We start from the raw sequence: 57508 nt of genomic DNA, 5'->3' as shown, positions 1-57508 counted from the left end.
CGCCAACGTTCAGCGAGGTCTCCACCACGCCTTTGGCTACGTCTGAATCGCGGATCACGCCGTTTGGCGTGCTGTTCAGCAAGTTCAGGAAGCGGTCACGGCTATCCGTTGTCAGTGCTGGGCCTTGCTGGGCCAGCTCTTCACTCACCAGAGCAATGTTCTTCTCTTTAATGCCCAGCTCATTTTGCAGCGTGGCCAGGAAGTGTGCCGCAGCGGCTTTCAGCGCATCCAGCTTGTGGCGTGAAACGGCCAGGGTAGCGAAAGCTTCACGAGGAATGGCGTTACGCAGCGTACCGCCGCTGAAGGCGATCAGGCGCACATCCAGTTCCGCAGCGTGACGGCTGAGGAAGCGTGCCAACAGCTTGTTGGCATTGCCCAGACCGAGATGGATTTCCGCTCCAGAGTGGCCGCCTTTCAGGCCTTTCAGCGTCAGTTTTAGCGTATCAAAATCAGCCGGAACGGCTTCACGCGCCAGTGGCAAGGTAGAGATAAAATCGATCCCCCCCGCACAGCCCATGTAGATCTCACCCTCTTCTTCAGAGTCGGTGTTGATCAGCACGTCCGCCTGGAGCCAGTCAGGCTGCAAGCCAAATGCGCCATCCATGCCAGACTCTTCCGTCATGGTGAGCAGTACTTCTAACGGGCCGTGTACCACACCTTCGGCCACCAGCACGGCCAGGGCAGAAGCAAGGCCAATCCCGTTATCGGCGCCCAGCGTTGTTCCGCGTGCCTTCACCCATTCGCCATCAACGTAAGGCTGAATGGGATCTTTGGTGAAATCATGGACGGTATCGTTATTTTTCTGCGGCACCATATCGAGGTGCGCTTGCAACGCGACCGGAGTGCGCTTTTCCATACCTGGCGTGGCAGGCTTGCGGATCAGGATGTTGCCCACCTGATCGCGTTCGACCCAAAAACCCTGCTCTTTTGCCCAGCCGACAATATGTTCGGCCAGCGCTTCTTCGTGATAAGAGGGATGCGGGATGGAACACACCTTGGCAAAAATATCCCACAGCGGTTGGGGTGAGAGTTGCGATAATTCAGACACGACAAGTCTCCTGTGTCAGGGGCCGGGAAGTCGGCACTACGCTAGTTTCCAGTGAAAGATCGCCGTCAGCGAATCTGACGTGATGGGGCTGAGAATATCACTGTTTTTCAGCACTTGCTTAGCTGCTCGCGCTAAAAACCCGCAACCAGCATGCGGTATGCTGGTTTTTAGTGCGACAGATCTCTATAATCTCGCGCAACCTTTTCCCCATTGCACATTTTTTAAGCCAATCTGTTTGGCCGGGATTCCTTTATGAGCGAAAAATACGTCGTCACCTGGGACATGCTGCAAATTCATGCCCGTAAACTGGCTCAGCGCCTGCTACCTGTGGAACAGTGGAAAGGGATTATCGCGGTAAGCCGTGGCGGACTGGTACCTGCTGCGCTGCTGGCGCGCGAACTGGGTATCCGCCATGTTGATACCGTGTGCATCTCAAGCTACGACCACGATCACCAGCGTGAAATGAAAGTCCTGAAACGCGCCGAAGGCGATGGCGAAGGCTTTATTGTTATTGATGACCTGGTAGATACTGGCGGCACCGCTCAGGCGATCCGCGAAATGTATCCAAAAGGCCATTTTGTCACCATTTTCGCCAAGCCTGCTGGCCGCCCGTTAGTGGATGACTACATTGTGGATATTCCACAAAACACCTGGATTGAACAGCCGTGGGATATGGGCGTTGCCTACATTCCGCCGATTGTGAAAGGCTAATTGATCTGTAACAACGCCCGCTTAGTCGGGCGTTGTGCTTTTTAGTGCCCGCGCCGTACAATGACCCCCTGCTAAGCCGCCCGTTGGAGAGTCCCAATGTCAGGCAAAAACCTCAGTGAAGAGCTGTTCAAACCGCGTTTCAAACATCCCGAAACGTCCACGCTGGTCCGTCGTCCGCGCCACGCTAATCCTGCGGTGTTTTCCACCCTTGAAGGCCAGAGCCAGCGCGGCTGGTATCGTATGCTGAACAAGCTGTTGTGGAGCTGGCGTGGCGTATCGCCGCTGGAAATCAGCGAAGTGCTGGCGCGAATAGCCACCAGCCGCGAAGAGCACACCCGTGCTGATTGGCTGGACACCGTGATTGGCTACCGTAATGGCAACTGGAATTATGAGTGGTCGAAACAGGCTGCTGGCTGGCAGCAACAGGCGCTAACGACAGAGGATGACGCACTGGCCGGCGAGCAGTGGTTACAGGCCTCGCACGGCTATAGCCTCGCGGCTTATCCTTACATTAAAGGGGATGAGCTGGCCGATCAGGCTCAGGTGATGGCAAACCGTGCCTATGAGGAGGCGACACGTCGTTTGCCGGGCGAGCTGAAAGCGCTGACTTTCCCCATTGAAGGCGGCAGCGCCATTACCGGTTTTCTCCATATGCCCGCCGGGGCGACGGCACCTTATCCTACCGTGTTGTTATGCGCCGGGTTGGACTCGTTGCAAAGCGATCACTATCGCCTGTTCCACGACTTTCTTGCCCCACGCGGCATCGCGATGTTAACACTGGATATGCCGTCGGTTGGGTTTTCTTTGAAATGGAAACTGACGCAGGACACCAGCTTCCTGCATCAGCAGGTGATACGTCAGTTGGCCGATGTGGCCTGGATCGATCACACGCGAGTGGCCGCTTTCGGCTATCGCTTTGGTGCCAATGTTGCTGTGCGGCTCGGTTATCTGGAAGTCCCGCGCTTGCGCGCAGTGGCCTGTATTGGCGCACTGGTGCATGAGCTGCTGAGTAATCCCGTGTTGCAACAGCAGTTGCCGGACATGTATCTGGACGTGCTCGCCAGCCGAATGGGGATGCCGTCGATCACCGATGAAGCTTTACATACGGAATTAAACCGCTACTCGTTAAAAACACAGGGGTTGTTAGGACGCCGTACGCCAACGCCGATGCTGGCGGCACACTGGCAAAACGATCTGTTTAGCCCGCCAGAGGAGGCGCAGCTGATTGCGCGTTCCAGCAGCGATGGCAAAGTGCTGGAAATCCCGGCCTCGCCACTGATGGCCAGTTTCGATCGCGGATTGAACCAGATTTGCGACTGGTTAGCGCAGCGACTAAAACGTTAGTGGCAGAAATGCCAGAGTTTGCTACAACTTATACGGTCAAACTAATGGAGATATCGCATGACATTACCCAGTGGTCACCCCCGTAGTCGCTTGTTAAAGCGTTTTAATGAGCTGGGGCCGTATATTCGTGAAGGGCAATGTGAGGGGACGCGTTTCTTCTTTGACTGCCTGGCAGTCTGCATTAACGTTAAGCCTGCACCGGAAATCCGCGAGTTTTGGGGCTGGTGGATGGAGCTGGAAGCGCAGGAAGACCACTTTACTTATGTCTACACCTTCGGCACCTATGATAAAGAAGGTCACTGGAGCGCCACGGCGATTAAAGGTAAAGAGCAACAGGATAAAGTGGCGGATACGCTGCGCAACTTCCATACCCGCCTGAAAGACGTGCTGGAAAAGCTGGATTTAAAGCTGATTCCCGCTGAAGGATTTGATGAGCAGCCCGTTAAGCTAAGCGCGTAACAGACAAAATAAAAAAGGCCGGTGAAGCACCGGCCGCAGCAGATTTGCCTTCCAGGTTGAGGTTTAACCCTCGCGCATATTCCCCTAAAAGAACTGCTGCTTTAAAAAAGGCCGGACTTAACCGGCCTCTAAGACACATTGAGGGTAATACGGTAAATCAGAACTGGTAAGTCATACCCAGTGCAACAACGTCATCAGTGTTCAGAGAGAGCTTGTTGTCATCTTTCAGCTGGTTAATTTTGTAATCAACAAAAGCAGACATGTTTTTGTTGAAGTAGTAGGTCGCGCCTACGTCGATATATTTAACCAGGTCTTCGTTACCGATACCGTTCTCGATATCTTTACCTTTGGTCTGTACATAGCCCAGTGACGGACGCAGACCCCAGTCGAACTGGTACTGTGCAACCAGTTCCACGTTCTGTGCTTTGTTAGCTGCACCGCTGACTGACGTATTGGTCAGGCGGTTAGTTCCGCTGATTGGCGTCATGTTACGGGTTTCAGTATAGATAGCGGCCAGGTAGATGCTGTTCGCATCATACTTGATACCACCACCCCATGAAGAGGCGTTGTCACCGTGACCATACGTAGCGGCCTGCTGCGTGTTGGTACGGTCAGAAGAGGTGATGGCACTCATCACGCTGATGCCGGTGTCGGCAAAGGTATAGCCCAGAGATGCGCCGTAGCCATCACCGTTCTGACGGGTGATATCGGTACGGGAGTTCGCTGAGTCAGCGCCGTTTTTGCCCTGGTATTGCAGCGCGAAGCGCAGGCCATCTACCAGACCAAAGAAGTTGTTGTTACGATAGGTCGCAACACCTGAAGTACGCTGTGACATGAAGTTATCAGCACGTGCTGTACCGTCACCACCGAACTCAGGGAAGACGTCCGTCCATGCTTCTACGTCATACAGTACGCCGTAGTTACGGCCGTAGTCGATAGAACCGTACTCATTGAATTTCAGACCGGCAAAGCCCAGACGGGTTTTGTTGCCGCTGTTGGCATCGCTGCCTTCAGAGTTGTTTACGTTGTACTGATATTCCCACTGACCGTAACCGGTCATCAGGTCATTAATTTTGGTCTGTCCCTTGAAACCGATACGAACGTAAGATTTGTCACCGTTGTTGCTGGTGCTATCACTGATGTAGTGCTCAGCCTTCACTTTGCCGTAGAAATCGAGTTTGTTGCCGTCTTTGTTATAGACTTCAGCAGCGTGAGCGCCTGATGCCAGAGCCAGTGTAGAGACGAGCAGTGCCAGTGTGCGTTTCTTCATTTTGCTATCAATCCCAAATGAGTAAATTATGTTTCTGAGTGAGAATTGTTGTAAATCACCGGGCACTTTTTTACCGGTCCCAGATGAAGTTTTCATGACAGTTTTCTGCGTTTCTTGTTAATCCGGAACTTTTGGTCTAGCGATTTGTCCGGGGAAATTTGTGCTATTACCCTGATGGGAGTTGGCTTCCTGCCTCACTCCTGATAAAAAGTTCCTTCGCAGAACTTTTTTTCACAACGGCAGGAAATATGAGTGGCAGTCAGACCCTTGTGGTCAAATTGGGTACCAGCGTACTAACCGGCGGTTCACGTCGGCTTAATCGCGCGCACATGGTGGAGTTGGTGCGCCAGTGTGCGCAGCAACATGCAGCGGGACACCGCATTGTTATCGTCACTTCTGGCGCGATTGCCGCCGGGCGCGAACACCTCGGCTACCCCGAACTGCCACCTACCATCGCCTCAAAGCAGCTGCTGGCTGCGGTGGGGCAGAGCCGTTTGATCCAGCTGTGGGAACAGCTGTTCTCGATTTATGGCATTCACGTCGGGCAGATGTTGTTAACCCGCGCGGACCTGGAAGATCGTGAACGCTTTCTTAATGCACGCGATATGATGCGCGCGCTGCTGGATAACCATATTGTTCCCGTTATCAACGAAAACGATGCCGTTGCAACGGCAGAGATTAAAGTGGGTGATAACGACAACCTTTCTGCGCTGGCGGCGATGTTGGCTGGTGCGGATAAGCTGTTGTTGCTGACCGATCAGCAAGGGCTGTATACGGCCGATCCGCGTAGCAACCCGGATGCTCAGCTGATTAGCGATGTGCACGTCATTGATGATGACCTGCGTGCATTGGCGGGTGGGGCGGTTTCAGGTCTGGGCACCGGCGGGATGTTTACCAAGTTGCAGGCCGCCGATGTGGCTTGCCGCGCAGGCATTGATACCATTATTGCGGCAGGGAGCCGTGCCGGTGTGGTGGTGGATGTGATAGCGGGGAACCCGGTGGGAACCCTGTTCCACGCACAGCAGACCCCACTGGAGAACCGCAAACGCTGGATCTTTGGTGCGCCACCTGCGGGTGAAATCACCGTGGATGATGGCGCACTGGCGGCCATTCTTGAACGCGGAAGCTCGCTGTTACCGAAAGGCATTCGTGACGTCAGCGGTAACTTCTCACGCGGGGAAGTGATTCGGATTCGCAGCCTGAGCGGACGCGATATCGCCCACGGGGTTTCGCGTTATAACAGCGATGCCCTGCGCATGATTGCCAGCCATCACAGCCAGCAGATCAGTGAAATTCTCGGTTATGAGTACGGTCCGGTTGCGGTCCATCGCGACGACATGATCGTCAGTTAAGGAACAGTCAATGCTTGAAGAAATGGGTAAAGCGGCACGTGCCGCAGCGTATACGCTAGCGGAGCTCAGCACCGCAGAAAAAAACCAGGTGTTACTCACTATCGCCGATCGACTGGAAGCGGAGAGTGATGCCATTCTCGCGGCTAATGAACTGGATCTGGCCGATGCACGTCAGAACGGGATGAGCGCTGCGCTGCTTGACCGTCTGACGCTGAACCCGCAGCGCCTGAGCGCTATCGCCAGCGATGTGCGTAAAGTGTGTCAGTTGGCCGATCCGGTAGGGCAACTGATGGATGGCGGCGTGCTGGATAGCGGACTGCGTATTGAACGTCGCCGCGTACCGTTAGGTGTGATTGGCGTGATTTATGAAGCGCGTCCTAATGTCACCGTAGACGTGGCCTCTCTGTGCCTGAAAACCGGCAATGCGGCGATTCTGCGCGGTGGCAAAGAGACCTGGCGCACCAATGCCGCAACGGTACGCGTGATCCAGAATGCCCTGAAGTTACATAACCTGCCAGCCGCCGCGGTTCAGGCGATTGAAAACCCCGATCGTGAACTGGTTAATCAGTTGCTGAAGCTCGATCGCTACGTTGACATGCTGATCCCTCGTGGTGGCGCAGGCCTGCACAAGCTGTGTCGTGAAAACTCCACGATCCCGGTGATCACTGGCGGCATCGGTGTTTGTCATATTTACCTTGATGAAACCATGGAAGTGGAAGCGGCGCTTGAAGTGATTGTGAACAGTAAGAAACAGCGCCCAAGTGCCTGTAACTCACTGGAAACACTGTTAATCAACCAACAAATCGCCGATCGTTTCCTGCCAGCCTTTACTGCGCGCATGGCGCAAGAAGGCATTCCGCTGCATGCAGATGCCAATATCATTGACCGTTTGCAAGACAGCCCGGCGACCGTTACGCCGTTGCAGGAAGGGGACTACGACGATGAGTGGCTAGCGCTGGATCTCAACGTGCGTCTGGTGGCGTCGTTGGATGAGGCGGTAGACCACATCCGCACGCATGGCACCCAGCACTCCGATGCGATCCTGACGCGCAGTACGAAGAATGCGACCCGCTTCGTCAACAAAGTCGACTCTTCAGCGGTGTATGTTAACGCCAGCACCCGCTTCACCGATGGTGGTCAGTTTGGACTGGGAGCAGAAGTGGCGGTGAGCACGCAAAAACTGCACGCGCGTGGCCCCATGGGACTCGAAGCCCTGACCACCTACAAATGGATTGCCTGGGGTGACGACACCTTGCGCGCCTGATTTCCCGCGTTAAAACACGAAAAGTGCCCTGAGTGGCACTTTTTTTTTGCCCGACGATTTAGTGCCAGGGCCAGGTGGAGTTTGTTTTTTAAGCGCTAAGCGGTGATGAGCCTGGCTTACGTGTTGTAGCGAAAATCTGACATTTGTGTCCCCTATTTCCCCGCGAAACTCCCTGAAAATAGACCCTTTTCCAGCAGACCTGCCCGCATCTCTGGTCTCCACGCTAAGAACGAGGATAATGACAATTAGCGCTGCTTCACAAAAGCGGTTGGGTGGAAAACAAGCGGTAATATAAAATGAACTGGTAGCAATAATCAAAATAACATTCAGTCTTTTCCTAATGGCAGATTATTAACTAATGGTTAAAAACGAGCGTACCAGACAAGATTTTACTGCCAGACTGATTGCCGCCTGCGAAAGTGCGGGGATTGTCGGTCACGGAAGAAACAAACAGGTTGCACGGGCGATACAGGCCCAGGGGGGAAAAATCTCTACGCCAGCGGTGTGGAAGTGGTTTAACGGCCAGTCGATTCCTGACGGACGTAACCTGCTGGCGTTAAGCGAACTGTTAGGCGTGAGGGTGGAGTGGCTTCAGTACGGCATGGCGCAGTCGCCGGACACAAAACGGCACAGTAGCTCGGCACATCCTGAGGTTTTTCGCATTGAGAGTCTGGATATCGGGCAAAAAACCGCCGCCGGTCTCCCGTTATATGATGACTTTATTGAAACGATTCAGGCCATTGAGTTTGGAATGGATGAGGCTCGGGTATTGTTTAATGGCCGTTCGGCGGAGCACATCCGCCTGATAGCGATTAACAGTGATTCGATGGTCGGCACCTTCTCGCCGCGCGATCAGCTCTTTGTGGATGTGAGCGTTCACCGATTTGATGGTGATGGCATCTATCTTTTCACCCTGGATGAACAGATCTATCTCAAACGCCTTCAGCGTCAACATAAGAAAATCGCCGTGATTTCTGATAACAAACGCTATGAGACCTGGTATCTCAGCCCGGATGAGATTGACGTCATGAATGTGATGGCGAAGGTGATTATGAGCCAGGCGCGGCAGTATCAGCTGCTGGGTTGAGCGTCATTGGCTGGCGCGAGCAGAAAAAATAACTTGGTCAAAAACATAAATTTAACTGTTGGTAAATAAAAAATTAACTGATGGTGTTTGATAAAGCATAAGAACCTGTTAATAATTTTATCCTGAAGGTCAGTAACAAATTGCTCACCGGATGAGCCGCTCTTAAACAATTCAGGCGCTGCACAAGCGCAACGCACACCACACAGAGATCAGTGACCTCTGGGATGGGGTGGATTGCGCATTTTGCAGCGTCGCCAGTGACCGTGGCTTTACCAGGTGGCGTTTGCTCGGGTGACGTTTGTCATCCTGCAAACGCCGATCGGAAAAGCAACGCCTCCCGGACGCTTCGGTTAGCCGAATAGCGCGCCCGCCACCCCATCGCCAGAGACTCATTCACAGGAGGAGTTATGGCGATCATCCACTATGGCAAAACCACTTTCGCAGGTAACGCACGCACGCGTCGGCACCACCGACGTAAACCTGTCAGCCGACTTAAATTGAGCATTGATCAGGCACTGGGTATTGAGAGCCCCGGCATACTTCCACGCCAGGCCGAACGCATCTGTCTGCGCCCCGTACGCAGTCGCGTGGATCGGGCGGTGATGATGCCCGCCGCGCTTAGCACTGAGCAGGCAAGCCTGGATAACTGCTGTTTACCCCATATCTATCTCTACGCCGCCCGTTAAGCGTCGGGGTACGTTTCTCTGCGGGAGTATTGCTGCACTGTTGTTGCTCCCATCCTCCAGATTGCCTTTAGCATCATCGACCAGCGCATTTTGCTTTGCTGGCTAACCCTGCAGAAAAAATTATCAATCAGCGGCAACGCTGCCAGAGCCGCCTCTGTCATCAAGAAAACCTAAATCTCTCAGCCCCAACAGTGGGGCTTTTTGCATCCAGCCCTCAAGAGGAGTGTCTATGAGCCAAATTATCGCGGTACTGAATTTTGAAGAAGGCTATGTCGAAGCACCTTATCTGGATACACAAGGGTATCCCACCGTGGCGGGCGGTATTCGCATTGGGCCGAAAGGCGCTTCACTGAGTAACTATGTCTTTCGCGTGCCTCGTGCGGCGGGGGACGTCTGGAAGCAGTGCATTGTGGAAAATAAGTTGCAGGAGATGCAGGCACGTCCGGCAATTGCTCTCGCCTTGCAACAGTGCAACAGCGCACGAAGCGATGTGCTGTGCAGTATGGCTTACCAACTTGGCGTCGATGGCCTTTCGCTGTTCAAAGACATGTTGGGTGCCGTTGCGCGTGCGGATTTTAGTGACGCGGCTAATGCAATGCTCAACAGCCTGTGGGCGCACCAGACGCCGGGCCGCGCTCGCCGCCACGCAGAGGTGATCCGCAGCGGAACCTGGGATGTGTATCGGGGGCTGCTATGAGATGGCTGTTTTTTCTGATTGCCGTGTTGTTACTCATCATTGTGGTACTGCTGCTGCAGCGCTTTACCACGCTGCAATTCGTTGCACATGCCCGCCTGCTGTTTCGCACCTGGTCTGTCTGGCTCGCCTCATTCGGTTCGGTGCTGAGTGCCTGGGTGCAATCCTTTCCTTCTTCTGCTCTGGATGCATGGAATCAGCTGCCGGAGGAGGTTAAAGCCATTTTGCCCCACAACTATCTCGGGTTTATCGGCGCGTTTATGGTCGCGATGGGGGTTATTGCCCAGTTCGTGCGACAAAAAAATCTTCAGCTCGGCAAGCCTGTTCCCCCGGAAGAGAAACTATGACGCTGCTGACCTCACTGGCTGGCAGTCGTTGGGGCTGGCTGCTTTCCAGTGGCGCACTGCAAAGCGTGCTGCCGGTAGTTGAAAACATGATTCGGCTTATCAGCCATGCCCTGAATGCTTTTGCTGTTTTATAACGATCCTGAGGAGGATACGATGATTGAAGTAAATTCATTTGCGGAATTACGTACCACGGCACCTTCAGCATCTGGTGTTGTTGCAAAACTTAATCGTTATTACGACAAGGATTCCACTTTTCGCGGCGGCGGTAATTTTGTTGGTTTCATCGGCACGACCACGTCAACGGATGATGGCGGCACATTAGCGGTGGGCAGCGGCTTTTACTGGAAGCGCACCATTAACGATCCGACTGAAGTGAATATTTTGCACTTTGGCGCGAAAGGAGATGGCACCACGGATGACACCGATGCCTTTAAGCGCATGCTGACCTGGACGCAAGGCTGGAACGCGAGCTGTAAAGACCTGCCGGTCCGTTTCCCTGGCGGTAAATTTCTGATTAAACCCATCGATATCAGCGGCACCGAAGTGGCATTTTTTGGTTTGATTGGCGATGACCTGGAACTGGGTTCTTTACCGCGCACCACCATCATTTCTGATAAAACCAGCAGTACCGTCTTTAAGGTCAAAGCGCGCCGAACCCATATCAAAGGGATCGCGTGGAATGGGCAATGTACGGCGGATACCACCACCAATACCGGCACCATCACCGCAGAGATGTGCAGCAATGTGCAGCCCTTTTTCGAGAACACCACGGTTGGGGGGGAAACCGTGAATATCGACTGTTTCCGCGCCTCCTACACCGGCGGGACGGTGATTAAGCTGCTGGACACCCTCGACAGTAAATTCAACCAGATTTATACCCTCTATACCTATTCGCGCATCTTTGATATTGGCTGGTCCAATACGGTGGCCGGTAACTGGGATCACTCAACGGCAGTCGAGTTGTGTAATGCCAATTTCCAGACCGGATATGGCGATTACACCCTGTACATGCCGCGTGTGACGCAGGGGATCATTCGTAACGTCTGGATTGAGCACACCATCAATCCGGGGACGCTGGCGGACGGTGGCTGGACCATTGATACCCTGAATATTGAAGATTGTGACAACGCCTTTGACCTCACTAATGCGCGCGTCATTATGCGCCAGATTGGCTTACAGGCGGGTGCCACCATCAATACCAGCCTGGCTTCCGGTAAATGGCTCTCCACCTTTGAATATGGTTATCGTCGCGAAGAGAACCACGGCACCATCATCACCGGTTCTCTGTTTGCAGGCTACTACAGCGGCTATAAAATCACCAATAACACCACCACTGACAACTGGTATCGCGTTGGGCAGTTCTTTTTCCCGAATGCAAACCAGCAGTGGGTGATGGAGATGATCAGTAAGGCGGATGCCACCACCACGCCATCCACCACCGCAGGCAGTCCGGTGAATATGACCGGTACCGGAAAAACCTGGATCAACCTGCAACGGCTGGATACCGTCTGGGCGGATGCCTGCCATATGGGTTCACCTGCGGTGCAAGATATCCGCTATAGCCGGGTCGGCACCACCTATGCGGTGGTGTGGGTAAAACTGGCGGCCAACAGTGGCGACACCATGTTCACGCTGCGTAATACCGGTCCAACGCGTTTTGATGCGGGTTCGTGCTCGCTGTTCCAGCCCGACTTCTCGGTAGTCAGTGACACCACTAAACTCGGCAGCCTGAAACCGGCCGCCCGGTTTGGTATGCACAATGGTCTGGCGGGGATCGGGGCAAATGAGAAGGGCGTTCTGACCCTGGCTAGCGCCGTGGGTACGCCCACCGACAAAACCACACCCACCGGTTTTGTGCTGGTCAATATCAACGGTGTTGATCACAAGGTGCCCTATTACGATTGATGTTGAGCGTGCGCTAACGTTGTTGTTTATGTAGGCATTGCCAGGTAGCCAGTGGCTGTGGACAGGGAGGTTAGGCCACCCAAGGGGGGAAAACGCTTGGGAGTCTGGCACATAAAAAACCGGGTTAAGCGCAAGCTTAACCCGGTTTTCGTCGTGTGGAGTGCCGCGAAAATTACTTCGCCAGCAGTTCCTTACGAATGATTTCTGCACCTGCGCTTAACGCGTGCAGTTTGCCGCGAGCCACGTGACGCGGCAGCGGGGCCATACCACAGTTGGTTGAAGGATAGAGTTTATCTGCATCAACGAACTGCAGGGCTTTACGCAAGGTATCGGCCACTTCTTCTGGCGTTTCGATCGCGTGATTTGCCACGTCGATAGCGCCCACCATCACTTTCTTGCCGCGAATCAGTTCCAGCAGATCCATTGGCACGCGGGAGTTATGGCACTCCAGTGAGATGATATCAATGTTAGAGGTTTGCAGTTTCGGGAAGGCTTCCTCGTACTGTCTCCACTCTGAACCCAGCGTCTGCTTCCAGTCGGTATTGGCTTTGATGCCGTAGCCGTAGCAGATGTGCACCGCAGTTTCACACTTCAGGCCTTCAATCGCGCGCTCTAAAGTGGCAATACCCCACTCATTCACTTCGTCGAAGAACACGTTAAATGCCGGCTCATCAAACTGGATAATATCCACGCCTGCTGCTTCCAGCTCTTTTGCTTCCTGGTTCAGGATCTTCGCGAATTCCCACGCCAGCTTTTCACGGCTTTTGTAGTGGGCATCATACAGCGTATCGATCATGGTCATCGGGCCAGGCAACGCCCATTTAATTGGCTGCTTGGTCTGCTTACGCAGGAATTTAGCATCTTCCACGAACACCGGCTTCTGACGCGCGACTGGACCTACTACTGTCGGTACGCTCGCATCGTAGCGATCGCGGATTTTAACCACTTCACGCTTCTCGAAATCAACGCCGCTCAGGTGTTCGATAAAGGTGGTCACGAAGTGCTGACGCGTTTGCTCACCATCGCTGACGATATCGATACCGGCCTGCTGCTGATCCTGCAGTGACACCAGCAGAGCATCCTGTTTACCTTCAACTAACTCTTCATTCTGCAATTTCCATGGCGACCAAAGTTTCTCCGGCTGCGCCAGCCAGGAAGGTTTAGGCAAGCTGCCTGCGGTCGACGTCGGTAACAAAATTTTCATAAATAGATGACCTTGTGAGTTTGGTTAATCAAAGAGCGTAGCTTGCAGACCATTGCTCAAGAACAGTTTGGTTTGGTTTGATGAAGTTCTCTTCAGTGAACTTACCCTGTTCAACCGCTAAACGGCTACGTTCTTCTCGATCATAAACAATACGTGTTAAGGAGTAGTCCTGGTAATTCAGGCTTGGCTGATAGCACTGCCCGGCCGCTGAGTTAGCGTTATAAATTTCCGGACGGTAGATCTTCTGGAATGTCTCCATGGTACTGATAGTGGCGATCAGCTCAAGATCGGTGTAATCATTCAGCAGGTCACCGGCAAAGTAGAATGCCAGCGGTGCTGCGCTGTTGGCAGGCATGAAGAAGCGCGCCTGTAAGCCCATTTTGCCGAAGTAAACGTCAGTCAGGGAGTCCGCGTCTTGCTTGTACTCATAGCCCAACACTGGGTGCTGGTAACCGGTACGCTGATAGACATTTTTACTGGAAACGCTCAGGCAGATAACCGGGGCTTTCTTAAAGCTGGCTTTGAACGCCTCTGAATTAACGAAAGATTTAAAGATGTTGCCGTGCAGGGTGCCAAAGTTATCTGGCAGGCTGAATTCGGCTTTATCTTTGTTGCTTTCTAACAGCAGCACGCTGAAGTCGTAATCACGCACGTAGGAAGAGAAGTTATTCCCCACAATGCCTTCATGACGCTGATTGGTTTTGCGGTCAACGATGTTGGTTTTCAGGATTTCAATCACCGGGAAGGTCTCGCCATTCCCTTCGATATCCAGCTCAACCGAGACGATATCCAGCTCAACCGCGTAGCGGTCTGATTTCGGATTATCCTGTTGCGCCAGTGAGTTAAAACGATTATTCATCATCACTACGGTATTGCGCAGGTTTGCCTGACGGCTCTCACCACGTGCCAGGTTAGCAAAGTTGGTGGTAATGCGCGTATTCTCTGATGGATTATAATTCTCATCGAAAGAAGTGTATTTAATGGTGAATTTAAAATCGTTGCTCATTTTAATCTGGCTTCCTGATTTCTGAGGTAAACCGCGATTCTCTTGTTTAACCAGGAGGAGGTTCACATCATTGAGTAATCTTCATTGACCGTGGTCAATCACAATGCTTACTTTATGCCAGACTGCTTGAGTGAGGAAAAGTGATATAAATTCAAACCATCATGAGCCATCTTCATGATCGATTTTTTGCTCTTGCACTGTGACGAGTTGGTATCGACGTATTTTGGTTTTTATTCAGTTAATTCATGTGCTTATGTTGCGCCTTGAGTATGGGATAATCGCCAATATCACGCCGCCCGTCAGCACCATTCGGGCCTTTACCCCGACCTCAATCTCAATCTGAACCGGTTTTTGCGGCCTGTTCAGCGGGCAGAGGTGAGGTAACTTCACGCAGACGGCTAGCCCTCTAAGCAGGAATGCATTGAGGCCTGAGAAACATCATGTTAACGTCACGACTCACTCATTAAGAATCTACGTGTCCATGAACGCAACGATGTCACAACCACAAGCGCTTAACTTCACTGGCTCGCCAGTGTGGCGGGTTGTCTCTTTGCGTCACGCGTTGTTCTCCATCACTTGCCCACCACCTCCTCCTGATTCTTCTGTGGTTGCTGGGGTTTAATCCCGCACTTTTTTAACCGCGTAAGTTTGCTGTGCAAACGCGCAACGGTATGCTTACGCCAAAAATAATCAGATGCAGAAATCTGGAGTTTTTTCATGAGTTTGAATAAAAGTACCCTTGCCGCACAGAGTGCGACTTCGGGCTTTGTATTACTGTGGGGCAGTGCCGCCATTTTCACCCGACTGGGGCTGGATAATGCCTCTCCTCTGGCATTGTTGATCTGCCGTTTTGCTATCGCACTGGTGGCGTTGCTGTTGGTGGCCGTGATTCGTGGGCGTGTATTACCACAGCCAGGCACGCGCGGGCAGGTGATGGGCAGCGGTTTAATGATGATCGGCGGATATGCGGTGTGCTACTTCGAGGCAATGGCACGAGGTGTTACGCCAGGACTGATTGCCACCATTATGGGCATTCAACCGATTCTGACGCTATGTCTGGTTGAACGGCGCATGCAGGGGCTGCGTCTGGTGGGGCTTCTGATTGCGCTGGCGGGATTGATTCTGCTGGTGTGGCGCAGTATCTCCGCCGCTCATGTGGCAGCCTCGGGGATTGTGTTCTCGCTGGCGGCGCTGGGCTTTATGACCTACGGCGCTATCATGCAGAAGAAAATTCATCAACAACCGGCAGATGTACTGCCTTTGCAGTATGGCGTCAGCCTGCTGTTGTGCGTGCTGCTGGCTCCGCTCGGAGAATTTCATCTGGTGATCAACTGGCAGTTCGCGGTGGCGGTGTTATTCCTTGGGGTGTTGATCTCCGTCGTGGCTCAACTGCTGCTTTACCGCCTGCTGAACAGCGGGAATATCGTCAACGTTACCAGCCTGTTTTATCTGGTGCCGGTGATTACCGCGCTGCTGGATTATCTGCTGCTCGGTAACGCTTTACCCTGGTCAGGCGTCATGGGGATGGCGGCAATTATCGCCGGCATTGTTTTGGTGTTTAAAGCGCCGCGTAAAATAGTCTAAGTGTTACAAGGAGAAGGGAGCTTTGGCTCCCTTTTTTACTTTAAATGATAACTCAGGGTGATGAATTAATAACCTGCTGTGCGTAAGGCGGGTCACATAACCCACAATATCTGTATTGTGAAATGCTCAGCCACGCGCCACTCTCTTCTGACTATCACCAATAAATATTCCCGCCACTAAGGGAAAGGCCTGCTATCGCTTAATATCAGAAGGGACAGAGGATGCAAATACCCTTTAATGCCTGCGACTGTCACATGCATATTTATGATGACCGCTATCAATCCGTTAATAATCCTGCGCTTAATACAGCAAATGCTTCACTGGCCGAATATCAACAGCAATTTCAGCCACTCGGATTTCGCCGCCATATTCTGGTGTTGCCTTCCACTTACCAGGATAACAACCAAATCATTCTTGATGCGCTGGCGTGCCATCGTCATCAGGCGCGGGGTGTGGCGGTGCTGGACGGACGGGTAAGCCGAAGTCAGCTGGTGCAACTCAGCGCGCAAGGCATCACGGGGCTGCGCTATAACCTGGTGCGTTCGGCACCAGGGGTACTGCAACACATGGCGGCCAACGCGGCGTTGCTGGCGGAGTTCGGCTGGCATATCAACCTGCATCTGACGCCAAAACACTACGCTGAAGCCGCGCCACTGCTGGAAAGTTTGCCTTGTGAGGTGGTGCTGGATCACTTTGGCCGCGTGGATTTCTCCGGCTGGCAGAGCAGTAGCTATGTGGCAGCGATACGGAAAAAACTGCGCTCAGGGCAGTGGTGGATCAAGCTCAGCGGTCTGTATCTCAGCCTGCCTGCCAGCACAGCGGATATTAACGCGTTTGCTCACTGTTTGCTGGCTGAACGTGAGGATCGTTTGTTGTGGGGCAGCGACTGGCCGCATCCCACCTCACGCACGCCAATCAACGAGCGTGACAATCTTGCATCGCTATTTGACTGGGCCACAACCCCCCAGCAGCTAGCGCAAGTACTGGTGAATAATCCGCAACAACTCTATTTTCGTTAGGGGAAGAACATGCTCACCATTCCAGATCATGAAAAAGCGATTATTTTACATCGTGCAGTACGCAAAGCTTCGTTACGGATGATTCCGTTATTAGTGCTGGCTTATATTTTTAGTTATCTCGATCGGGTAAATATTGGGTTTGCGGCTCTCTCAATGAACAGCGCACTGGGTATTACGCCCGCGCAGTTTGGTTTTGGCTCCGGTATTTTCTTTATTACTTATGCCCTCTGTGAGATTCCCAGCAACCTTGCATTAAATAAATTTGGCGCGCGTATCTGGCTCTCGCGCATCATGATTACCTGGGGACTGATCTCCGCCGCCACGGCATTTGTTACCGGTGCGCACTCTTTCTATACCCTGCGCTTTTTGTTGGGTATTGCCGAAGCGGGTTTCTTTCCCGGTGTCGCTTTTTATTTGACCTGTTGGTTTCCCCCCGCGTGGCGTGCCCGCATTCTGGCGCTGTTTACGCTCGGCATTCCACTTTCGTCCGTGGTGGGCGGCCTGATTTCCGGCTACCTGCTCAGTCTCGGCGGCGCATGGGGGCTGGCGGACTGGCAGCTCATTTTTATCGTCGAGGGGCTACCGGCTACGGTGATTGGCATCGTGGCGCTGTTTGTGCTGACTGATTCGCCGGATCAGGCGCGTTGGCTCAGTGAACAGGAGAAACAGGTGATGAAGGAGGCGCTCAATGCACCTTCTCAGCAGCAGGGCGTGCATAAATTTTCCAGTGCGATACGCGACAAGCGCGTGCTGGTCCTGTCTTTGGCGCTGTTCGCGATTTCCGTGGGCATTACCGGCATTGGCATGTGGCTACCGCTGATGATCAAAGAGGCTGGGCTAAGTAATCTACAAACCGGCATGGTTTCAACGTTGCCCTATCTCTGCTCTGCGCTGGTGATGTTCTCCTTTGCCCGTATGATGGATCGCAGGCAGAGCTATGCCTTGAGTCTGGCGCTGTTTTCACTGGTTGCGGCGGCGGGCTTTGTTGCGTCCACGTTTGCCCACCAGTTCCCGTGGGAGATGGTGTTTATTACGGTAGCGATGGTGGGTGTCAACGTGGCGCGTACCGCACTGTGGTCCATTCCGCCGCTGTTCCTGCGTGGCGCGGCGGCGGCGGGTGCTATCGCTTTCATCAACTGTTTTGCCAATTTCGCCGGGTTGTTCGGACCTTATAGTGTCGGGGTGATCAAACAGCTCAGCGGATCGTTTAGCTACGGCCTGGCCTTCCTCGCGCTGTTCCTGCTCATCGCTGCGATCTGTGGCCTTTGCCTGTGGCGGATGCTCAATCCACGCCGTCCACAGCCGCAAACGGCATCACAACTCCCCTGAGGGGTGCTACTCTCTGAGGGAAAAGAGGAGAGTGTGATGGGTGGGATCTTATTCAGCCACTGGACGACACGTCGCTGGCGCTTTTGGCTGGTTTCGTTACTGAGCATTCTGCTGCTGGGACTGTTTCCGGTTATCTCCGTGGTGATTGGCGGCATGATTGCCCGTGCTGCTGGCTGTCATGTGGATGAAGCGGGCGTTTATCCCTGCATCATTGCGGGGAGGGATGTGGGGGAGTGGCTCAGCTTTATGAATGTGATGGGTTGGTTGATGATCGCTACGCTGCCGCTAGGGGCGGGGTTACTGCTGCTCTGGCTGGTGGCCTGGTCAGGTTGGCTCTGGCAGCGCTACCGCCAGAGCCGCTAAGCGGTTACTTTACTTCGGTCAGTTTGGCGGTTTTTTCCGGGCTGACGATCAGCCACACCGCCGCTGTGACCACCAGCGCACCCGCAACAAAGCCCTGGCTGATGGTTTCACCCAGCACGGCATAGCCCCACAGCACGCCAAACGGGGGAATGAGGAACGTGACGGTCAGCGTGCGCAGTGGCCCGATATCGCCAATCAAACGGAAGTAAAGAATATAGGCGCTGGCGGTGCAGATCAGACCCAGTGCCGCCACAAAGAACCACAGATGCGGTTGTGCCCAGTGTACCGCTGGCCCGGAAGAGACAGACCAGGCGAAGAAGGGCAGCAGGAACAGCGTGGCACCAATCTGGCTGCCCAACGCTGAGAGCCGGGCATTGAGGCCACCACGCTCGGTCAGCCAGCGGCGGGTAAGAAAACCCGCCACGCCGTAACACCCGGTAGCGACCAGACAGGCCAGCACACCCGCAATGATCCCTCCTGACAGCGCGGCTTCACCGGTGGCGGTGATCACCATAATGCCGATCAGACCGATAAACACCCCCAGCCACCTTTTTACACTCAGGGTTTCCTGGAAAAACAGGCATCCCGCCAGTGAGCCCATCAGCGGGGCGGTGGCGTTAAGAATGGCGGAGTAACCGGCGGGCAACCAGCGTGCGGCAAGGCAGTACATCAAAAACGGGACCCCGGAGTTAATCACACCGAGCAGCAGAGAGACACGAAACTTCCCGTTAAACGCCAGTTGATGGCGCAACAACAACAAAATAGCCCCCAGGCCGGTACAGGCAAACAGCACTCGCAGGAATGCTGTATTGATCGCACCAAACTCCGGTGCGACAACGCGCATACAGAGAAAGCTCGCTCCCCAGATAGCGGCAAGCAGTAACAGTCTCAGAGTATCTGAGGCGCGCATGGACGTTCTCCTTAACAAAAAAGTGCTTGGTACAAGTTGATTCAACGGCAACAGAATCGGCAATTTTACCCGGTTTATTGCGGGTTTACTGCGATAGCACAGCGAAATTTCTAAATCCCTACTCGATGTAATACAAATGAAAATCATTACCATTTAGTGAAAATTTTTTATATTCTCCTGCTACTTTGCTGACGGTTACCTGACAACTTCACGCAGCAAACCTGATAACAACGAAAAAATGATCGCTTTCCTGGCGCTGACTTAGGGTCAGTGTCGCACCGGGTTGATGGGCAGCGCGTAGCACAGACGGGCTGCAAAAAGGGGTTGGGAGATGTGGAATCTGAAAAATCTGTTTCAGAAACATGCTCACGAAATTCAACGTGTATTACAAAAGTCTGGCCATGGTGCGGATGAGGCAGAGGATTTAACTCAGGACGTTTTTCTGCGTATCCTTGGCGCAGAAGCGCCGCAGCAGGCAGATAATCCGCGTGCCTATCTGCACCGGACGGCTAAAAATTTGGCGGTAGATCGCTATCGGCGAGAGAAAATTGCCGCCATCGACGCCATCAGTGAAGAGCGCTATCTTGAACTGGCCGATGACGCGCCGGGGCCGGAAACCATCGTCTCCGATCGTCAGCAGCTCGCGTTGCTCCAGCAAAAACTGGCTGCGCTGCCACCGCAGATGCGCCGCGCTTTTGAACTGTATCGCTTGCAGGATCAGACTATTGCTGAGGTCGCGCAGGAGCTTGGGCTCTCTGTCACACGCACCTGGACTTTGATCCGTCAGGCTTATGTGCAACTCCGCAGCGCGCTGGATGATGACAACGAGCAGTGAAAGATGCCCCTGGTGAAGAGAAACGGAAAACATAGTGCGAAACGAAAAGCTGTTTGAAGAGGCGTTTGATCTCATCATGTGTCTGCATAGCGAACCAGAAAATCTCGCCGCGCTGGCGCGGGCGGAAAGCTGGCGAGCGCGTGGCCCGCAATATCAAGCCGTGTGGCAGGAGGCGCAGCATCTGCACCAACTCAGTGGCCGGCTGGTGCCCGTCACGCATAGCAACGCGGTGGCGCACTTTTCCCGGCGGCGATTTATCACCGGCGGTGCGGTGGCGATTGCGGCAACCGGTGCTACGTTAGCCATTGCACCGGATCTGTTGCTACCGCTGCGGGCAGACTATCGCACACATACTGGCCAACTACAGCAACTACAGCTGGCTGATGGCAGCCACGTCACACTGGGGCCGGACAGCGCCATTCGCAGTCACTTTAGCACCAGCCAGCGTCAGGTCGACCTGCTGACGGGAATGGCCTTCTTTGCCGTTCAACCCGGAGCCGCTTCACCGTTGATTGCCCGACAAAACGGGCAGCAGGTGGTGAGTGAGGCGGGGGCTTTTACGCTGAGTCAGGATGCGGATATCACCAGCGTAGCGGTTGAGCAGGGCAGCGTCGTGGTGAATGGTTCACAGGCGTTACATGCCGGACAGTGGCTCAGTATCTCCGACAGCGGGCAAATCGCGCTGGGAGAACGTCCGGTAGATCAGTTTGCCGCATGGCGCAGCGGCATGCTGGTGGCCGACAACGAACACGTGGCCGTGGTGGTGGCGCGCATCGCACGCTGGCTGCCCGGTAAAGTGATGATTGCCAGTGCATGGCTGCGACAGCAGCGCATCAGCGGGGTGTTTAATATGGTACACCCGCAGCAGGCACTGAATGCGGTAGTGGCCCCTTTTCAGGCTGAAGTACGCCATCTCACGCCGTGGTTAACCCTGCTTTCGGCTAAATAAGAAAAAAAATCATTCTCAAAGAGAAAAAATCCCCCTCCCGTTCGTTTCAATAATATCACCGGCTTTTTGTGCACGTTGTGCATCCGCCGGAAAGCATATTAATAACGAGAGGGAATAATGGGTTCAGCCACTTTTGCGCCGCCACGCAGGCGTCACAGCACTGCCATGATGTTTGCCACCCTGTTTAAATTCAGCGCGATCAGTCTGGCGCTGGTGGCTGCACAGCAAAGTGCGCTGGCACAGCCCGCATCCAGCGTGCGCTTTGCTATCCCGGCAGGATCGCTGTCGAATGCACTGGCAGAGTTTGGTCGGCAGTCAGGCATACAGGTGAGTTATCTGCCGGACTACGCCAGCGGTAAAAGCAGCGCGGGGGTGCAGGGCGATCTGGCTCCGCAACAAGCGCTGCAAGCGGTGTTGGCAGGCAGCGGTTTAACCTACTCATTTACCGCCAGCAACAGCGTAACCCTGAACACTGCGGCGGCAGCCAGTGCCACCGACGATACGCTGCAACTTGGCACCATCACCGTCACCAAACCGAAAGCCGCCGATCCCGCCGATGTGCCTTACCAAACCGCAGGCTCGCTCACCCACCTGTCAGGAGAGCAGATCGACCGCTTTCGTGGTACTTCAGTCGGCGATCTGTTCTCCGGTATACCCGGTGTTCTCAATGGCGATGGGCGTAACTCTGGCGCGGTGGATGTGAACATTCGCGGAATGCAGGGGCAAGGCCGCGTTCCGGTGATCGTCGACGGAGCCAGCCAGGAAACCTCGATCTATCAGGGCTACAACGGATCAACCTCATCAACCTATATCGATCCCGATTTTATTGGATCGCTGGATATTGAACGGGGTGCCAGCAGTGGGGCCGATGCCACGGGAGCCACTGGCGGGGTGGTGCGTATCAGCACCATTGGACCGAAAGATATTTTGCTGCCGGGACAGACCTTTGGTGTGCGCATCAAGGGTGGGCTGACCACCAACAGCAAAACCGCACCGGCCGCGGGCAGTTATGGCGGTGTCGGATACAGTGGTGGAGCCGAAGGGACACAGAATCGTCCGGCCTTTCTTCATCCGCACGGTTACTCCGGCAGCATTGCGGTAGCCAATACCAGTGACCATTTTGATATCACCGCCGCCTATGCTCAGCGTAATAACGGCAACTATTATGCCGGTAAGCATGGCCACGGCGGTGGCACGGTGCAGGACGACGGGATCGGCATAGCGGGCACGCTGACCCCGTACCGTAACGGTGAGCAGGTGCTGAATACCTCCACGGATAACGAATCCTGGTTGCTGAAAGGCAATATTAAGTTCAGTGATGAGCAACATCTGGAACTGGGCTATTCCCGCTACCTGAGCACCTATGGCCATATTCTGGGTTCACAGTCACAGGGCATTATTGCGCCGATGCAGTATCAGGGGGTGATGAGTACCATCGATCTCGCCACCTGGACCGCCCGGTATGGCTGGCATCCGGCAGACAATAATCTGATCGATCTGAAAGTCGACGCCTTCTACAACAATATCGATAACCGGATTAATTCGACGGTATACACCGACCGGCTCTACCCGCAATATTTCTGGGTGGGTTCCGATCGTAAAGGGGCAACTGTCGCGAATACTTCGCGCTTCTACACCGACTTCGGTGACTTTAGCGTGCAGTACGGTGGCGGCTTCACCCGTGAGAACTCAGGCTTGCCCAGCGGTATCTCGCTGGAAAATACCCCAGGACTATTGGCCGGGCGTGATGGCTGGCGTAAAGAGTCGAACGGGTTTGGCTCGCTGGAGTGGAAGCCGCGCCAGTGGTTGACCCTGAGCGGCAATGTGCGCTACTCCCACTTTGACAGCATGGATAAAAGTTCGCTGCTGGCGGATAACTACAAGCGGAGTGATGATGGCTGGTCGCATATCCTCAGTCTTACCGTTGAACCGGTGGAGGGCTTCCAGATCTACGGCAAATATGGCAGCGTGCTACGCTCACCAAGCCTGTTTGAATCACTCTCTGGCACCTCATTCCTCTATCCGGCGAATAACAACCCGGTCGCGCCGGAACGGAATAAAAGCATTGAGTTTGGCATCAATGATCTTCAGGAAGGTCTGTTAACCAGTGATGACAAACTGCGCCTGCATGCGGCCTGGTTTAGCAACCACATCAGCAACTACATCACCCGTGGCAATCTGAAAAGTAAGTCGACTTTTGGTGATTACTACAACTATGTCCTCGGCCGTTTAAACCTCAATTATGCCGAAATGCGCGGTTTTGAACTGTCGGCGGAATATAACATCGGTCCGGTGTTCAGTAGCCTGAGCTGGAACCACTACACCCACGTCATGTTCTGCGCGCCTTCTGAGGTACTGGCGCCGGGTGCGGCTGACTGTGCGGCGGGCGGGATCTACAACAGCTTCTCGCTGCAACAGGTTCCCCCACGCGATACCGTGACGCTCAACCTGGGTGCCCACGCGCTGGACGATGATCTGACCTTTGGCACGCGCGTTAATTATGTGGGTAGCCGCTATGCCGAAGGGATGGGATCGACTTCTGTACCAGGGCAGGTCGCAGGCTCCTACTCCATCGCGGCGTCTAAATGGCATCCGTATACGCTGATCGATCTCTACGCCAATTACCGTATCAGCCCGAACGCCAGTGTGGATGTGGCGTTGGATAACCTGACCGATCGCTTCTACGTCGATGCCTTGAACACCATTCCGGTACCGGGGCCAGGACGTACCTTGCGGGCAGGGGTGACGCTTAAATTCTGATGCAAAGACCCACGGTGATTGCCACCGGTATATCGGCCATCGGCCATGCTCTGTTACTGATGTGGCTGATGTCTCGCCCGCCGGTGTTAGCGGCAGAGCCACTGCCACAGGCGGTGATTATGTTGCAACAGGCCGCCGTGCCGCAGGTGCAAAATACCGAGCGGAATGAGGTTGCGCCTGAACTTCAGCAGTCGCAGGCGGCGCAGGCGCAGCAGGAAGTAAAGGCGCAGGTCTCTCCTGGCGCGCCGTTGCCCCAGCACGATCGGGCGAAAATCGTCTTGCCCAAGCGGATGCCGCAGCCTGACAGGCCGCGTCCGCAGAAGAAAACAGCACCGCAACCTCCAGCGCCGCAGCAAAACCGCTCAGCGGTGGAGAAAAACTGGGCGCAGGCGCAGGCCGCGCCGTCTGAGCGTACCGCCGCACAGCAGAGTACAGAGGGCGCAGTGGCAACGCCCCAGGCGCGGATCACCTGGGCTTCGCGGTTGATGGCGCATCTGGAGAAGTTTAAGCGTTATCCTGGCCGACAAACCGGCACCGTGGGGGTGCGTTTTAGCCTCGATGATTCGGGCAATGTTTTGAGCTATAGCGTGGTAAGCAGCAGTGGGTCCGCCGCGCTGGACCAGGCGGCGCTGGATATGGTGCGGCGTGCTTCACCGGTGCCACCGCCACCGCCAGGCGTGCAGAAAACGATTACCGCTCCGGTGAATTTCTCACTGGAGTGATAAAGGGAGTACGCGGTGAAACACCGCAGCTAACGGAGGCGCGATCGCCAAAAAGTGAAATGCTAATCATTTGTCTTTTCATTCAATGTTTGTTGACCTCAAGGAATCAGAAATGAATCAGATCATGCAGAAGGCAGTACTGGCAGCCGCACTGATGGGCGCAATGGGAATGGCGCAGGCAGCGGTGGTTAGCGCGCAAAGCAATAGTGACACGGGCGGCATCCGTGTGGGTGCGACCAGTACAGGTGCAGCAGGCGCGGGCGTTGATGGTCAGCTCTATAACGCGAAAGCGACGTTCACTCACTTTGCCGATGCGAAATATCAGAGCACCAGCACTGGGGTCTATCATTTCACTGGCCGTCAGTTAGTTGCCGATGGCGCACCTGGCCCAGCAGGCCCAGGTCCGGATCACACCAATCTGGGTGTCTGGTCATTCGCTAAGGTCGGTAGCCAGGACGTCTGGTTCGGTGAGTGGGATGCTGAATCTACCACGGCAGGTACCAAAGCTGCGGGCAAACACACCGTGTTCTATGCCGGTGAAAACGGCACGGTGGCCACCACGCTGCCAACCACCGGCCCAGTGACTTATGCGGTGAAATCGATCAACAACTACAGCGGCGCTGCGCTGCCAACCAGTACGCTGACGGCGAACTTCAACACCAAAGCCGCCAGCTCTACCGGTGATATCAACTTCTCTAACGGCACCATCTCTACCTCTGGTGCAGCGGTGAATTTAGCGGCGAGCGGCGTTCAGGTCGTGAGTGCTAACGGCACTGGCGGTGCGCTGAAAGGGAACTTCTTCGGGGCTGGCGCGACCGGCGTTGCGGGGATTGTCACCTTTAGCGATCGCACCAAAGATACCGCTTTCGGTGGTACGAAAAACTAATGATTTTCTTACGCCCCCACGCAGGACGGCGTAATTAATACCATGGCACAGGCTGGCGCAATCCAGGCTGTGCTTTTTGCGTTTTTATCGCTTCAGGGATCGGTCCGTTATGCTGTTTTTTGCTCGCCCGTTTCATACTTTGCTGGCTTTGGCCCTCAGTTTGCCTGCGCTGCACGCGGTTGCCGCACAGGATCGTGACGACACCCGGCGGATGCTGGAAAACCACCTTGAACAGCAAAATGCCACGCGCCAGTCGCGTATTTTGCAAAACGATCCGACCCAGGGCGAACGTCCGGTATTAACCATTGACGGGCAAACCTATCGCGTGGGGCACAATGCCAGTGAGCTGGGACAGGCGCTGTATCTTAGCCTGCAATATCATCAGTGGCCGCTGGCACAGCGGTTTCTGGACGAATATTTAACGCTGGCAGATCGCGATCCGTTGTTGGTGCAGTATGCGCAAGGATTGCTGGCGCGCGCTCAGGGGGACTATCAGAGAGCGGAAACGGCACTGCGGGGTGTATTGCAGCAGCAGCCCGATTTTGTGCTGGCACGGTTAGAGCTGGCGCGCACGCTGTTTGACGACGGGCGTTTACGTGAGTCACGGCGTGAGTTTGACGCGGCAGACGCTGCGATCAATGCCAGTGATGCGCGCACGGCAGGGGTGCGTAAGTCGATCAGCACCTATCAGCAGGCGCTGACCGATCGCGATGCCTGGCATGGATCGTTCTCGTTCGGCCCGGTCTGGAGCGACAATATCAACCGCACGTCGGCCAGCTCTACCTGCCTGCTGGCGGATGTCAATGGGCTCTGTTATTACCAGCGGACGTTGCCGCAGGCGATCAAAGGCAGCGGCTGGGATTATGATGCGACCTTGCAGCGCCGTATTGCCATTGAGGGGCATCACGGGCTTTACGTGCGAGGGCTAATGTATGGCACGCAATATCAGCATCACGGCGAATTCAACGAAACCACCGTGAATGTGCAAGCCGGATACAGCTACCGCGATGCCCGCTATCAATTTTTACTGGCCCCGGTGTTTGAATATTACGCCTGGGGCAACGATGCCTTTTATGGCGCATGGGGCGTACACAGTGAATGGAGTGCGCTGCTCTCTGCCGCATCGCTGTTCCGGCTGGAAGGTGACTATAAACAGCTGCGTTTTCGCAGTGAGCAATATGCGGCCAGCTACAATGGCGCTCAGCGCTCGCTGTATGCCACCTACTTTTACCAACTCAGTGATAACTGGACGCTGTTTGGCGGCCTGGACTATCTCAGCTCGGATGCGAAAGATCGCGCTAATGCCTATCAGCAACCGGGTATGCGGCTAGGTGCTTCTCTACAGTACGCAGGTTTTGAAGCGACGCTATTTACCGCATTACGCCACCGCACCTATGCCCGTTATAGCCCACTGCTGGATGCGACCCGGCGCGATAACGAGCTGAACTATACCCTGACGCTGCGCGCCCCCCGCTGGAAGATGGCGGGGTTCACGCCCAGCCTGAGCTGGCAACATAATCAGGTCCGCAGCAATGTTGACTGGCTCTACAACTACGATCGCAACGATTTCAGCATGAAGCTTGAGTACAGTTTCTGAACCTCTGGCCTGCCTGTTGGCAGGCCATTGAAAAAACGCATAGGCGACGCCCAGATCACCCTGATTTCCTCGCAGTGCCGATTGTTACCCCTGTCACAATATAAATGGAATTCATACCGCTATAACGGGATTCCAACTGACCCGCTGCGTGCGGGCAGTTAACCTGTCTCTCTGAAAGTAATGTGACAACATCTGTACGCCTATAAAAAAAGAGGGAGACCACAATGACAAATCAACTTCCAGAACCCTGCTATGACATTGCGCATCTGGCACATGTTGAGATGTACACGGACAAATTTGAGGAGAGCCTTGATTTCTTCGTGAATGTGTATGGTCTTACCGTTTCTGCACAGGACGAAAACCATGCCTGGCTGCGCGCCTGGGATGACTACGAGTTCCACAGCCTGAAGCTGACGCGCCATCACACCACTGGCGTCGGTCATATTGCCTACCGTGCCAGCTCTGAAGCGGCCTTAATGCGCCGGGTGGCGGCGATTGAAGCCAGTAAATATGAGGTAATTGGCTGGGTTGAAGGTGAACAAGGGCACGGTAGAGCCTTCCGCTTTGCAGACCCGTTTGGTCATGTCTTTGAGATTTACTATGACACGGTGCGTTACCAGGCCAGCGACTGTGAACGGCCCTCGTTGAAAAACCTGGCGCAGCGCTATCATGGCCGCGGTGCCTCTCCACGTCGTCTCGATCACCTGAATCTGTTAGCTGCTGACGTGCGCGAATTTAAGCTGTTCATGGAAACCTGTCTGGGTTCACGCGTGACCGAGATGATCCAGCTGGATAACGGCCGCATCGGCGGCTGCTGGTTTACCATCAATAACAAAACCTATGATTTAGCCTGCACCGAGGAGCACGGCGGCGGCAACGGGCGTCTGCATCATGTGACCTATGCGACTGACACGCGAGAGGACATTCTGCGCGCGGCGGATATCTTCCTGGAAAACGGAGTGCATATTGAAACCGGGCCGCATAAGCACGCGATTCAGGGCACGTTCTTCCTCTACGTCTGGGAACCGGCGGGCAACCGCGTTGAGCTAGCCAACTCGGGCGCGCGTTTGATTCTGGCTCCGGACTGGCAAACCGTGGTGTGGACCGAAAGCGAACGTAAGAAAGGCCAGGCGTGGGGGCTGAAAACCATTGAGACTTTCCACACCCACGGCACGCCGCCGGTGCCGAAGCATCTGCATGAATAAACGCGGTGTGTTGAGCGAGTAAGAAAAAGAAGAGGGCAGCCTGAGCTGCCCCTGGAGTAAATTTAAGCCTGCTTATCACTTTCTGGCAGTTGTTTCGCTTCCTCGAGCAGATCTTCATCAATCTCATCAACGTTTTCGCGGTTATCTCGTCCGGAGAGCAGGTTCCAGCAGGCGATGAATAGTGCGGCGATCAGCGGGCCAATCACAAAGCCATTGATACCGTAAATCTCCATGCCGCCCAGCGTCGCGATTAAGATCATGTAGTCCGGCATTTTGGTGTCTTTACCCACCAGCAGCGGACGCAGGATATTATCCACCAGACCGATCACCACCACGAAGAACACCACCAGGAACAGGGCCTTCCAGGCGACGCCCGTGGCGAAGAACCAGATAGCGGCCGGTACCCAGATAATCGCCGAACCTACAGCCGGAATCAGCGACAGGAAAGCGATTAACGCCCCCCATAACAGCGTGCCCTCAAGGCCTGTAATATAGAAGGCCAATGCCCCCAGCGCCCCCTGAACCACCGCAACAACCACCGTTCCTTTGACCGTTGCGCGTGAGACCGCAGCAAACTTCATCAGCAGATGATGTTTGACATAGGTCGAGAGCGGCAGGGCTTCGAGAATTAAGCCGACCAGGTAGGCACCGTCTTTCAGCAGGAAAAACAGCAGATAGAGCATGATGCCGAAACTCACGGCAAAGCCAAACGTGCCTTTCCCAATCAGGAACACGCTACCCGCCAGATATTGCCCACCTTTGAGTGCCACGCCGGAGAGTTTTTGCTGAATAGTCGCCGGGTCGTTCAGCTGATGTTCCGTGAGGAAATGTTGGAGCGAGAGCGGTAAGTGCTGGAAAGTACTGGCCAGCACCTGAGGCAACTCAGAGCTGCTGTTTTGCAGTTTGTTGTAAACCAGATTGAGCTCCACCGCCAGCGAAGAGAAGATCAGTACCAGCGGCGTGAACACAATCAGACAGATGATCACCAGCGTGAGCAGCGAGGCGACACCATTTCTGTCTCCCAGCTTCTGGCGCAGTTTGGATTTCAGCGGATGGAAGATCACCGCCAGAATCGCCGCCCACAGAATCGCCGAGTAGTACGGTGTTAGCACATCAAAAAAAGCAATGCTGACTAGCAGCAGAATAAGAATAAAGAAACCTTTTGTCAGACCTTTAAAGCGCATATGACGTCCTCTGTGCGTTGTTTTGCTCCGAAACTATAGATGCCTGTCTGGGGAATGCAATTCCGCCAGCGGTGATGCATGTGTTGCACTCTGCGCTTTTATGCTGCAATTGGGTTATTTAACCATCAATTAACAGCAATGCAGTTTTTTGTCCTGCCTGGATTCTAGCCAATCAGATAAATAATGTGATCAGCCATATATTTCTCATGGGTAGTGATATTTTTTGCTTTTTATGGACATTTTCGGTGGTTTACACTACCGCGCCTTTAAAAGGCAGTATCATTGTCACGCTAAGTCTCTGTGCAAAGCGCAATGAAAATGCACACATATTGCTACCGCAGGGTTATTTGGTGTCAAATACGCGCCATGCAAACGTTTGCCACGCTAAAAAGATGCATTTTTTTAAAACTTAAGCTCTGGCGATAAACACTGCATTTTTCCTGTTTGGTGTCATATCTGCTTTCAGGGTCCTAAAATCAACTGAGTTCGGAGAAGCAAATGGAAACCTCTCAAACCGATACCCTGGGTATCGTTGAGACTGAAGAGACCGGCACATGGCGTAAAACTGACACCATGTGGATGTTAGGGCTGTATGGCACCGCGATCGGCGCTGGGGTGCTGTTTCTGCCGATCAATGCCGGTGTAGGTGGGCTGATTCCACTGATCATCATGGCGCTGTTGGCCTTCCCGATGACCTACTATTCGCACCGGGCGCTGACGCGTTTCGTGCTTTCTGGCAAAAACAGCGGGCAGGACATCACCGGCGTAGTGGAAGAGCACTTTGGGCCGAGAGCCGGTGGTGTGATCACGCTGCTCTATTTCCTCGCCATTTATCCCATCGTTCTGATGTACAGCGTGGCGATTACCAATACCGTAGACAGCTTTATTACCCATCAGTTGGGTTTGATTGCGCCACCGCGCGCGCTGCTGTCACTGATTCTCATCGTCGGCATGATGACCATTGTTCGCTTCGGTGAGCAGATGATTGTGAAAGCGATGAGCCTGTTGGTTTTCCCGTTTGTCATTGTTCTGCTGCTGCTGTCGCTGTACCTGATCCCTCAGTGGCACGGTGCGGCGCTGGAGACGCTCTCATTCAGTCACAGCACTGGCGGTAGCAGCCTGTGGATGACCCTGTGGCTGGCGATTCCCGTGATGGTGTTCTCTTTCAACCACTCGCCGATCATCTCCTCGTTTGCGGTAGCAAAGCGTGCTGAGTACGGTGAAGAAGCTGAGAAGAAGTGCTCGCGTATTCTGGCCTATGCACACACCATGATGGTGCTGACGGTGATGTTCTTTGTGTTTAGCTGCGTATTGAGCTTGTCGCCAGCGGACCTGAATGCAGCCAAAGAGCAGAACATCACGATTCTGTCTTACATGGCGAACCATTTTAACGTTCCGGTGATTGCCTGGGCGGCACCGCTGATTGCCATCGTGGCGATTGCTAAATCGTTCCTCGGTCACTATCTGGGGGCGCGTGAAGGTTTCAATGGTCTGGTGAATAAGTCACTGCGCAGTGCGGGCAAAGAGATTGCCCCGCAGAAGCTGAACCGCATTACTGCGCTGTTTATGCTGGTGACGACCTGGCTGGTGGCCACGCTGAATCCAAGCGTACTGGGGATGATTGAAAATCTCGGTGGGCCGGTGATTGCGGTAATTCTGTTCCTGATGCCGATGTATGCGATCAGCAAAGTCCCGGCGATGCAAAAATATCGTGGTCGTCTGAGCAATGTCTTCGTGGTACTGCTCGGCCTGGTGGCTATCTCCGCGATTTTCTATTCGCTGTTCAGCTAAGCCTGCAAGACTGCCGCCGCACAGGGCGGCAGTCTCCTCAACCGTACGGCTTAGGCCACGGCATGCCCGGTATTAAACACCTTCATGGCCTGCGCCATTCTCTCCGCTTGATCCTGTAGCGCTTGCGAAGCGGCAGACGCTTCCTGAACCAGTGCCGCATTCTGCTGCGTCACTGCCTCCATCTGCGTAATCGCCTGGTTAATCTCGCTAATCCCGCTGCTCTGTTCATTACTGGCGACGGTGATCTCCTGCATGATCGCGGCAACCCCATTTACGCTATTCACCACTTCGCCAATGGTCGCACCCGCATGGCTCACTAACTGATTACCTTCATCCACCTGGGCCACGGAATCGGCAATCAGCTGCTTAATCTCTTTGGCGGCAGAAGCTGAACGCTGTGCCAGATTTCGCACTTCAGAAGCAACCACGGCAAAACCACGACCTTGCTCCCCGGCACGTGCCGCTTCGACGGCGGCATTCAGTGACAAGATATTGGTCTGGAACGCGATGGAGTCGATCACGCCGATAATATCTTCAATTTTTTTCGAGGCAGAGGCGATTCCCTCCATCTTATCCACCACGGCGACCATCACCTCACCGCCTTCTTTGGCAATACCTGAAGTTTCCGCCACCAGCTGGTTCGCCTGGCGGGCGTTATCGGCGTTTTGCTTCACGGTCGCGGTCATCTGCTCCATGGCAGAAGCGGTCTCTTCCAGCGAGCTGGCTTGCTGCTCAGTGCGCGAAGAGAGGTCAAGGTTGCCACCTGAAATCTGGCTGGAAGCCACGGCAATGGTATCGGAACCGCTGCGAACTTCGCGCACAATCGTCAACAGATTGGTATTCATCTGCTGCAACGCCAGCATTAATGCCCCGGTTTCATCGCGTGATGTCACCGTGATTGACGAGGTTAAATCCCCGGCGGCGACTTTACCGGCAATCTCAACGGCGCGGGTCAACGGGCGCACAATCGAACGGGTCAGATAGATGCCGAGTAAAATCGACGCGATAATCGCAATCACCGAGAGCACCAAAATCACCGCAATTGCCGTATCGGCATTGGCAACAATCATCTTGCCTTCCGCTTTTAACTGCTGATCCTGTGAAGCGGCAAACTGGGTGGCACCATCCAGAAAATCATTCTGTGATGGCGTCAGGGCTTTCAGGACGAAGGCACTGGCTTCTTCCACTCTTCCGCCCTTAACCAACACGATCAACTGCTGTTTGGCCTGCTCGAACCGCTCAGCCGCGGCTTGCAGACCGGCAATTTTCTGTTTGCCGATCGCCGTCACCTGGATCGCGGCGATCTTATCCATACTCTTATGTGTCTGATCGGTTGAGACCGCCAACTGCTGGAAGCGCTTTTCATTAAACTGTGGCCGCGTGGTATCAATCACGATCCCGCGCAGATACTTGATCTGATCGTTGACACCATCACGTACGTCATAGGCTAAACGCACTTTCACATAGCGATCGTCAACGATGGCCGACATGCCTTTATTAATGGCGTAGATTTTATCTACGGTGACGGCACTGATAATCACCAGCAGGGCCACAACCAGCGCAAAAGCCGCACCCAGCCGTACACCCACCTTCATATTTTTAATACTCAACATTGCTTTCCCTTTTTATCACAGCGAACAAAATGACTACCCGACGCGATCCAGTACCTGCTGAATCACACTTGAAAGCTCATTAATTTCAAACTTGGCGACATAGCCATCGGCACCCACTTTGCGCACATGATCTTCGTTAGCACTGCCGGAAAGCGAAGAGTGGATCACGACCGGTAACTGTCGCAGTTGCGGATCGCGTTTGATATTGCGCGTCAGGGTAAAACCGTCCATCTCGGGCATTTCAAGATCGGTTAACACCAGGGCGATTTTATGGTGTAAAGGAACGCCTGCCGCGGCGGCTTCCTGGCTTATCTGGTGGATCTTGTGCCAGGCTTCGAGGCCGGTATTGTGCATGATGGCGGGAATGCCCATGCTCTTCAGGCCTTGCTCCAGCAGCTGACGCGCGACTCTGGAATCTTCCGCCACGATAGCGACCGCGCCAGGGTGGACGCGGAAATGACGCTGGCTCTGGGCTTCTGGCTCACTGCCGCGCACGGAAGGGATGATGTCATACAGGATCTGCTCGACGTCCAGCACCATGGCCAGCTGATTATCCTGATGCTCACCTTCAAGACGGGCGATGCTGGTAATATTGTGGCCGCCAAGACCGGCTTCGGCGGTATGTACCTGATTCCAGTCAAGGCGGACGATATTCTCGACCGACTCCACGGCAAAAGCCTGCGTGCTGCGCGCATACTCCGTCACCAGCAGCAAATTCAAACCGGTTTCCGGTTTGCAGCCCGTCACGGCGGGTAAATCAATGACCGGAATAAACTGACCGCGAATGCTGGCCATCCCCAGCAGCGGTGAGTGCATTCCCGCCGCTTTGGTGATCTGCGGCATCGGCACAATTTCGCGTAGCTTAAAGACATTAATGCCAAACAGCTCAGATTTGCCTTTTACCCGATCGGACCCCAGGCGGAACAGCAGCAATTCAAACTTATTCGATAGCGCCAGATTGGCCCTCTCATCGATCTCTTTCTGAAAATTATCCATCCGGGCCTCTCTGGGCAGAATTAAGGGCAGGGCAATGTCGCCTTGATGGAGTTATCGGCAGAGGGGAGGAAAAAAACAGGGCGGGAGGGGGGATTTTGCGTGAGGGGTTGCCCCTCACGCACGAGAGCGGATTACTTCAGGAGGATGGCGCGAACACTTTTTCCTTTGATCTTGCCTTCTTTCAGCTTGATCAGGGCATTTTTCGCTTTACTGGCGCTGATGGCGACAAAAGCGTGCGTCTGGGTCAGGTCGATCTTACCAATCTGATCGGCACTGAAGCCCGCTTCACCGGTCAGGGCACCTAAAATATCGCCCGGACGGATCTTGGCTTTGCGGCCACCATCAATGCACAGCGTCATCATCGCAGCCGGTAATGGTTGAGACGCTTTCCCTTTCAGCGTGCCGCTGGAAACCCAGTTAACCGGCTGCTTGAGGAAATCTTCTAAGGCGTGGGCGCGCTGCATCTCATCGGCGGCGACAAAACTCACTGCCAGCCCCTCTTCACCGGCACGGCCAGTACGGCCAATACGGTGCAGATGCACTTCCGGGTCCCAGGCCAGCTCGTAGTTCACCACCAGCGCCAGTGATTTGATATCCAGACCACGTGCGGCCACGTCAGTGGCGATGAGCACACGGCTGCTGCCATTGGCGAAACGGATCAAGACGCGCTCACGATCGCGCTGTTCCAGATCGCCGTGCAGCGCAAGGGCGCTGATTTGACGATCGTTCAATGCGGCGGCAATGTCATCACATTCGCGTTTGGTATTACAGAACACTACGCAGGAAGCGGGTTGTTCCTGGCTCAACAGTGCGCTGAGGAAATTCAGCTTTTCGCCTTTGCTTGCTTCAAAGTAGCGCTGTTCAATAGCCGGCAAGACTTCTTCGCTTTCGGTGGCAACCGCCAACACATCACGCTGATAGCGCTCACTCAGGCTGGCAATGGTGGTGGGCCAGGTGGCGGAAAACAGCAGGGTCTGACGTGATTCTGGGGTGAAGGCGATAATCGCTTCCATGTCATCACGGAAGCCCATCTCCAGCATCCGGTCGGCTTCATCCAGTACCAGGGTTTGCAGCTGGCTGAGATCGAGCGTATCGCGCTTCAGGTGATCGAGGATACGGCCCGGTGTGCCCACCACGATCTGCGGTGCATGCACCAGTGAATCACGCTGGGCGCTCATCGGCTGGCCGCCGCACAGGGTCAGAATCTTAATATTACGGGTAAAACGGGCCAACTGGCGCAACACGTTACTGACCTGGTCAGCCAGTTCGCGGGTTGGGCACAGAACCAGCGCCTGGGTCTGGATGCGGGTGTTGTCGATCTGATTCAGCAGGCCCACACCAAAAGCAGCAGTTTTTCCGCTCCCGGTTTTCGCCTGCGCACGCACATCGCGGCCTGCAAGAATGGCGGGCAGGGCGGCGGCCTGAATCGGCGTCATGGCGTCGAAGCCCATCTCGCGCAGGTTATCGAGTTGGCTGGCAGGCAGTTGCGTCAGGGTAGAAAAAGCAGTCACGGGATGGTCTCTAAATAGCGGGTAGGATTGCGGCGGTAAGTCTGGCAGAAAGGGGCGACATCGGCAATTTTTTCCTGCATTCCGCCAGGGGAGTGCCGGGTCTGAATTGGTCCTACCAATCAAGAGAAAACCCCCTGCGCTGTCACACATCGCTAAATTTCCTCTTGCCAGCGTTGCAACCGCTCAGGAACCGGTAAATCCTCTGTTATCTGTCACCCTGTGACCTCGTTTGGTAGGACCAATTTTTATGTCTTATCCCCCTACGGTGGTTGTGCCGCTGAATCTGGTTGAACGGCTACAGCGCTGGATTGAGCAACAAGCGCTTGAACCTGGCATGCGGCTACCGGCTGAACGCCAGCTGGCGGCGCAGTTAGGCGTATCGCGTTCTTCTCTGCGCGAGGCGCTGCAACAGCTCATTAGCAGCGGCTTACTGACCAGCCGACGCGGCGGAGGGACCTGGCTTTGCCAGCCTCTGGCAAGCTGGAGCGAACAACAAATCGTTGCGCCCATTCGCCCCCTGCTGGCGCAGGACCCCGACTATGGCTTTGATGTATTGGAAGCGCGCTATGCCATTGAGGGAGGAACGGCCTGGTATGCCGCACTGCGCGCCACGGCGGCGGATAAAGAGCGATTGCAGTTGGCATTTGATGCCACGCTGAAAATCCAGCAGCACGATGACCCGCAGCTCGCGGCGCAGGCCGATGTGCGCTTTCACCTCGCGATTGCCGAGGCGTCGCATAACCTGGTGCTGTTACAAACGATGCGGGGGTTCTTTACGCTGCTGCACTCCTCGGTACAGCAAAGCCGGGAGCATATGTATCTGCACCCCAAAGTCTTTGCTCAACTCACTGAACAGCATCAGACGTTGCTGGCCGCGATCCTCGCGGGTGAGCCAGAAAGTGCCCGCCAGGCCGCGACGGCACACCTCAGTTTTGTTCACTCTACGCTGAAGGGACAACAGGAGGATGAGGCCCGTCTGGCACGCATCACCCGTTTGCCTGGCGTTGAACCGCTTTGATACAAGGAAACCTAAAATGATTATTTCTGCCGCCAGTGACTATCGCGCTGCTGCACAACGTATTCTGCCCCCGTTCCTGTTTCACTACCTTGACGGTGGGGCTTACAGCGAGCACACCCTGCGGCGCAATGTGGCCGATCTCTCTGATGTCGCGCTGCGCCAGCGAGTGCTAAAAAACATGGCCGATCTCAGCCTGGAAACCCGTTTGTTTAATGAAACGCTGGCGATGCCGGTGGCGCTGGCACCGGTCGGTTTATGCGGCATGTATGCCCGACGTGGGGAAGTGCAGGCGGCGCGGGCGGCGGCGTTGAAAGGGATCCCTTTTACGCTTTCGACGGTTTCAGTCTGTCCGATAGAAGAGGTCGCTCCGCAAATTAATCGCCCGATGTGGTTCCAGCTCTACGTGCTGCGTGACCGGGGATTCATGCGTAATGCGCTGGAGCGGGCAAAGGCCGCTGGTTGTTCAACGTTGGTCTTTACCGTGGATATGCCAACGCCCGGCGCGCGCTACCGTGATGCGCACTCTGGCATGAGTGGCCCTTACGCTGCCCTGCGCCGTTACGCACAATCGGTGACGCACCCGCAATGGGCATGGGATGTGGGACTGCATGGCCGACCACACGACTTAGGTAACATCTCCGCCTATTTAGGGAAACCCACGGGCCTCGAAGATTACATTGGCTGGCTGGCGAACAATTTCGATCCCTCTATCTCCTGGCAAGATCTGGAGTGGATTCGCGAATTCTGGGATGGCCCGATGATCATCAAAGGCATTCTGGACCCGGAAGATGCGCGTGATGCGGTACGGTTTGGTGCCGATGGGATTGTCGTTTCCAATCACGGTGGACGTCAGTTGGATGGGGTTTTATCCACGGCCCGTGCGCTCCCTGCGATTGCCGATGCCGTGAAAGGGGATATTGCGATTCTGGCTGACAGCGGTATCCGTAACGGACTGGATGTGGTGCGCATGATTGCGCTGGGTGCAGATACGGTATTGCTGGGCCGGGCTTTCCTGTATGCGTTAGCGACACATGGCCAGCGCGGGGTGGAAAACCTGCTGTCGCTGATTGAGAAAGAGATGAAAGTCGCTATGACGCTCACCGGCGCGAAGAGTATCGCAGAGATCAGCCAGGATTCGCTGGTGCAGGCCGATGCTGAGTTACAGCAACGGACTCGCGCTGTGCGGCCACTGTCGGTGTGCTAACCGCACATTTGCCTTCCCTGGCTATACTTATTCTCTCTTACCAACAGGAGGAACAAGATGTCTATTCATAAGAAAGGCTCAGCGCACTGGGAAGGCGATATTAAAGGCAAAGGGACCGTCAGCACGGAAAGCGGCGTTCTTAATCAACAGCCCTATGGCTTTAATACCCGCTTTGAGGGACAAAAAGGGACCAACCCGGAAGAGCTGATTGGTGCAGCACATGCGGCCTGTTTCTCAATGGCGCTCTCATTGATGCTGGGCAACGCGGGCCATAAGGCAGAAAGCATTGATACCACGGCGGACGTTTCACTGGATAAAGACGGTGAGGGATTTACGATCACCAAAGTGGCATTGACCAGCTCGGTGAAGCTGCCGGGCATCGACAGTGCGAAGTTTGATGAGATTATCAAGCAAGCCAAGGCGGGATGCCCAGTCTCCAAACTGTTAAACGCTGAGATTACCCTCGACTATAAGCTGAACTGATAGCAACTGATGTGCCACCGGCACATCAGGCATACGCGTGTTCATCATGATCCCGGCGCTGGCGGACATTGCTTTTGGCAATACGCTGCGCCTTCTCCGGGTCACCCACCAGAAACTCGAAAGTCGGAGAGTAATAGAATGGCAGCCAGCCGCCATAGCCACTCTCCCACTCCCAGCGTACCGGGCATGGCCAGAGAATATCCTCGTACATAATGTAATAGACCCAACGCCCATTAGGGCGACGGGGACGAGTTTTTTTCATGGGGTTCACAACGACTAAAGTCTAAAACAGATTATATTTTGTACGCTAAACACCCTATGCGCAATGTTCAGACGGCAATTCTTCGGCCTCGATCTCAAGGCGTTTCGTCGCGGTGTACTTCACCGCACAGCAGGACGACATGTGGGCGGACTTTCTGAATGCGCACGGCCATTTGCTCACACTGTGCTTTGGTGGGGTAGATACGCTCTGACACCGGCAAGGCATCACAGGCATCGTTACCACATGCGCTGACTAACAGTACAAATCCGATTAACATTCGGCTCTCCTTCACACGGCCTTGATGGTCGAACAGCGATCACGACTCCCTTAAGCCATTAGTATAGCCAGGCCTTCGCACAACAAATTATCAGGCGGAGCGGTTCCGCCAAGATAGCAGACTAATGAAATTGTTGCATGTATGCAGAGGCACCGATCAGGCGTATAACCACGCTGGCAGAATCGCGATCAGATTGTTTAATGTATGCAGGAAAATGGGCAGTGCCAGGCTATTACTGCGTAGGCGCGCATAACATAACAGCATGGAAAACAGCGTCAGCGCCACAATGGTCTCCCAATGGACATACTGGGTATGCATGGCAGCAAACAGCAGGGAAGTCAGTAATGTGCAGGCAAAGCGGCTTTTGGGTGCCCACAGCAGAAACCCTTGCAGCAGAAACCCGCGAAATAACACCTCTTCAAACACCGGAGCCAGTAATACCGCCGTGAGCAGCAGCATCAACATTGAGCTGCGGCCCTGCTGGCTTTGGGCGATCAACCACCCCTCTGGCTGTAAGAACTGGGTTTGCGCCACCATCAACACCAGCAGTGCGCCGACAAATAACAACGTCTGACCCGGATGCAAATAGCCCAGTGGGATATCGGTGCGGCGTTGGCAGTAGAAGCGATATAGCGGATAAATCACCGCAAATTCGAACAGGCAGAGCACTGGTACCAACAGACCATCACTACGCAGTACCCCATAGTTGGGGAATAGCGTAATCAGCATCGTCACCAGGTAGTAAACGATGAAACAACCGCCATAGAACAGCGTTAGCGTCATACGGTCAGAATGGGTGTTCATAGTGGGCTCAGCCAGAGAAGATTGACGCATAGTAGCAACGCCTCAGAAAGCTGTCGAGAGCGTGTGCAGAGACGGCGTAAACAGGACGAAAGGCAGAAAAAACGTCGTAAAACAAACGTAACGGTAGCTTAAGCACCTTCAATCCTGCTTTATGGGCAAAGTCTGAAGTAGAGAGCGTAACAAGCTGTTTCTACAGCAGGCATTAACGCACTTTTACAGCGATAGCGGTCATTAGCGCCACGCAGAGAATAAAAATGATGATAGCCATGAATGTTTTCCTCAGATAAATCTTAGTTAAGTGTAGTCCTTATCTGGACTTACTTTGCACACAACGTGTGATTTATCTGAAAGTTCGGTGCTGGAGTACGTTTTTTTTGGGAGCTATCTGGTTGTTGTAGCGCGGTTTTCCCGGCACCCTGCATTATCAGGTTTGCACACCGAGGATAAAACAATGAAGAAAAGTATCATGCTGTGGGGTGTACTCGCGATGGCACTGCTGGCGGGGTGCCAGTGGCACGACCCGGCATCAACCAAGACCCTGTCTGACGCCGGTGATGTTTGCGGTGCCGCGCACTATCAACACCAGATTGGTAAACCGCTTAACAGCGTAGCTCAACTTTCTATCCCGAAACAGGTTCCGGTGCGTATCCTGCCGTGGAACAGCGCCGCAACCATGGATTTCTTCCCGAATCGATTAAATTTCGCGGGGGATAAAGCGGACAACATTAACCGGGTGTTCTGCGGTTAAAAATTTCGCGCATTGTCATCTGCCTGTCACGTCAGACGAAGAAGATAGCCGGGTATTACGGAGATTTCCTCGTCACTCTTCATATGCAATGCTCGTCTTGTTTCTTCCCGCTACGGCGGGAATTTTTTTGCCCGTAGCGGGGGAATTACAGCAGCGAGTTTTCCATCAGTTGCGTTAACAGGCGACGATAATTTTCCAGTTGTTGCTGATCACCTTCCTGTTCGAGCTTGTTAATCAGGCGGATAAGCAGTTCTTTGCTGCTCACCGGTTGCCCTTCGCGCATCAGTTCGCTCAGCACCGTCGCGAGCACATCCGTTTCCTGGGGAGCGTTCCATGTCGGGCTGTTGAAGTAGTCAGTGATGGCACGGCTGGCACTTTCAGGTTGCATTCTCATGTTTCACCTCGGCAAAAATGCAGTTCGCCGCAGGCCAGAATCGCCGCGGGTTACGCCGTCATGTTCATGTTGTCTCCGGCAGGACGCCGGAGAATACCAGCAGGGCTGTTGGTTTTTTAAACATAGTTGGGCGCATCAGAATTGTCAGTAACGTTTGGTCATCTTTTTTCATCCTGTTGACATCATTGTGACAGAGCGATACGAAGAAAAGGTTCGAAACCACATAATTGCAGGGGAAATGGCCGCTTTGCCGCAGATGCCAAAGCTGAAGGGAAGCGTAACAGCAAAAAAATGCGTTTTACATTTTGTGCCATGTTTTGCCGCTCAGCCACGTCAGTGGGCTGCTAGACTGCGTTTTTCTCCTGCTGATTAGCTGTCTACCCTCATGCTGCGCAACATTGAATCCTGGAAAATAAACCTGATTTCGGTCTGGTTTGGCTGTTTCTTTACCGGGCTGGCGATTAGCCAGATCATTCCTTTTTTACCCTTATACGTTGAAGAGTTGGGCATCCACGGCGGAGAGGCGTTAAGCATCTGGTCCGGTTTGACCTTTAGCATCACCTTTATTGTTTCTGCTCTGGTGGCCCCGTTGTGGGGGAGCCTCGCCGATCGTAAAGGGCGCAAACTGATGCTGCTACGTGCGGCTTTTGGCATGGGTGTGGTGATTCTGCTGCAAGCCTTTGTCACCCAGGCCTGGCAGCTCTTGCTGTTACGCGCGCTGATGGGGTTAACCTCCGGCTATATTCCCAATGCCATGGCACTCGTGGCTTCACAAGTGCCGCGTGAACGCAGTGGCTGGGCGCTCAGCTGCGTGGCTACCGGACAGATTGGCGGGGTGATTCTCGGGCCGATGTTGGGTGGTTTGCTGGCGGACTGGCTTGGGCTGCGGCTGGTGTTTATCGTTACCGCCGTTTTGTTGATGATCAGTTTTTTTGTCACCCTGTTTTTAATTAAAGAGACCGGCTATGTGCCGGTAAGTAAAAAAGACAAACTCAGTGGGCGTGAGGTGTTTCGTTCACTGGAAAATCCCCGTTTGATGGGCTGCCTGTTTATCACCACTATGGTGATTCAGATGTGTAACGGCTCGGTGAACCCGATTCTGACGCTGTTTGTGCGTCAGCTTGATCCGGGTATCCAAAATATCGCGTTTATCAGTGGCGTTATCGCGGCAATGCCGGGAGTTTCCGCGCTGGTAGCTGCACCTCGATTGGGCAAGCTGGGCGACCGTATTGGCACGCAGCGCATTTTGCTGGCGACCATGACCGCGACCTTTGTGTTGCTGATTGCGATGTCCTTTGTCACCACGCCAACGCAGCTCGGGATTTTACGTTTTCTGTTGGGCTTCGCCGACGGGGCGATGATGCCCGCCGTGCAGACGCTGCTGGTGCGCCATTCCCGCGATAATATCACCGGACGTATCTTTGGCTATAACCAGTCATTTATGTATCTCGGTAATGTGGCAGGACCGCTGCTGGGTGCAGCGGTCTCTGCGTTAACCGGTTATCGTTGGGTGTTTGCCAGCACGGCGCTGGTGGTGCTCATCAACGTGCTGTTTTTGAAGCGGTTTTATCGCCGGCCTGCGCCGTTGTTTACCCCTGCTCAGCAGGCTGAGCCCGCAGAGTCAGGGCATAACGCCAGCGCCCCTGCGTCAACAGATACTCAGCGCTGACGCTCGGGCTCCACGAATCATCGCCACCTAACCCCATATGCGCGGCGTCAAGGTGTAGCCAGCAGCCCGCTTCTGGCTGTAGCAGGTGGCGATGAGAGGTGTCACGCAGTTGTTCCAGACTGTGACGACTGACCGAAAAGTGGAAGTCCCCCGCGATTTCCCATGCACCGCACTCCAGTTCTCGCGTACCCCCGCGCAGGCCATTTTCTCCCGGAAAGACGTAAGGCGTCGACATGGCGCTCAGCGGCTGTTGCCAGCGAGAGAATTGCGCCGCCAGTTGGCGGTCTGGGTAGTTTTCTTCCGGCCCCAACCCGAGCCAGCTTACCTGCTGCGGCGCTTCTGTCAGTTGGCAGCGTAATCCAATACGTGCCGGTGGCGGCAGTCCTGGGGCTTGTTCCACTTCTACGGCGATGTGCAGTTGACCCTGATTGTCCCACTGGAAACGCTGGCGTTGCGTGAAGGCGAGGATTTCCCCGGCATACCAGCTGTGCAGGCTCTCGACCATAACGCTGTCTGAGAGCTGTTCCGCCTGCAAGCTTTCCAGCGTGGCGCGGAGTTCGTTGTATCCCGCGCTGCGCCAGCGCTCGACCCAGGCATTTGGGTCAACTTTGTCCGCTTCGCTGGTGCCGATGTCATTATCAATCGGTGCGCGAACAAAGCAGGCCTGCAGCGGTGTGATCATGCTGGGTTGTTGATTGATGTGCCACTGTTCCAGTTCGCCGCTCAGCCGTGAGATTGTCCAGCTTTGCTGTTGATAGCTGACGTTGATGCTGTGTTCGGTCTGCTCAAGCTGTGGTGCCGTGTGGTTAACGCGCAGTACAGGGCGCGGGAGAGCTGCGGGCAGCGGCCACTGATCCCAGGCGACTCGCCAACCCGCCGCCGACCAGGCGGTAGCCTGAGGTTGGTGCACGGCCACATTCAGCCAGCACGCGCCTTGTAAACCTGCAAGCGCGGGTAGGGTGATCTGTTGCTGACCCTGTGGTGCGATATCCAGCGTGATTTCCCCCTGAGCCAGCACTTCGCCCTGTTGTTCAACGCGCCAGCAGAGCACTTCGTTGTCGCTGTGGCGGAACAGATATTCGCTGGTGATGGTGAACTGCCACGGATTGTTGGCATCGGCGCTGAACTGGTAAAACTGCTGGGCACGCTGTGCTTCAAACAGTGCCGGATGTGGCGTGCGATCGGCAAAGACCAGTCCATTCATGCAGAACTGGCGATCGTTAGGTGTGTCGCCAAAGTCGCCGCCATAGGCCTGCCAGGGGTTGCCTGCCGCATCGTATTTGGTGAGGCTTTGGTCAACCCAGTCCCAGACGAAACCGCCTTGTAAGCGCGGGAACTGGCGGAAGGCCTGCCAGTATTTTGCATAGCCGCCCAGGCTGTTTCCCATCGCGTGAGCATATTCGCACAGGATCAGCGGGCGATTTTCCCCCGGTAGGCCGATCCATTTTTTCAGCGACCATTTCGGCACGGCGGGGAAGGGTTGATCCTGATCAACCCTGGCATACATTGGACAGATGATGTCTGTGGCCTGGGTGTTGGCGCCTCCGCCTTCATATTGTACCGGGCGGCTGGGATCGGCACTTTTGACCCAGCGCCACAGGGCATCGTGCGTGCTGCCGTGTCCTGCTTCATTACCCAGTGACCAGATGATGATGCTGCAATGGTTGCGGTCGCGCTGCACCATGCGTGTGACGCGTTCGCTGTAGGCGGCGAACCAGCGCGGATCGTCAGACAGGCGGCTCATCGGCTGCATGCCGTGGGTTTCAATGTTGGCTTCATCCACGACATACAGGCCATAGCGGTCGCACAGGCGGTACCACAACGGATGATTAGGGTAGTGAGAACAGCGCACGGCATTGAAGTTGTGCTGTTTCATTAGCTCAATGTCGCGGCGCATTGTGGCTTCGTCTACGACTTGTCCATGTTCCGGGTGATGTTCATGGCGGTTGACGCCACGGATCAGCAGCGGCTGGCCGTTAACGCAGAGGAGCCCATTTTTAATCGCCACATGGCGGAAGCCGACGTCATAAGCTTCATGTTCCACTGCCTGGCCTTGCGCATCCATCAGGCTGATAACCGCACGATAGAGCGTGGGGATTTCGGCACTCCAGAGTAATGGCTTTTCTACATGCAGTTTTAGTTGGGTGCGTTCAGCGTAGTGGCCGCGTTCATCAATGATGGCGCTGCCCGGCTGGGCTTCGCATTGCCCGATCAGCTCTTCTCCGCGCCACAGGCTAAGGCGCAGGCGATAGTTTTCGACGGATTGGCTGTGACTGGCGAGTTTGATATCGGCACAGAGCTGCGCGCTGTGATATTCCGCGCTCAGTGGGGTGCTGATTTGAATATCGGCGAGGTGGATGTCGGGTTTATGCAGCAGCGAGACGTCGCGGAAGATGCCGCTCATGCGCCACATGTCCTGATCTTCCAGGTAGCTGCCATCGCTCCAGCGCAGCACCATGACGTTGAGGCGGTTGTTGCCTGGCTGGAGGTGATCGCTGAGGTCGAATTCAGCAGGCAGGCGGCTGTCCTGAGAGTAGCCGATCCAGTGGCCGTTTACCCAGAGGTGGAATGCCGAGCTGACACCATCAAAGATGATGCGGGTGCGACCTTGTTCCAGCCAGGCGGGGTCAACGTGGAAGTGAAGTGAATAGCCACCGGTGGGATTTTCTGCCGGAACAAACGGCGGATTGACCGGAATGGGATACTGGACGTTTGTGTAGATCGGAACATCATCATAACCATGCAACTGCCAGTTTGCGGGGACGGGCAGAGTGTCTGCATCTGCCATATCTTGCAGCAACCAACTGGCCGGAATGGCTTCGGGGCGTGGGAACCAGCTAAAGTTCCACTGTCCGTTGAGGCTGACCACCGAGGGGGAGGGGTGTTCCTGCTGTGCCGCGTGTTCATCTCGCCAACTGGCAAACGGCGGGTGGCTGTCCAGCCGGTTTAGGGAGGTGATTACCGGATTTTCCCAGTCGCGACGGGACAGGATATCAATAAAGGCTGGGGTGCTATGTGGCATGATGTTTTCCTGTAAATGTTATGCGCTCACATTGCGTGAGATGCGTTCAGGAGTAAAGCGATGGACCACGCATTTTGGAGATATTTTTGTCTGGCTTGGGTGTGGTGCGGTTGGCGTTCTTATGTTTCAGGTTGGCACAGTGCGTCCGGTGTTCGTGCGTTTCAGTTGGTTTGGTGCGGTGGGTGTCCGTGCGTTTCAGTGGGTGTGGTGCGGGTAGTGTTCGTGCGTTTCAGCTTGGCGCGGTGCGGTGGATATCCGTGCGTTTCAGCTTGGCGCGGTGCAGTTGATATCCGTGCGTTTCAGTCGCAGATGGCGGGGAGTGCCGTAAAGACGCCGTTAATCCTCCCTGGAGGCTCTGCCGCTGCATCCCTGCGGCGGAAGCTTTACTCTACTCCCCACCATCCCCGCCTTCATGTGAGTGTGGTGCGGAACATCGTCCGTGCGGCTTGTGGCTGCACAACTCACCGACTCTACCCTCACCCTGACCCTCTCCCTGAAATGAACTGAACCCTTAAACCTGGACTGGGTTGAGGGACTGGGGTGAGGGGAAGCCTGCTACACCCGGCTAAGCATTAATCTGATAATTGGGGGTTTTTTGCCAGTTAACTGTATGAATATCGAAAATATTCACCCCTGGCGGTGAATAGCGGCGGCTTGCAGAAAATTCTGTATTGTGGAGTGACACCGCCACTCATACACTCAGCCTGTTTTCTTTACCCTGAGGTTATTATGGTACGAATCGTAAAACTGGCTGCTGTAGTTGCGTTAGTTACTGCCCTGAGCGGGTGCCTCTTTCCTCCTCCTGGTGGTGGTGGTGGTGGCGGTTGGGGCGGTGGCGGCTGGGGTGGCGGCGGCTGGCACGGTGGCGGCGGTCCACGCTAATTAGATATTTATTCTTATCCGCGAAACGTTTTGCTCTCGTCAAAAAATGTCAGTAAAACGTTTCGCTGAATAAAAAGAAGTAAACTTCTCTCCAAAACGCTAATTACCGCACCTTTAGCGTAAGAAATCGCTGTTTTTTTATGTCTCGCAATGCTAACTTCTGCTTTTCTCACTGCCAGGATAATGGCATGAAGCATCTGATTGCCGAGCTGCTGGTTAAGCTAGCTGAAAAAGAAGAAGAATCGAAAGAATTACTCGCCCAGGTTGAAGCGCTGGAAATTGTCGTCACGGCAATACTGCGTAAACTGGAACCCACTCAACAAAATGAAATTGCCGCAGGCATTGAATCTGCCATGCAAAAAGCGAGCATGGATGCCAGCCATGACGACGCACAAGTTTTATACGGCTATATTAATAAGTTATTAAATCATCCTCGCGTATAACCATTTAATTCGATCTGCATAATTTGCATATAAATATGCGCACTTCGTTTTTTTCCTGCCAAACTTATGGCGACGACAGTCCACTCGGAGAAAAACAATGAAATGGTTACTGGTAATGGCTCTGGCGGGTGTGTGCCTGAGCAGCGGCGCTTATGCTGCAGAAAAAACCGCGCAACAGGAAAAAATGACCATGTGCAACCAAAACGCGAAGACGCAAAATCTGAGCGGTGATGCACGTAAAAGTTTCATGAGCAACTGCCTCAAGAAAGACAGTAAAATGTCTGGCATGACGCCACAGCAAATGAAAATGAAAACCTGTAACAGTGATGCCAGTACAAAAGGGCTTAAAGGGGATGAACGTAAAACCTTTATGAGCACTTGCCTGAAAAAAAGTTAATTATGGCCCTCTTGCAACCTGTGTTGCAGGAGGGTTCTCGATATTATTCTCATTTATTCATTCTTTATTAAACGTAGCGCGAGCCTAAAGTTCTGGAACACTCTCACCGACTAAAACTCACCTTATTGTCCTTCCCTCGGATTAACTGACACATCCTGCAATAGAGCAATTTGCATTAAAATTTAAGCAGAACAACTGATTAGTAAATTTGTCGCATTTAGGGTGAATTTTTGTGGCGACCTTTGCCAGGCTTACACATTGTAAGGTTTTTATTGCTCGACTAAGCCCGATGCTGTCATTCACTACTGACAACCTAAGGAGCCTATAGTGCACGAACAATATGCTATCGACCTCAGCGATCTTCCTGAACGTAAACTCACCAAAGTTACGGTGGGTGAAACGGAGATGGTGCTACTGCGCACCGGTGACAGGGTGAAAGCCTTCCAGGCGACATGCCCCCATGCCGGTGCACCGCTTGAGCAGGGTGCAGTGTGTGGTGACAAGCTGGTTTGCCCGTGGCACAAAGCGGTATTTCAGCTCTCTGATGGAAAACTGTGCGAGCCTCTGGCGCTAGCCGATCTCAAACAATACCCGCTGCGCATTGAAAATGGCAAGGTACGCATCACTCCCAAAGCGATGTCTCCTGCCAGTTTTACCGCTCAGGCGGGTCACGCGCCGGTATGGGTTGTGATTGGTGCAGGAGCCGCAGGCTGTGCCGCTGTCTGGACCTTGCGCCATGAAGGTTTCAGCGGCCGTATTATTCTGATTGAGCGTGAAGAAAATACGCCGTATGACCGCACCGCGCTGAGTAAATTTGTTCCCGCCGGTAAAATGAACATTGATGATGTTCCCAGCCCGCTCACGCCACAACTGCTACAGCAAGTGGATCGTATCGCTGCACAGGTAACCCATATCGATACTCAGACGCAGCGCATACAGTTGCAGGATGGTCGCGAAGTACCTTATGACAAGCTGCTGATTGCCAGCGGGAGTGAACCCGTGCTGCCCCATTTACCTGGCACTCACCTGGATGGCGTAAAAGTATTACGTAGCCGTGAACAAGCGCGACAGCTGCTTGAAGCGGTTGATGAACAGCAGCAGCTCACCCTCGTTGGCAACAGTTTTATTGGTCTGGAGTTGGCTGGTGCACTGCGTAACCGGGATATCGCTGTCACCGTCGTTGCCCGTCAGCCACTGCCGTTTGTGGCACAATTTGGTGAGGAAATCGGTCACTATTTCCGCCAACTGCATGAGGCCAACGGCGTCAAATTCATTCAAGGTGAGCCGGAACGTCTGTTGGGGGATCAACATCACCACGTCACTGGATTACAGCTAAAACAAGGGGGGAAAATCGACACCTCCCTGGTGTTATTCGCAACCGGGGTAACGCCTGTGACAACATTCATCAGCCAGCTGCCCCAGCTAAAAGATCACAGCCTCCAGACCGACAGCTTTCTTCAGGTTGCGCCCCAGGTCTGGGCGGCGGGAGATATTGCCAGCTACCCGACGGCGCGTGGGCCGTTAAGAATTGAACATTATCGCGTAGCACAACAGCAGGGGCGTATAGCGGCACTGAATATGCTGGGACAGAACCTGCTGTATAACCGAGTCCCGTTCTTCTGGACCGCCCATTACGGCACCCGTTATGAGTATCTCGGGCATGTTGAGGAGTGGGATGAGTATTTACTGCTCGGGTCGCTGGAAAAGAAAAAATGTATTGCCCTTTACGGGCGGGGTGGACAGTTGGCAGCCGCATTTTCATGCGGGATGTATACCCTCACGGCGGAGCTGGTGGAATTAATGCAGCAGCCAATGACGCTGTCCCAGGCTCGCGCTACCGTGCAGCCCTATTTACCCTGAAGCGTGCCCGAAGCAGGTTCGGGCACGACTGCTTATTTCTGGCTCATGGCTTTCGATTTGGCCATGCAGGCCTCAACCGCATTGATCACGGCGGCGCGGAAACCCTGCTCCTCTAATACCTTCACGGCTTCAATCGTCGTGCCGGCCGGGGAGCACACCATATCCTTTAGCTCGCCAGGGTGTTTCCCGCTCTCCAGCACCATCTCTGCGGAGCCTTTGACGGCCTGGGCCGCGAATTGATAAGCCTGCGCACGTGGCATACCGCCCAATACGGCGGCATCTGCCATGGCTTCAATAAACATAAACACATAGGCCGGGGCAGAACCGCTGACGCCAACAACCGGGTGAATCAGATATTCGCTCACCACTTCCGCTTTACCAAAGCTGCGGAAAATGGCCACGACATCCGCGACTTCCTGCTCACTCACCAGGGCATTTGGCGTTACGGACGTCATCCCCTGATTCACCAGCGCTGGGGTGTTGGGCATCGCCCGGATAATTTTACGATCGTGTCCCAACACGGCTGCCAGGCTTTCCAGGCTCACGCCTGCGGCAATCGATACCACTACGGTTTCTTTTTTTAACGCATTCGCCAGCGACTTCAGCACACCGGGTAACACGGCTGGCTTAGTGGCACCAAAAAGAATATCGACTTCCTGCGCCAGGTCTTCTGCGCTTTCTGCGGCATGAATCCCATACTGCTGCGCCAGGGCCTGGTTGGTCTCCGATTTGCGGTCAAACACCCAGATATTCTCTGGCGCAATTTGCCCACTGTTGACCAGCCCACCGATAATGGCTTGCGCCATATTACCGCCACCCACGAAGCCAATTTTCTTCTGCAGCATCACTGTATCCTATGAATATTCTTGAGTTTCTGGAGAGGTAAGCTTACATATCGTTGAATGAATAACAAGTAAGCGGATGCCACCGATCCTCCTGACAGGCTAAATAAAGTTTGCCATTCAGCGCCGTCACGGCAAGATCACGGTTACTCCGTGCTAAGTAAGGAATTGAAATGCCTGTCTGGGTTGATGCTGACGCCTGTCCAAACGTCATCAAAGAAGTGTTGTACCGTGCAGCGGTACGAACCGAAACGCTGGTGACGTTTGTCGCTAATCAGTCACTGCGTATCCCGCCGTCACCCTATCTGCGATCGCTGCGCGTGGCTGCGGGCTTTGATGTTGCTGATAATGAAATAGTGAAGCGGGTCGAACCCGGCGATTTGGTGATCACCGCAGATATCCCACTGGCAGCAGAAGTGTTGGAGAAAGGGGGAGAGGCGTTAAATCCGCGCGGTGAGCGCTACTCGCCGGAAACCATTCGTGAGCGGCTGACGATGCGCGATTTCATGGATACGCTGCGCGCCAGTGGTATTCAAACGGGCGGTCCCGCAGCGCTGAGTCCACGGGATCGCCAACAGTTTGCTAATGCACTGGATAGCTGGCTTAGGCAGCGCAAAGCGTAGAATCAGACAAAGCTGTCGTCATCGTAGTCGCTGTCAAAGCTGTCATTACCAAAATCGGTGTTATCGGTGAAGCTGTTGCCCCAGCCGTTATCCTGATCAAGGAAATTACGGTCGCCACCGTTAAACGTATCCAGACTGGTATCGACTTCCGGTAACGGCGGCTCGTTGATGATATTCACAATCTCTTCTGGCTGAGAGTGGTGGAACATGCTGGTCAGCATATCTGCCATCACAACACCGCCCGCTACGCCAACGGCAGTTTGCAGTGCACCACCCAGGAAGCCGGTGCCACGCGCAGGCGCGGGGGCTGGCGCTGCACCATACTGCTGCTGCGGTGCATTATATTGCTGCTGTGGCGCATTGTACTGCTGTTGCTGTGGCGCTGGGTTGCCCCAGGCTGACTGCTGCTGCGCGGGCTGTGATTGCTGACGTGAACCACCACCGAACAGGCCTGACAGAAAACCGCCGCTGCTCTGTTGCGGTTGTTGCTGCTGTTGCAGTTGCGTCACCTGGCTTTCTAACTGCGCAATACGCTCGTTAAGTTTTTTCAGCGCGGCTTCCTGAATCAGGATCGCCTGCGACATGTAATAAGGGGCACCGGGCTGCTCTTGTAAGTGCTGTTTAATCAGTTGTTCAGCGGCGGCGTCTCGTGGGCCGCTCTGTCCTTCAGCCTGTTTCAGACGGCTGAAGAGATTTTCAATCAGTTGTTGTTCCTGGCTCTGCATGGGGGATTCTCCGGTTGCATGTCACTACATTATATGGGGGCGAATTCTGGCAAAGGAAAAACGTTGCGGTAAAAAATTGTTGCTGAGCGGTGTTTTTTCGCACCATGCACAAAACACGCACGATTAAATCATTTAAAAACAACATGTTATTGTTTTTCGCTTTGTAATGACGCGTAAATCGTGCTTCATCGGTGGCTGATGAAAAGAAATCCAGTTATCATGCGTCGCAACATTTATTTGCTTTGATGCTGAGAGCAGCATGGCGGAGGAACGGCTCTAATGTCTTTACCCATTTTTTTGGTCGGTGCACGCGGCTGTGGCAAAACCACAGTAGGTCAGGCTCTTTCACAGGCGCTGGGCTACGCTTTTAGTGACACGGACCAACATCTGCAGCTCACCATGCAACGTAGCGTGGCGCAAGTTGTTGCGGATGAGGGGTGGGAAGGATTTCGTGCCCGTGAAAGCCAGTCGCTCTATGCCGTCACCGCGCCAGCCACCATTATCGCAACTGGCGGTGGCATGGTGCTGGCAGAAGGTAATCGCTGTTATATGCGTGAACACGGCCGGGTCATCTGGCTCAGTGCGCCTGCACACGTGTTAGCTGAGCGTTTAGAAAAACAGCCTGATGCCGATCAGCGTCCGACCTTAACCGGACGTCCCATTGCTGAAGAGATGAGCGAAGTGTTACGTGCCCGTGCCCATCTTTACCGTCAGGTCGCCCATCATGAAGTGAATGCGATGCAGGCACCCGATGCAGTGGTAGAACAAATTCTGCATTGTCTCGCGATAGCACGTGCCAGCTGATTATTCTGAATCACGCCTTTCCAGTCCCCTCTTTTGCTGACGCTTCACAGTTAAGGACTATACTTAGCTGTGGAACGTAATCTCAATGACAGAGGGAAGAGTGATGCCAACAAAACCACCTTATCCACGCGAAGCCCGTATCGTTAAAGTCGGTGAGGGTTCCCACAGCAAATATGAGCTGCGGGCCGATCACCCGAATCCCAATACACTGATCAGTGAACATAAAACGGAAGCGGAGGCGCGGGACGCTAAAGATCGCTACGAGGATGTGGAAAAAGAGTGATCGTACACGCTGGAAGGGAGACCAGCGTAGCCCGTTTAAGCTTCGTTCAAAAACACCATTTATCACTTCTTTCTTGCCTATTTATCAGTCAATTATTCTGCTCGTCTGTGAAGAGTTATTGATGAATTCTGAGCTTGCCAACGTTGACCTCTTGATACTGCCAGTGAAAAGTCACCCGCTGCTCCGCGCCAACTTGACCGTTAGCAGGTGAGGCTATACTTTGCTGATATTAAATCAGGAACTGAGTTCCATATAGTGAAACTCTCATTATGACTACGCTGGAAAATGCGGCGTCGGTACTGAAATTGTTTCGACGCTTTGGCGTCACTCAGGGACATCCTGGACTGACGTTTACCGAAATAGTGGATGCTCTGCGTTTACCAAAAAGCACGGTCTCGCGCCTGCTTTCCGTGATGGAAAGTGAAGGGTTGCTTGAACGTGACAGCGATAGCCGCTGCTTTCATCCCGGTGCCTTGCTACTTTCTATCTCGGGCAGCTATCTGGCCGCACCTTTGGTCGATCGCGTTACGCCGGTGATGTTGAAACTGGCCGAGCGCACCGGATGTATGGGGTACATTTCGGTGTTGAGTGGCCGTGAAAGCGTGATCTTACGCATGTTCCACGGCGGACAATTTACGCAGGTGATGACACCGCCCGGTAGTCGTATTCCCGCAGCTTCTTCTTCAGGTGGGCGGATGTTGTTGGCCCAACTGAGTGATGACGAGGTGCGAGAGCGTTACAGCAATGAGTGGCATCCGGGTACGCCGTCATCACCGCAGAGCTGTGACGATCTCTGCGTCAGGCTGGCTGAGGTGCGAAAAAATGGCTTTTCGCTGGCGTGTAACGAAACGGTATTCGGCATCAGTTCGCTAGCCGTAAGCATTAATAACCAGCAGTTTGGTGATTCAATGGCGCTCTGTCTGTCGTTTTTATCCCAGTCTGAGCCGCCAGGCTATCCGCAGGCGCTGCTTGAAGCGCTGCAGACCACTGCTGCCGATCTGATGGCCAAATATGGCGCAGAGCGGAATGAATTGTAGGCGTAATATTTCGCCACACCGGGGATAGACAGGTTTCTGACTCTGTCTGATGTACTATCAAGGAAGAACATAAAAGAGCGCGTGCGGGTCGATTTGACCCGCACCGCGTTCTGACTAGAAAGTTTGCGGTTTTCCAGTGTATTTTGCTGGTTATATGATTAAAATCAGACTGTTTTAAGCTTTTCCTACCGCTTGCTCAATTCGCGTGACAGCACGCTATTTTCCCCTCTACACTGCCACACTGTTTAACGTGCAGTGAGGAAGACCCATGCTCAATGTAAATGAGTATTTTGAAGGAAAAGTAAAATCAATTGGCTTTGAGGCTGACACCATTGGCCGTGCCAGTGTAGGCGTGATGGCTGCGGGCGAGTACACCTTTGGTACTGCTCAGCCAGAAGAGATGACCGTGGTTAGCGGCGCGCTGAAAGTGCTGCTGCCAGGTGAAACTGAGTGGGTCTGGTTTGAAGCTGGCACGTCATTCAACGTGCCAGGCAGCAGTGAATTCCACTTGCAGGTTGCGGAATCCACTTCTTATCTTTGTCGCTACCTGTAAGCGGCAGACGATTAACGCTGCGCTTCTCCGCCGAGGGCTTCGGTCAGGCTAGCGATAAGCGCAGCGAGCTCACTGGTCATCAGGATAAAATCGGCATCAAAACGCTGTGCCGCATCTTCCCGATCGATATCATCATTCTGCTCACGCAGTTCTTCGCTGAATTTCAGACGCTTGATCGAAGCATCATCGGACAGCACAAACTGAATGCGCTCCTGCCAGTCCAGTGCCAGTTTGGTGACCACTTTACCCGCTTCGATGTGATGTGCGATCTCATCGCTCACCAGATCCTGTTTTTTGCAGCGAATCACGCCACCTTCTTCCAGAATCGCTTTTAACTCGGCTTCATCCATCAGCGCGTAACCGGCTGGCAGGTCTCCGGATCTTACCCACTGTGTCAGCGTCAGCTCGACCGGGTTTTCCAGCGTGAGCGGCACCACTGGCAGCGATCCCAGGCTTTTACGCAGCAGTGCCAGCGTGTCTTCCGCTTTTTTGGCACTGGCGCAATCCACGGCAATCAGATTGTTCACGCTGTCGATCCAGATAAAGGTCTGACTGAAACGGCTGAACGCGCGTGGCAGCAGGCTGTGCAGGACTTCATCTTTCAGTGAATCTTTTTCGGTTTTTTTCAGCTTGCGGCTCTGTTCAGCTTCCAGCTTGTCAATTTTTGCCTGTAATGCCTGCTTAATCACGGGCGAAGGCAAAATTTTCTCTTCTTTGCGCGCGCAGATAATAATCTGCCCATTGTTGACGTGAGTGAGTGCCTCACTCCGGTTGCCCATCGGTGCAACCCAGCCGGTTTTTGCCATCTCCTGGCTGTTGCAAGGTGAGAAGGTAAACGCCTCAAGCTGTTTTTCCATTTCGTCTGCCGACAGGGGAATGTCACGATTGAGTCGATAGACCATCATATTTTTAAACCACAACATCTCAGCTCCTTGGCTCTGACACACAACATTGCAAAACTGCGCGCATGATAACGAAACCCGGCGGGGGTTTCATTGCCTTTCCGTCTCTTGCCTTCTACTGTTGATGTCATCACCCTGAATAGTGAGGAATAAATCGTGCGTATTGGGATTGATCTGGGCGGCACTAAAACGGAAGTTATCGCGCTGTCAGACCAGGGAGTTCAGCTGTTCCGCCACCGCGTTGATACGCCACGTAATGATTATCAGGGGACGGTGCGCACTATTGTTGAGTTGGTGCAACTTGCGGAAACACAGACCGGAGAGCGTGGCAGTGTGGGAGTGGGTATTCCCGGCACGCTTTCACCTTTTACCCGGTTGGTGAAAAACGCCAACTCGACCTGGCTCAACGGGCAACCGCTGGATAAAGACCTGGCGCATGCCTTACAACGGGAAGTGCGGATTGCCAATGATGCCAATTGTCTGGCGGTTTCTGAAGCTGTTGATGGTGCAGGGGCGGGTCAAGCCTTGGTTTTCGCCGTGATTATAGGTACCGGTTCAGGAGCCGGTCTGGCGATTAACGGTGCGTCACGGACCGGTAGCAACGGGGTCGCTGGAGAGTGGGGCCATAATCCGCTGCCGTGGATGGATGCCGACGAACTGCGCTATCGGGAAGAGGTGCCTTGCTATTGCGGCTTACAGGGGTGCATTGAGACGTTTGTCTCCGGTACCGGCTTCGCCACTGATTATCAGCGCCTGAGCGGCATTACGCGCAAAGGTGCGGAGATCGTGCAGTTGATCGATCAACAAGATCCTCTGGCGGAACTGACGATCGGGCGTTATGAGTTGCGGTTAGCGAAGTCGCTGGCGCAGGTAGTGAATTTGCTCGATCCGGATGTGATCGTGCTGGGCGGCGGTATGAGCAATGTGGATCGGCTTTACCAGACGGTTCCGGGTTTGATGAAAAAGTGGGTGTTCGGACGTGAATGCGAGACGCCGGTACTGAAGGCTCAACATGGCGATTCCAGTGGTGTACGCGGTGCCGCCTGGCTGTGGCCACTTGAGGGGTAGTGCGGCTGGTGTCCGTGCGTTTCAGTTGGGGTGGTGTGGTTGGTGTTCGTACGTTTTAGTTTGGCGCGGTGTGGTTTGTGTTCGTGCGTTTTAGTTTGGCACGGTGCGGTGGGTATCCGTGCGTTCCAGTCGCAGATGGCGGGGAGTGCCGTAAAGACGCCGTGAATCCGTCCCTGGAGGCTCTGCCGCTGCATCCATGCAGCGGAGGCTTTACTCTACTCCCCACCATCCCCGCCTTTATGTGATTGATGTGCAGATCTTTTCTCGTGCTGCTTTGGGCCTGTACCAGCTTATTCCCCCACCAGCATGCTGTCCTGTGGCGCGTTGTCGCGCTGGGCTTTGGTGGCGCGGAAGTAGACATAACCTGCCGCCATAATCGCAACGAACAACGCACCAATCACCGGGTTGAACCACAACATGGCGATCAGGCAGACCACGGCGAGCACCAGGGCAATGGCTGGCACTACAGGATAACCCGGTGCGCGGAAGCTACGGACCAAATCCGGTGCGGTGCGACGCAGCTTAAACAGGCTCAGCATACTCATCACATACATCACGATGGCACCGAATACCGCCATGGTAATCATCGCGGCAGTCAGCGTCATGCCTTGCAGATTAATCAAACCGTCGCTGTAAATCGCCAGAATACCAATCACACCACCGGCAATAATTGCACGGTGTGGCGTCTGGAAACGGGACAGCTTAGCCAGCGAAGGCGGCAAATAGCCTGCACGTGCCAGAGCAAAAAACTGACGCGAATAGCCGAGGATAATGCCGTGGAAACTGGCGATTAAACCGAACAAACCAATCCACACCAGCATATGCATCCAGTTGGAATGCTCGCCGACAATCATCTTCATGGCTTGTGGTAGCGGATCGTTGATATCCGACAGCTTACGCCAGTCTCCGGCACCCCCGGCCAGTAGCATCACACCGATAGCTAATACGACCAGCGTCAAAATTCCGCCGATATACGCTTTAGGGATCGTGCGCTTAGGATCTTTGGCTTCCTCTGCGGCCATGGCGGCACCCTCTATCGCCAGGAAGAACCAAATGGCAAACGGGATCGCAGCGAAAATACCGGATAGCGCAGGCATACCAAAATGATCGCTACCGGCCCAACCGTGCGAAACGAAGTTCACCATGCTAAAGCCCGGTGACACCACGCCCATAAACACCAGCAGCTCCAGCACCGCCAGAATGGTGACCACCAGCTCAAACATTGCGGCCAGCTTCACACCTAAAATGTTCAGCGTCATAAACACCAGATAAGCCCCGACCGCCGCCGTCTTAGGGTTTAAATCGGGATACTGCACATTCAGATAGGCACCAATCGCCATCGCGATAGCCGGTGGCGCATACACGAACTCAATCAACGTGGCCATACCGGCAATCAGTCCGCCCGTTTCGCCAAATGCACGGCGGCTGTAAGCAAACGGCCCACCCGCATGGGGAATGGCTGTGGTCAATTCGGTGAAACTAAAAATGAAACAGGTATACATGGTCGCGATCAGCGCAGTGGTGATCAAAAAGCCCAGTGTCCCGGCAACGCCCCAGCCATAACTCCAGCCGAAGTA

At 54.2% G+C, this 57508-nt stretch carries 56 protein-coding genes (2 of these 56 cut by a window edge); 38 read left to right on the top strand and 18 right to left on the bottom strand.

What is annotated here, in order from left to right:
- Positions 1–1048, bottom strand: partial view of a beta-Ala-His dipeptidase gene (pepD, locus tag B880_RS0113645; RefSeq protein ID WP_017347987.1) — the 5' portion only. It extends 410 nt beyond the left edge of the window; only the first 1048 of its 1458 coding nucleotides appear in the window; its start codon is at positions 1046–1048; its stop codon lies off the left edge, out of view.
- Positions 1049–1300: 252 nt separating this feature from the next.
- On the opposite strand from pepD, the gene gpt reads away from it, so the two are divergent.
- The 3 genes from gpt to crl all read left to right on the top strand — a co-directional run bounded on the left by gpt (position 1301) and on the right by crl (position 3562).
- Complete coding sequence (gene gpt, locus B880_RS0113640) at positions 1301–1759, top strand: xanthine phosphoribosyltransferase (protein ID WP_017347986.1); 459 nt, start codon at positions 1301–1303, stop codon at positions 1757–1759.
- Positions 1760–1855: 96 nt separating this feature from the next.
- Positions 1856–3103, top strand: a complete 1248-nt coding sequence (gene frsA, locus B880_RS0113635) for an esterase FrsA (protein ID WP_017347985.1) — start codon at positions 1856–1858, stop codon at positions 3101–3103.
- A 57-nt stretch (positions 3104–3160) separates the two neighbouring features.
- Positions 3161–3562 carry a sigma factor-binding protein Crl gene (gene crl, locus B880_RS0113630; protein WP_017347984.1) on the top strand — a complete coding sequence of 134 codons (402 nt, stop codon included), beginning with the start codon at positions 3161–3163 and terminating at the stop codon, positions 3560–3562.
- Positions 3563–3719: 157 nt separating this feature from the next.
- Here the strand turns inward: crl and ompC are convergent, their stop codons facing one another.
- A complete protein-coding gene (ompC, locus tag B880_RS0113625) occupies positions 3720–4832 on the bottom strand; it encodes a porin OmpC (RefSeq protein WP_026042638.1) in 1113 nt (370 codons plus the stop codon).
- A 248-nt stretch (positions 4833–5080) separates the two neighbouring features.
- On the opposite strand from ompC, the gene proB reads away from it, so the two are divergent.
- From proB to B880_RS0113585, 8 genes are all read left to right on the top strand, one after another.
- On the top strand, positions 5081–6184 hold the full coding sequence (proB, locus tag B880_RS0113620) for a glutamate 5-kinase (RefSeq protein WP_017347982.1): 1104 nt from the start codon (positions 5081–5083) through the stop codon (positions 6182–6184).
- Positions 6185–6194: 10 nt separating this feature from the next.
- On the top strand, positions 6195–7448 hold the full coding sequence (gene proA / locus B880_RS0113615; protein ID WP_017347981.1) for a glutamate-5-semialdehyde dehydrogenase: 1254 nt from the start codon (positions 6195–6197) through the stop codon (positions 7446–7448).
- Between the two features lie 358 nt (positions 7449–7806).
- Complete coding sequence (locus B880_RS0113610; protein ID WP_017347980.1) at positions 7807–8535, top strand: LexA family transcriptional regulator; 729 nt, start codon at positions 7807–7809, stop codon at positions 8533–8535.
- A gap of 407 nt (positions 8536–8942) precedes the next feature.
- Positions 8943–9221, top strand: a complete 279-nt coding sequence (locus B880_RS0113605; protein ID WP_017347979.1) for a transcriptional antitermination N peptide — start codon at positions 8943–8945, stop codon at positions 9219–9221.
- A 229-nt stretch (positions 9222–9450) separates the two neighbouring features.
- Positions 9451–9918 carry a hypothetical protein gene (locus tag B880_RS0113600; protein WP_017347978.1) on the top strand — a complete coding sequence of 156 codons (468 nt, stop codon included), beginning with the start codon at positions 9451–9453 and terminating at the stop codon, positions 9916–9918.
- Complete coding sequence (locus B880_RS0113595; protein WP_017347977.1) at positions 9915–10262, top strand: DUF7940 domain-containing protein; 348 nt, start codon at positions 9915–9917, stop codon at positions 10260–10262. Before B880_RS0113600 ends, B880_RS0113595 begins: the two co-directional genes overlap by 4 nt.
- Positions 10259–10396, top strand: a complete 138-nt coding sequence (locus tag B880_RS26725; RefSeq protein WP_017347976.1) for a hypothetical protein — start codon at positions 10259–10261, stop codon at positions 10394–10396. Before B880_RS0113595 ends, B880_RS26725 begins: the two co-directional genes overlap by 4 nt.
- 19 nt (positions 10397–10415) lie before the next feature.
- A complete protein-coding gene (locus tag B880_RS0113585; RefSeq protein WP_017347975.1) occupies positions 10416–12167 on the top strand; it encodes a glycosyl hydrolase family 28-related protein in 1752 nt (583 codons plus the stop codon).
- A gap of 172 nt (positions 12168–12339) precedes the next feature.
- Here the strand turns inward: B880_RS0113585 and B880_RS0113580 are convergent, their stop codons facing one another.
- Positions 12340–13371 (bottom strand): methionine synthase, encoded by a 1032-nt coding sequence (locus B880_RS0113580; RefSeq protein ID WP_017347974.1) that lies wholly within the window; start codon positions 13369–13371, stop codon positions 12340–12342.
- Between the two features lie 28 nt (positions 13372–13399).
- Positions 13400–14377, bottom strand: a complete 978-nt coding sequence (locus tag B880_RS0113575; RefSeq protein ID WP_017347973.1) for a DUF1852 domain-containing protein — start codon at positions 14375–14377, stop codon at positions 13400–13402.
- Positions 14378–15094: 717 nt separating this feature from the next.
- On the opposite strand from B880_RS0113575, the gene B880_RS0113565 reads away from it, so the two are divergent.
- From B880_RS0113565 to B880_RS0113550, 4 genes are all read left to right on the top strand, one after another.
- Positions 15095–15961 carry a DMT family transporter gene (locus tag B880_RS0113565; RefSeq protein WP_017347971.1) on the top strand — a complete coding sequence of 289 codons (867 nt, stop codon included), beginning with the start codon at positions 15095–15097 and terminating at the stop codon, positions 15959–15961.
- Positions 15962–16182: 221 nt separating this feature from the next.
- Positions 16183–16980 (top strand): amidohydrolase family protein, encoded by a 798-nt coding sequence (locus tag B880_RS25050; RefSeq protein ID WP_071524404.1) that lies wholly within the window; start codon positions 16183–16185, stop codon positions 16978–16980.
- Positions 16981–16989: 9 nt separating this feature from the next.
- On the top strand, positions 16990–18309 hold the full coding sequence (locus B880_RS25045) for an MFS transporter (protein ID WP_017347969.1): 1320 nt from the start codon (positions 16990–16992) through the stop codon (positions 18307–18309).
- 36 nt (positions 18310–18345) lie between these two features.
- Positions 18346–18672, top strand: coding sequence for a hypothetical protein (locus tag B880_RS0113550; RefSeq protein ID WP_017347968.1), 327 nt, complete (start codon positions 18346–18348; stop codon positions 18670–18672).
- A gap of 4 nt (positions 18673–18676) precedes the next feature.
- Here B880_RS0113550 and B880_RS0113545 read toward each other — a convergent pair whose 3' ends face one another.
- Positions 18677–19582, bottom strand: a complete 906-nt coding sequence (locus B880_RS0113545; RefSeq protein ID WP_017347967.1) for a DMT family transporter — start codon at positions 19580–19582, stop codon at positions 18677–18679.
- Between the two features lie 331 nt (positions 19583–19913).
- Between B880_RS0113545 and B880_RS0113540 the strand changes: the two genes are divergently transcribed.
- The 7 genes from B880_RS0113540 to B880_RS0113510 all read left to right on the top strand — a co-directional run bounded on the left by B880_RS0113540 (position 19914) and on the right by B880_RS0113510 (position 28536).
- A complete protein-coding gene (locus tag B880_RS0113540) occupies positions 19914–20417 on the top strand; it encodes an RNA polymerase sigma factor (RefSeq protein ID WP_017347966.1) in 504 nt (167 codons plus the stop codon).
- Positions 20418–20451: 34 nt separating this feature from the next.
- The gene (locus tag B880_RS0113535; protein WP_017347965.1) at positions 20452–21366 is read left to right on the top strand and encodes a FecR family protein; all 915 of its coding nucleotides are present in this window, start codon (positions 20452–20454) and stop codon (positions 21364–21366) included.
- 117 nt (positions 21367–21483) lie between these two features.
- Positions 21484–24126 carry a TonB-dependent receptor gene (locus B880_RS0113530; protein ID WP_017347964.1) on the top strand — a complete coding sequence of 881 codons (2643 nt, stop codon included), beginning with the start codon at positions 21484–21486 and terminating at the stop codon, positions 24124–24126.
- On the top strand, positions 24126–24848 hold the full coding sequence (locus B880_RS25040; protein ID WP_017347963.1) for a TonB family protein: 723 nt from the start codon (positions 24126–24128) through the stop codon (positions 24846–24848). The genes B880_RS0113530 and B880_RS25040 overlap by 1 nt, the downstream gene beginning before the upstream one ends.
- Positions 24849–24960: 112 nt before the next feature.
- The gene (locus B880_RS0113520) at positions 24961–25734 is read left to right on the top strand and encodes a Slam-dependent surface lipoprotein (protein WP_017347962.1); all 774 of its coding nucleotides are present in this window, start codon (positions 24961–24963) and stop codon (positions 25732–25734) included.
- 109 nt (positions 25735–25843) lie between these two features.
- Positions 25844–27331, top strand: a complete 1488-nt coding sequence (locus B880_RS0113515) for a surface lipoprotein assembly modifier (RefSeq protein ID WP_017347961.1) — start codon at positions 25844–25846, stop codon at positions 27329–27331.
- A 224-nt stretch (positions 27332–27555) separates the two neighbouring features.
- The gene (locus B880_RS0113510; protein WP_017347960.1) at positions 27556–28536 is read left to right on the top strand and encodes a VOC family protein; all 981 of its coding nucleotides are present in this window, start codon (positions 27556–27558) and stop codon (positions 28534–28536) included.
- Positions 28537–28598: 62 nt separating this feature from the next.
- Here B880_RS0113510 and B880_RS0113505 read toward each other — a convergent pair whose 3' ends face one another.
- Positions 28599–29720 (bottom strand): AI-2E family transporter, encoded by a 1122-nt coding sequence (locus B880_RS0113505; protein ID WP_017347959.1) that lies wholly within the window; start codon positions 29718–29720, stop codon positions 28599–28601.
- Positions 29721–30218: 498 nt separating this feature from the next.
- Here B880_RS0113505 and B880_RS0113500 point away from each other — a divergent pair, with 498 nt between their 5' ends.
- Complete coding sequence (locus B880_RS0113500) at positions 30219–31511, top strand: HAAAP family serine/threonine permease (protein ID WP_017347958.1); 1293 nt, start codon at positions 30219–30221, stop codon at positions 31509–31511.
- Positions 31512–31561: 50 nt separating this feature from the next.
- Here B880_RS0113500 and B880_RS0113495 read toward each other — a convergent pair whose 3' ends face one another.
- From B880_RS0113495 to dbpA, 3 genes are all read right to left on the bottom strand, one after another.
- A complete protein-coding gene (locus tag B880_RS0113495) occupies positions 31562–33124 on the bottom strand; it encodes a methyl-accepting chemotaxis protein (RefSeq protein ID WP_017347957.1) in 1563 nt (520 codons plus the stop codon).
- Between the two features lie 33 nt (positions 33125–33157).
- Complete coding sequence (locus tag B880_RS0113490) at positions 33158–34120, bottom strand: chemotaxis protein (RefSeq protein WP_017347956.1); 963 nt, start codon at positions 34118–34120, stop codon at positions 33158–33160.
- A gap of 131 nt (positions 34121–34251) precedes the next feature.
- The gene (gene dbpA / locus B880_RS0113485) at positions 34252–35631 is read right to left on the bottom strand and encodes an ATP-dependent RNA helicase DbpA (RefSeq protein WP_017347955.1); all 1380 of its coding nucleotides are present in this window, start codon (positions 35629–35631) and stop codon (positions 34252–34254) included.
- 247 nt (positions 35632–35878) lie between these two features.
- Here dbpA and lldR point away from each other — a divergent pair, with 247 nt between their 5' ends.
- From lldR to B880_RS0113470, 3 genes are read left to right on the top strand one after another with little or no spacing between them, the layout of a single operon-like run.
- Positions 35879–36649, top strand: a complete 771-nt coding sequence (gene lldR, locus B880_RS0113480) for a transcriptional regulator LldR (protein ID WP_017347954.1) — start codon at positions 35879–35881, stop codon at positions 36647–36649.
- Positions 36650–36665: 16 nt separating this feature from the next.
- Positions 36666–37853 carry an FMN-dependent L-lactate dehydrogenase LldD gene (gene lldD, locus B880_RS0113475; RefSeq protein ID WP_017347953.1) on the top strand — a complete coding sequence of 396 codons (1188 nt, stop codon included), beginning with the start codon at positions 36666–36668 and terminating at the stop codon, positions 37851–37853.
- Positions 37854–37910: 57 nt separating this feature from the next.
- A complete protein-coding gene (locus B880_RS0113470; protein WP_017347952.1) occupies positions 37911–38336 on the top strand; it encodes an OsmC family protein in 426 nt (141 codons plus the stop codon).
- 25 nt (positions 38337–38361) lie between these two features.
- On the opposite strand, the gene B880_RS0113465 is transcribed toward B880_RS0113470, so the two are convergent.
- From B880_RS0113465 to B880_RS0113455, 3 genes are all read right to left on the bottom strand, one after another.
- Positions 38362–38598, bottom strand: a complete 237-nt coding sequence (locus B880_RS0113465; RefSeq protein ID WP_017347951.1) for a hypothetical protein — start codon at positions 38596–38598, stop codon at positions 38362–38364.
- A gap of 94 nt (positions 38599–38692) precedes the next feature.
- Positions 38693–38875, bottom strand: coding sequence for a hypothetical protein (locus tag B880_RS0113460; RefSeq protein WP_017347950.1), 183 nt, complete (start codon positions 38873–38875; stop codon positions 38693–38695).
- 156 nt (positions 38876–39031) lie between these two features.
- Complete coding sequence (locus B880_RS0113455; RefSeq protein WP_026042634.1) at positions 39032–39679, bottom strand: CPBP family intramembrane glutamic endopeptidase; 648 nt, start codon at positions 39677–39679, stop codon at positions 39032–39034.
- 451 nt (positions 39680–40130) lie between these two features.
- Here B880_RS0113455 and B880_RS0113450 point away from each other — a divergent pair, with 451 nt between their 5' ends.
- Positions 40131–40427 carry an I78 family peptidase inhibitor gene (locus tag B880_RS0113450; protein WP_017347948.1) on the top strand — a complete coding sequence of 99 codons (297 nt, stop codon included), beginning with the start codon at positions 40131–40133 and terminating at the stop codon, positions 40425–40427.
- 145 nt (positions 40428–40572) lie between these two features.
- On the opposite strand, the gene B880_RS0113445 is transcribed toward B880_RS0113450, so the two are convergent.
- Entirely contained in the window at positions 40573–40821 is a 249-nt protein-coding gene (locus B880_RS0113445; protein ID WP_026042633.1) for a biofilm development regulator YmgB/AriR family protein, read from the bottom strand.
- Between the two features lie 385 nt (positions 40822–41206).
- On the opposite strand from B880_RS0113445, the gene B880_RS0113440 reads away from it, so the two are divergent.
- Complete coding sequence (locus B880_RS0113440) at positions 41207–42490, top strand: multidrug efflux MFS transporter (protein ID WP_017347946.1); 1284 nt, start codon at positions 41207–41209, stop codon at positions 42488–42490.
- Here B880_RS0113440 and B880_RS0113435 read toward each other — a convergent pair.
- The gene (locus B880_RS0113435) at positions 42411–45512 is read right to left on the bottom strand and encodes a beta-galactosidase (protein WP_017347945.1); all 3102 of its coding nucleotides are present in this window, start codon (positions 45510–45512) and stop codon (positions 42411–42413) included. The two genes, B880_RS0113440 and B880_RS0113435, sit on opposite strands and share 80 nt — an antisense overlap.
- A gap of 729 nt (positions 45513–46241) precedes the next feature.
- Between B880_RS0113435 and B880_RS26910 the strand changes: the two genes are divergently transcribed.
- The 4 genes from B880_RS26910 to B880_RS0113415 all read left to right on the top strand — a co-directional run bounded on the left by B880_RS26910 (position 46242) and on the right by B880_RS0113415 (position 49094).
- Positions 46242–46394, top strand: coding sequence for a hypothetical protein (locus B880_RS26910; RefSeq protein ID WP_192841082.1), 153 nt, complete (start codon positions 46242–46244; stop codon positions 46392–46394).
- A 188-nt stretch (positions 46395–46582) separates the two neighbouring features.
- Positions 46583–46837: an anti-adapter protein IraP gene (gene iraP, locus B880_RS0113425; protein WP_017347943.1), complete on the top strand. Its 255-nt coding sequence runs from the start codon at positions 46583–46585 to the stop codon at positions 46835–46837.
- Positions 46838–46934: 97 nt separating this feature from the next.
- Entirely contained in the window at positions 46935–47234 is a 300-nt protein-coding gene (locus B880_RS0113420) for a PsiF family protein (protein WP_017347942.1), read from the top strand.
- 327 nt (positions 47235–47561) lie between these two features.
- Complete coding sequence (locus tag B880_RS0113415; protein WP_017347941.1) at positions 47562–49094, top strand: FAD-dependent oxidoreductase; 1533 nt, start codon at positions 47562–47564, stop codon at positions 49092–49094.
- A gap of 32 nt (positions 49095–49126) precedes the next feature.
- Here the strand turns inward: B880_RS0113415 and proC are convergent, their stop codons facing one another.
- Positions 49127–49939, bottom strand: coding sequence for a pyrroline-5-carboxylate reductase (gene proC / locus B880_RS0113410; RefSeq protein WP_017347940.1), 813 nt, complete (start codon positions 49937–49939; stop codon positions 49127–49129).
- Between the two features lie 170 nt (positions 49940–50109).
- Between proC and B880_RS0113405 the strand changes: the two genes are divergently transcribed.
- A complete protein-coding gene (locus B880_RS0113405; RefSeq protein WP_017347939.1) occupies positions 50110–50559 on the top strand; it encodes a YaiI/YqxD family protein in 450 nt (149 codons plus the stop codon).
- A 2-nt stretch (positions 50560–50561) separates the two neighbouring features.
- On the opposite strand, the gene B880_RS0113400 is transcribed toward B880_RS0113405, so the two are convergent.
- Entirely contained in the window at positions 50562–51284 is a 723-nt protein-coding gene (locus B880_RS0113400) for a DUF2076 domain-containing protein (protein WP_017347938.1), read from the bottom strand.
- 279 nt (positions 51285–51563) lie between these two features.
- On the opposite strand from B880_RS0113400, the gene aroL reads away from it, so the two are divergent.
- From aroL to ppnP, 4 genes are all read left to right on the top strand, one after another.
- The gene (aroL, locus tag B880_RS0113395) at positions 51564–52088 is read left to right on the top strand and encodes a shikimate kinase AroL (RefSeq protein ID WP_017347937.1); all 525 of its coding nucleotides are present in this window, start codon (positions 51564–51566) and stop codon (positions 52086–52088) included.
- A gap of 103 nt (positions 52089–52191) precedes the next feature.
- Entirely contained in the window at positions 52192–52371 is a 180-nt protein-coding gene (locus tag B880_RS0113390; protein WP_017347936.1) for a YaiA family protein, read from the top strand.
- Positions 52372–52640: 269 nt separating this feature from the next.
- Entirely contained in the window at positions 52641–53408 is a 768-nt protein-coding gene (locus tag B880_RS0113385) for an IclR family transcriptional regulator (protein ID WP_017347935.1), read from the top strand.
- A 268-nt stretch (positions 53409–53676) separates the two neighbouring features.
- A complete protein-coding gene (gene ppnP / locus B880_RS0113380; RefSeq protein ID WP_017347934.1) occupies positions 53677–53961 on the top strand; it encodes a pyrimidine/purine nucleoside phosphorylase in 285 nt (94 codons plus the stop codon).
- An 11-nt stretch (positions 53962–53972) separates the two neighbouring features.
- Here ppnP and rdgC read toward each other — a convergent pair whose 3' ends face one another.
- Positions 53973–54884 carry a recombination-associated protein RdgC gene (gene rdgC / locus B880_RS0113375; RefSeq protein WP_017347933.1) on the bottom strand — a complete coding sequence of 304 codons (912 nt, stop codon included), beginning with the start codon at positions 54882–54884 and terminating at the stop codon, positions 53973–53975.
- 135 nt (positions 54885–55019) lie between these two features.
- Here rdgC and mak point away from each other — a divergent pair, with 135 nt between their 5' ends.
- Positions 55020–55931, top strand: coding sequence for a fructokinase (gene mak, locus B880_RS0113370; protein WP_017347932.1), 912 nt, complete (start codon positions 55020–55022; stop codon positions 55929–55931).
- Between the two features lie 290 nt (positions 55932–56221).
- On the opposite strand, the gene eat is transcribed toward mak, so the two are convergent.
- Positions 56222–57508, bottom strand: partial view of an ethanolamine permease gene (gene eat / locus B880_RS0113365; protein WP_017347931.1) — the 3' portion only. The gene runs 78 nt beyond the window's last position; only the last 1287 of its 1365 coding nucleotides appear in the window; the start codon falls outside the window, past its right edge — the gene reads right to left on this strand; the stop codon is at positions 56222–56224.

The organism is Pantoea sp. A4 (assembly GCF_000295955.2).
GTDB classification, from domain to species: Bacteria; Pseudomonadota; Gammaproteobacteria; order Enterobacterales; family Enterobacteriaceae; genus Pantoea; species Pantoea multigeneris.
The sequence above is the reverse complement of the archived record's forward strand: the minus strand, read 5'-3'. Positions and strand labels throughout refer to the sequence as shown.

Bases quoted from the DNA above. Each gene is read 5' to 3' on its own strand.
- B880_RS0113385 (WP_017347935.1), top strand. From the start codon at position 52,641: ATGACTACGCTGGAAAATGCGGCGTCGGTACTGAAATTGTTTCGACGC.
- crl (WP_017347984.1), top strand. From the start codon at position 3,161: ATGACATTACCCAGTGGTCACCCCCGTAGTCGCTTGTTAAAGCGTTTT.
- B880_RS0113470 (WP_017347952.1), top strand. From the start codon at position 37,911: ATGTCTATTCATAAGAAAGGCTCAGCGCACTGGGAAGGCGATATTAAA.
- B880_RS0113465 (WP_017347951.1), bottom strand. From the start codon at position 38,598: ATGAAAAAAACTCGTCCCCGTCGCCCTAATGGGCGTTGGGTCTATTAC.
- B880_RS26725 (WP_017347976.1), top strand. From the start codon at position 10,259: ATGACGCTGCTGACCTCACTGGCTGGCAGTCGTTGGGGCTGGCTGCTT.
- B880_RS0113565 (WP_017347971.1), top strand. From the start codon at position 15,095: ATGAGTTTGAATAAAAGTACCCTTGCCGCACAGAGTGCGACTTCGGGC.
- lldR (WP_017347954.1), top strand. From the start codon at position 35,879: ATGTCTTATCCCCCTACGGTGGTTGTGCCGCTGAATCTGGTTGAACGG.
- B880_RS0113450 (WP_017347948.1), top strand. From the start codon at position 40,131: ATGAAGAAAAGTATCATGCTGTGGGGTGTACTCGCGATGGCACTGCTG.
- B880_RS0113575 (WP_017347973.1), bottom strand. From the start codon at position 14,377: ATGAGCAACGATTTTAAATTCACCATTAAATACACTTCTTTCGATGAG.
- iraP (WP_017347943.1), top strand. From the start codon at position 46,583: ATGAAGCATCTGATTGCCGAGCTGCTGGTTAAGCTAGCTGAAAAAGAA.
- B880_RS0113495 (WP_017347957.1), bottom strand. From the start codon at position 33,124: ATGTTGAGTATTAAAAATATGAAGGTGGGTGTACGGCTGGGTGCGGCT.
- B880_RS0113545 (WP_017347967.1), bottom strand. From the start codon at position 19,582: ATGCGCGCCTCAGATACTCTGAGACTGTTACTGCTTGCCGCTATCTGG.
- gpt (WP_017347986.1), top strand. From the start codon at position 1,301: ATGAGCGAAAAATACGTCGTCACCTGGGACATGCTGCAAATTCATGCC.
- proC (WP_017347940.1), bottom strand. From the start codon at position 49,939: ATGCTGCAGAAGAAAATTGGCTTCGTGGGTGGCGGTAATATGGCGCAA.
- aroL (WP_017347937.1), top strand. From the start codon at position 51,564: ATGTCTTTACCCATTTTTTTGGTCGGTGCACGCGGCTGTGGCAAAACC.
- B880_RS26910 (WP_192841082.1), top strand. From the start codon at position 46,242: ATGGTACGAATCGTAAAACTGGCTGCTGTAGTTGCGTTAGTTACTGCC.
- B880_RS0113390 (WP_017347936.1), top strand. From the start codon at position 52,192: ATGCCAACAAAACCACCTTATCCACGCGAAGCCCGTATCGTTAAAGTC.
- B880_RS0113435 (WP_017347945.1), bottom strand. From the start codon at position 45,512: ATGCCACATAGCACCCCAGCCTTTATTGATATCCTGTCCCGTCGCGAC.
- ppnP (WP_017347934.1), top strand. From the start codon at position 53,677: ATGCTCAATGTAAATGAGTATTTTGAAGGAAAAGTAAAATCAATTGGC.
- B880_RS25050 (WP_071524404.1), top strand. From the start codon at position 16,183: ATGCAAATACCCTTTAATGCCTGCGACTGTCACATGCATATTTATGAT.
- B880_RS0113600 (WP_017347978.1), top strand. From the start codon at position 9,451: ATGAGCCAAATTATCGCGGTACTGAATTTTGAAGAAGGCTATGTCGAA.
- B880_RS0113550 (WP_017347968.1), top strand. From the start codon at position 18,346: ATGGGTGGGATCTTATTCAGCCACTGGACGACACGTCGCTGGCGCTTT.
- B880_RS0113585 (WP_017347975.1), top strand. From the start codon at position 10,416: ATGATTGAAGTAAATTCATTTGCGGAATTACGTACCACGGCACCTTCA.
- ompC (WP_026042638.1), bottom strand. From the start codon at position 4,832: ATGAAGAAACGCACACTGGCACTGCTCGTCTCTACACTGGCTCTGGCA.
- proA (WP_017347981.1), top strand. From the start codon at position 6,195: ATGCTTGAAGAAATGGGTAAAGCGGCACGTGCCGCAGCGTATACGCTA.
- B880_RS0113500 (WP_017347958.1), top strand. From the start codon at position 30,219: ATGGAAACCTCTCAAACCGATACCCTGGGTATCGTTGAGACTGAAGAG.
- B880_RS0113505 (WP_017347959.1), bottom strand. From the start codon at position 29,720: ATGCGCTTTAAAGGTCTGACAAAAGGTTTCTTTATTCTTATTCTGCTG.
- frsA (WP_017347985.1), top strand. From the start codon at position 1,856: ATGTCAGGCAAAAACCTCAGTGAAGAGCTGTTCAAACCGCGTTTCAAA.
- B880_RS0113420 (WP_017347942.1), top strand. From the start codon at position 46,935: ATGAAATGGTTACTGGTAATGGCTCTGGCGGGTGTGTGCCTGAGCAGC.
- B880_RS0113400 (WP_017347938.1), bottom strand. From the start codon at position 51,284: ATGCAGAGCCAGGAACAACAACTGATTGAAAATCTCTTCAGCCGTCTG.
- rdgC (WP_017347933.1), bottom strand. From the start codon at position 54,884: ATGTTGTGGTTTAAAAATATGATGGTCTATCGACTCAATCGTGACATT.
- B880_RS0113405 (WP_017347939.1), top strand. From the start codon at position 50,110: ATGCCTGTCTGGGTTGATGCTGACGCCTGTCCAAACGTCATCAAAGAA.
- B880_RS0113510 (WP_017347960.1), top strand. From the start codon at position 27,556: ATGACAAATCAACTTCCAGAACCCTGCTATGACATTGCGCATCTGGCA.
- B880_RS0113515 (WP_017347961.1), top strand. From the start codon at position 25,844: ATGCTGTTTTTTGCTCGCCCGTTTCATACTTTGCTGGCTTTGGCCCTC.
- B880_RS0113520 (WP_017347962.1), top strand. From the start codon at position 24,961: ATGAATCAGATCATGCAGAAGGCAGTACTGGCAGCCGCACTGATGGGC.
- B880_RS0113580 (WP_017347974.1), bottom strand. From the start codon at position 13,371: ATGAAAATTTTGTTACCGACGTCGACCGCAGGCAGCTTGCCTAAACCT.
- B880_RS0113455 (WP_026042634.1), bottom strand. From the start codon at position 39,679: ATGAACACCCATTCTGACCGTATGACGCTAACGCTGTTCTATGGCGGT.
- B880_RS25045 (WP_017347969.1), top strand. From the start codon at position 16,990: ATGCTCACCATTCCAGATCATGAAAAAGCGATTATTTTACATCGTGCA.
- B880_RS0113610 (WP_017347980.1), top strand. From the start codon at position 7,807: ATGGTTAAAAACGAGCGTACCAGACAAGATTTTACTGCCAGACTGATT.
- B880_RS0113460 (WP_017347950.1), bottom strand. From the start codon at position 38,875: ATGTTAATCGGATTTGTACTGTTAGTCAGCGCATGTGGTAACGATGCC.
- B880_RS0113605 (WP_017347979.1), top strand. From the start codon at position 8,943: ATGGCGATCATCCACTATGGCAAAACCACTTTCGCAGGTAACGCACGC.
- B880_RS0113490 (WP_017347956.1), bottom strand. From the start codon at position 34,120: ATGGATAATTTTCAGAAAGAGATCGATGAGAGGGCCAATCTGGCGCTA.
- B880_RS0113540 (WP_017347966.1), top strand. From the start codon at position 19,914: ATGTGGAATCTGAAAAATCTGTTTCAGAAACATGCTCACGAAATTCAA.
- lldD (WP_017347953.1), top strand. From the start codon at position 36,666: ATGATTATTTCTGCCGCCAGTGACTATCGCGCTGCTGCACAACGTATT.
- B880_RS0113595 (WP_017347977.1), top strand. From the start codon at position 9,915: ATGAGATGGCTGTTTTTTCTGATTGCCGTGTTGTTACTCATCATTGTG.
- B880_RS0113445 (WP_026042633.1), bottom strand. From the start codon at position 40,821: ATGAGAATGCAACCTGAAAGTGCCAGCCGTGCCATCACTGACTACTTC.
- proB (WP_017347982.1), top strand. From the start codon at position 5,081: ATGAGTGGCAGTCAGACCCTTGTGGTCAAATTGGGTACCAGCGTACTA.
- B880_RS25040 (WP_017347963.1), top strand. From the start codon at position 24,126: ATGCAAAGACCCACGGTGATTGCCACCGGTATATCGGCCATCGGCCAT.
- B880_RS0113530 (WP_017347964.1), top strand. From the start codon at position 21,484: ATGGGTTCAGCCACTTTTGCGCCGCCACGCAGGCGTCACAGCACTGCC.
- B880_RS0113440 (WP_017347946.1), top strand. From the start codon at position 41,207: ATGCTGCGCAACATTGAATCCTGGAAAATAAACCTGATTTCGGTCTGG.